Below are 57,671 nucleotides of genomic sequence, written 5' to 3' on the forward strand. Positions count from 1 at the left end.
TCAAATTTCTCGACCTTCTGTCCTTCCACGACCGTATAAATTTGAGCAGGTCCTTCTTTCACTTCTTCAGCGAAAGCAACAGGTATAGCTTCTTTATCCAAACTGTGGTCAGGAGCAGCATACATTTTCCCAAAAATACCGAATGCCGTGTTTCTTTCGATATTACCAATGACTTTACTATCTTTGTACAAGGTAGCATGTTTCTCACCGGGATCTCCATTGTGGCTCTTAGAAATAGAGGTTACATTCGAGTACACAATATCGCCGTCACCAACGATGATTGGCGTTTGGGTATCCATATCCGTGATAACATGTCCAAGTGCCCCGTACACGCCTTGATCTGGTGCGTAGAAGGTTAGAGTACCCACACCCGCAGCTGAATCACGAATGTACAGCCCTAAGCGGTAGGACTTATCTACAACGTCATAGACTGGCTGCAGCTTCACAACAATCTCTTCATTGTTACGAAGGATTTTGAGCTCCAGCGGTGTTTTGCTTTCACCGGATTTGGCTACAAGATCAGCAACCTTACTAACATCCTTGGAATCTTTGCCATTGATCTTAGTAATTAAATCACCTACTTGAATTTTCGCTTCTTCACCAGGTGAAACTTTTTGGTCTTGGGCAACAGTTACTAAATGATGACCTACGACCAAAATACCGGCAGACTTAATTTTCACACCGATCGTTTGACCACCTGGGATGACTTTCAAATCCGGCACTACATTGACCTTAACGGTCTTGATGGGGATTGCACCGAACAGCTTGAGCTTCATTTCTGTTTGCCCAGAGTGATCGGATTGCAAAGAGATGGGTTCTTTCAAATTAACTTGAAATGAGTGCTTGGCATTGCCGTTTACCTTTACAATATCCGTATCTTTTACCGTGACTTGGGCGTTGACCGGCATTGTTAATTGGAGCTGCTTCCCCTGACCGCTGAATAAGCGAAGTTCCTGAGGGAAGGAGGCAAAGCTTTGAAAAGGCGGAGACAAACTTACCATACAAACGAAGAAGACGAGCAGGAGTCCGAACAATCTTTTTCTTTTGCTGGATTGCAATATCTTCACGCTCCTTCACACTTCCTTGAGCCCTGACGATTGTCGTCGTCAAATGCGTACCTTTAAGTTAACCCCACTCTCCCCGTTTTATAACTGAAAATGCTGACTATCTATACTTTCATACCCTTGCTTTCTTATTTCTTGCCATGGCAAGCATTTCCCCTGCATGATGCAGGGTGGTTTCCGTCACTTCTACACCGCCAAGCATTCTCGCTAATTCCTCAATTCGTCCAGAATCAGGCATATCTTGAACACGTGTAAACGTTCGTTCTTGATCCACTTCTTTCCGAATATAGAAATGAACATCAGCGAAACTAGCCACTTGAGGTAAATGTGTAATCGAGAAAACTTGGCAGTTTGTCGACAAAGCGGACATTTTTTCTGCAATAGCTTGCGCCGCGCGGCCACTTACACCTGTATCTACTTCGTCGAAAACAAGTACAGGAATTTGATCAATACGTGCAAATATGGTTTTCATCGCGAGCATAATACGTGAGAGCTCCCCGCCAGAAGCAATTCTACTAAGGCCGCGTAAAGGCTCTCCAGGATTGGGTGCCATGAGAAACTCAATTTGATCGATTCCTTGCCGTGAGTACCGTACTTTGTTTGCTTCAACAAGAATACCTCGTTCGTCAAGTGTTTGTTCCACTTGTACACGGAACTGCGTGCGTTCCATCTGCAGATCACGAAGTTCATGTTCAATTTGACCCGCAAGCTGTTCAGCAATTCCTTTGCGCAAATTGGAAAGATCCAAAGCCGCCACGCCCAATTGCTTTTCTTCAGCCGCAAGCTTGTCCTCTAATTTGCGAATATGCTCATCTTTATTTTCAATGGTATCAACTTCACTTTTAATTTTATCCAAATAACCGAGTATTTCTTTAATATTCTCTCCATATTTTCGTCGAAGAGACGTGATCATATCTAATCTTTGTTCAATAAAATCTAAACGCGAAGGATTAAACTCGATACCATCTCGATAATCACGCAGCTGATAAGCAGCATCTTCCATCTGATAATAAGCGGATTGCGCCTGCTCGAGAAGAGGACTTAGCTTCGTTGGATCAAGTTGAACGATATCCTGCAGTCTGGAAACTGCCTTTCCGGCTGCATCTAAGCCACGGTTCGTCGCATAGAGGAAATCATAAGCCTCGGAAGAGCTTTGAAATAATTTTTCCGCGTTAGCCAGTTTTCGCTTCTCTTCGATTAAGGTCTCATCTTCCCCCATTTTAAGCTTTGCAGCCGAAATTTCATCGATTTGAAAACGATATAAATCTAGCATTTGAAGCGCCTGTTTACTTGTTTCTTGAAGTTCTCGCAGCTCTTTTTGCAGCTTCATATATTGATCATAGCTAGCTTGATAGTTTTTTTTCGCAGCCTCAACTTCAGAATCACCGAATAAATCAAGAGAATGAATATGTTCATCTACATTCAGCAGGGATTGATGTTCATGCTGACCATGAATATTAACCAGCCACTCTCCCGTTTTGCGAAGCATTGTCAAGTTGACAAGTTGACCATTAATTCGGCTGGAGCTTTTACCCGTTGCGGTGATTTCTCTACGAATAAGCAAATGCTCACTGGCATCTGCACTTATACCGAGTTCTGTAAGCGTATGCCAAACCGGATGCGTGGATGGCAATTCAAACATAGCTTCTATCTCTGCTTTGTCAGCACCATAACGTACCAACTCCGAAGATCCTCTACCGCCAACAATGAGTGTTAAAGCATCGATAATGATCGATTTGCCTGCACCTGTTTCTCCTGTTAGGACATGAAAACCAGCTTTGAAACGAATATGTACATGTTCAATAACAGCCAAATTCCGAATCGAAAGTTCTGTAAGCATGTGCTCCTCCTGAAATTAAGATAGTAATGACATGACATCATTCACAAAAGTAAGGCTGTTCTCTTTGCCGCGGCAAATCACAAGAATGGTATCATCTCCGCAAATCGTCCCCATAACATCGTTCCACTCTAGATTATCAATAAGTGCGCAAATCGTGTTGGCTGTACCTGGCAAACATTTCATCACGACAAGATTGTCGGTATGGTCAATGCTAACAAAATGATCACTCAAAGCTCTACGCAGTCTTTGCATCGGATTAAATCGCTGATCGGCTGGCATGGAATACTTATATCTGCCATCATCTAAGGGAACCTTAATCAGATGAAGCTCTTTGATATCGCGTGAGACTGTCGCCTGTGTGACATGAAAGCCAGCAGCCCGAAGAGTCTCCACCAATTCATCCTGCGTCTCAATCTCGTGGTTCGTAATAATCTCTCTGATTTTTACATGCCTTTGACCTTTCATCGTTACACCTCTATATGAAATGTGATTTTTTTTATTTTGTTTAGAGCCATATCCACATAAAGCACGCCATCAGCTTCTGGATATATCAGACTATAGGGTAGCAGCATATCGCGAACTGCGCTTCCTGTCATTTCTAGCGGTTTACGTTCCTTCGCTACTTTCACGAGGTAAATTCGTTCATCTTTCTGGGCAAAAAAGTCGATGAATAACCGGCTTTCCAGCTGTTCTCTTTCATTGATCATCATGGTGATGGGAATTTTGGTTTTACCGGCAAGCACATCGAAGCCAGCTCCTTCAAGCAGCTCCACGACTTCATCCTGTGGTATTTCTGAGTGTCTAGGAATCCTTCTTCGCTTCTTATTCGGGCCGTCTAGCCACCTTTGGAATCGCCAAAAGATAATGCCTACAACTATGATCAGGATTAACAAAATGACTTTAACATCGCCTTGTTCCATGTCCTTCACCTCGCCATAGTATTCGCGGATTTACCCGTAAAATCCTTTTTTATGAAGCAAGGTTAAACGACTCCATCGTCCTTTAGGGACGAGTGCGTTTGTCAAGGTATATACAAAGCAAAAGCATTATAAAACTGATACTTCCTAGCTACTGAAAAAACCCATCTCTGGGCCGCAAAAAGGCGTTCTCAAAGATGAGTTTATTTGCCATGCAATTTCTGTGCTTCTTTGACCGTCCCTGCAATCAAATCTTTCAGAGAAGAAGTGTCAGCAAGAGAGGTATCCTCAGCTGTATCACTTGACCAATAGGCAAGGAATTCAATATTCCCTTCCCCTCCTGTGATTGGTGAGTATGTCAGTCCTTTCAAGCGAAAGCCTAACTCTTCTGCAAAAGTTAACACAGTGGTCAGCACATCCACATGTACATCAGGGTCGCGAACAACACCGGATTTGCCAACTTTCTCTCTACCTGCCTCGAACTGAGGTTTAATGAGGGCAACCACTCGCCCCTGATCTAACAAGATCTCTTTCAGTGGCGGTAAAATAATACGCAGCGAAATGAAAGAAACATCAATGCTTGCAAATGTAGGTCGTGGTCCGTTCAAATCCTCCATTTTCGTATAGCGAAAATTCGTTCTCTCCATAACATGAACACGTTCATCATTACGAAGCGACCAGTCCAATTGATTATAGCCAACATCGACGGCGTACACAGAGGAAGCACCATTTTGCAGAGCACAGTCTGTAAATCCGCCTGTCGAGGCTCCGATATCAAGCATAACTGCGCCATTTAAATCGATATCAAATTGTTTCAATGCCTTCTCTAGCTTAAGACCGCCTCTACTTACATAAGGGTGAAGTGCACCTTTCACTTTCAATACAGCCTTCCGGCTGATCTTCATCCCTGCTTTATCTACAGGTTCTTCGTCAGCAAAAACAAGGCCTGCCATAATGGCGGCCTTTGCCTTTTCTCTGCTTTCGAAATATCCTTGCTCAAGAAGCAATAGATCTAATCGTTCTTTATCCGATGACATTGTGTTTGTGTTACTCCTATTCTTATCATCCATAGCCTAAGCTCGTTGTCGTTTACGTGGCACTAGCTTCTTCACTTCAGCAATTAAGTTTTGTGTGGTAAGTCCAACTTCTTCACGTTGTTCTTTCACGCTTCCATGCTCTACAAAGTAATCCGGGATACCCATTATTTGAACGTTTAATCCAACGACCCCTTTGGCTGCATAGAATTCAATTACGCTGCTGCCAAGTCCGCCTTGGATTGAACCTTCTTCCATCGTGATAATTGGAATAGAATCGCTCGCTAACTGAAGTAAGTAAGCTTCATCAAGCGGCTTAATGAATCGTGCATTGACAACGCGAAGATTGATGCCTTCCTTTGCCAATTGTTCGGCTGCCTCTTCCGCAATCTGCACCATCGGTCCAACAGCAAGTACCGCAGCATAATCCCCGTCACGCAATGTCTCCCATGTACCGATTGGAATCGCTTTTGGCGCTTCAACGATACTCGATCCTGTTCCGCTGTTTCTTGGATAACGGTATGCGATAGGTCCATCATTGTACTCAAGAGCAGTTTGCATCATATCTCTTAACTCGCGTTCGTCCTTCGGCATCATAAGCACCATGTTCGGCAGCGCCCGTAGAAATGAAATGTCGTATGCACCATGATGCGTCTCGCCATCTGGACCTACAAACCCAGCACGGTCAATTGCAAATGTAACATTCAGCTTCGGACGGCAAATGTCGTGGACAACTTGGTCGTAAGCTCTCTGAAGAAAAGTGGAATATACAGCAAATACGGGTTTCAGGCCTTCACTCGCAAGACCTGCACATAGTGTTGCCGCATGCTGCTCCGCAATCCCGACGTCAATCATCCGATTGGGGAACTGCTTCGCGAACTTCAGTAACCCAGAGCCTCCAGGCATAGCTGGTGTAACAGCAACAATTCTGGAATCCTTCTCAGCAAGCTCAATTAACGTATTCCCAAAAATTTCTGTATACATGGGAGGACCTACAGACTTAAGCACCTGACCTGATTCGATCTTGTAAGGTCCTGGACCATGCCAACTGTGCGAGTCCTGTTCGGCTGGCGTATACCCTTTACCTTTGGTCGTTACGACATGAACAAGCACAGGACCGTTGACTTTCTCGGCCTGTTTAAGCGTATCGAGCAATACCGGTAAATTATGTCCGTCTACAGGCCCAATGTACGTGAACCCTAATTCCTCAAACCAAACGCCATTTAACACAAAATATTTCAGACTGTCCTTCAGCTTTTCCGCGGTTTTGGCCAAGGTGCCGCCGATGGCAGGAATTTTCTTAAGTAAATGTTCAACTTCTTCTTTGGCCTTCAAATAATGACGATCCGAACGAATTTTGCTCAAATAATTATGAATAGCCCCGACATTGGGCGCAATCGACATTTCATTGTCATTCAGAATGACCATAATATTTTTCTTCTCATGACCAATGTGGTTCATTGCTTCTAACGCCATACCACCGGTAATCGCCCCATCACCAATAACGGCAACAACTTTATTATGTTCACCTTTTAGATCACGAGCCATCGCCATTCCCATTGCGGCTGACAGCGAAGTACTGCTATGCCCGGCTTCCCAGACGTCATGTTCACTTTCAGAACGTTTCACGAATCCACAAAGTCCCTTGTACTTGCGTAGGGTATCGAATTTATCTTTGCGACCGGTTAAAATTTTGTGTACGTAAGCTTGATGACCCACATCAAAAATAAATTTATCATACGGGCTGTGGAACAAGGTATGTAAAGCAATGGTGAGCTCAACCACACCTAAATTGGAGGACAAGTGTCCACCTGTAACAGACAGCTTCTCAATCAGAAATTGACGGATTTCACCAGCCAATGTCTCAAGCTCCGTCAAGGATAAACGCTTTAAGTCCTCAGGCCGATTGATTTGTTCGAGCAGCACGCTTGTTTCCTCACTTTCAATGTGAAAATACTGAGATCGATTTCACCATTATATCATAAATTGGGTATTTCGTGTAAAACGACAAAAACGTAAGGAGAATAATTCACGCAATAAAGGATTAATGATCCCTCTGCATTAAGTAATCCGCCAGTTGGAGAAGCCTCTCAGGGTGCGCAATCTGTGCACGAAGCAGTGCTTCTTTGGCTTGAATCGTTAAATCCTTGACCTTCTGCTCCGAAGCTTCGATCCCAATAAAAAAGGGATAAGTTACCTTCTGCTGTTTCTCATCGCTCTTCACAGGTTTACCTAACTTCTTCTCATCACCGATAATATCCAAAATATCATCCTGAATTTGAAAAGCAAGACCAATCGCATTCCCGAATTCGCTAAGTGCACGAAGTTGCGCACTCGTTGCGCCCGCAATATGACCGCCAGCACGTAACGAGAAAACAATGAGATCACTCGTCTTATGCGTATGTATGAAAGCTAATTCTTCAAGCTTGGTAATGCCTTGCTCCCCGAGCATATCAGCAGCTTGACCGCCAACCATCCCTCTCGCGCCTGCATAAATGGCAAGTTCTTCTGTGATGGAGAGCACACGTTCTGCTGGAATGCCGTGGCCTTTATGAGCCTGCGTAATGCTGAAGAATGCTTGAGTCAGCAATGCATCGCCAGCTAGAATGGCCATGGCCTCACCGTATACCTTATGATTCGTCAGCTTGCCTCGGCGATAATCATCATTATCCATAGCTGGCAAATCGTCATGAACCAGAGAGTATGTATGAACCATCTCAATGGCTAAAGCAACAGGCATCGCTGCTTCTAGGGAACCCCCTAGTACTTCAGCTGCTGCTAGCACCAGAATGGGGCGCAAGCGCTTGCCTCCAGCCATTAGGGAGTAGTTCATGGACTCACGCAGAGATCCAGGAACATCCCAGGCTGCAGGCAGCGCTTGGATTAAAGCCGCTTCAACCATGTCTGCATGGGAAGCTATATATTCATGAATGGTAGACGTCTTATTCAACCTAATTCCCCTTATCTTCTAAGACAGGTTGGAAAGGCTTCCTGCTCACAGTGCCCGATTCACCTTCAACCAGCATCTCAATTTTCTTCTCCACTTGTTCAAGCTTCACACCGCACAGATGGGAGAGCCGAACGCCTTCCTGATACAGCTCAATGGCTTTCTCCAAAGGCACATCGCCGCTTTCCAATTGGGCAACTATGCGCTCCAACTGTTCAATGGCCAGTTCAAAGCTAACTTCAGTTTCACTCGTTGACATCTTTGTTCTCCTCCATCCCCGATACCTGACAATTCAACCTTCCGTCCTTGAGACGAATCTTAACGAAATCTCCAACCTTTACTTGGGAGACTGAACGAATGAGCTCCTGCTCTTGTTCGTCGTACGCCAAGCTGTAGCCCCGCTGCATGACCTTCAGCGGGCTGAGGGCGTCCAAATGACGGACGCCAGATTGCCACTCCTGCTTCTTCGTACGCAGGAGGGTCTGCATGGCCGTGAGCATCTGTCGCTTGGAAGTATCCAAGCGCCGCCTTGCGGACACGGCCTGCTCTTTGGGATTGAAGCTGGATAAGCGGCGCTCCAGCTTCAATCGCCGTTCCGCCAGCAGCGTTAGACACTGGCGCATGCGGTAACCGAGCTGCTCCGCAAGCCGGTCTAGTCGCTCTGCAGGCTGCATCAGCAGCTGCCTGCGGGGGTTCGTCAGGAACGGGGAGCGCTTCGCGCGCTCCAGCCGTTCCTGCTTGCGGCGCAGCTGCTGGAGCAGCCCATAGTGCAGCCGCTGCGCTTGCTGCGACAGCTGCTGCTTCAGCTCGAGGTGGTTCGGCACCGCGAGCTCAGCTGCCGCCGTAGGCGTCGGCGCTCTTAGATCGGCGACGAAGTCCGCGATCGTGAAGTCCGTCTCGTGGCCGACGGCCGAGATGACGGGAATCGCGGAGGCTGCGATAGCCCGCGCAACGGCTTCCTCGTTAAATGCCCAGAGCTCCTCGAGGGAGCCGCCGCCGCGGCCCACGATGAGCACGTCGGCTTCTCCGAGCCGGTTCATTACTTCGATCGCCTTGACGATCGAAGGGCCTGCTTGCGCTCCCTGTACCAGTACCGGGTACAGAAGAATCTGGACCGACGGGTAGCGGCGCTGCAGCGTGATGATGACATCACGCACAGCGGCTCCTGTCGGAGACGTAATCACGCCGATCGCGCGTGGAAACCGAGGAATCGGTTTCTTGCGCTCCGCCGCGAACAGTCCTTCCCCTTCGAGCTTCTTCTTGAGCTGCTCGAAGGCCATATACAAACTGCCGATGCCATCTGGCTGCATCGCCGTCACATAGAACTGATACGCTCCGTCTCTTTCATATACGGAAATATTACCGCGAGCGATCACTTTCGTTCCCTCTTTCGGTATAAAACCGAGCTTCTGGTTATGAGAAGCAAACATGATGCTTTTTAGCCTGCCATCTGCATCTTTCATCGTAAAATACATATGACCGCTGGAATGGTGAGTGAAATTAGAGATTTCCCCACGAACCCAAACATCCTGCAGACGGGAATCGCCCTCTAGCATGAGTTTAATATACCGGTTCAAATCCTTGACAGATAAGATCTTTGTCTCGTTTTTCGCCATACTCCTTATTAAACGCTCACATTCGCTTTAGCTGCAAGGCCCGCTGCATCAACCGTGTTGCGAAGAAGCATGGTAATGGTCATTGGACCTACGCAACCTGGTACGGGTGTGATTGCACTCGCAATCTCTTTAACCGCTTCGAAATCAACATCCCCTGTCAGTTTACCGTCAGCAGGGCGATTCATCCCAACATCGATAACGACAGCACCTGGCTTCACGTGATGAGCTTTAATCAAATGCGCTTTACCAACAGCAACAACGAGAATATCCGCTTGTTTCGTGATTTCCTCCATATTCGGAGTACGAGAGTGAACAACAGATACCGTCGCATGCTCGCGCAGAAGCAGCATAGCCATTGGTTTGCCTACGATGTTGCTTCTTCCTACAACAACAGCGTGCTTACCAGCTATTTCGACTCCTGTGCGTTTTAAAATTTCGATAACACCATGCGGTGTACATGGCTTCATACCATCTTTGCCAATCATCAAGTTACCGACATTAACGGGGTGGAAACAATCTACGTCCTTAAGCGGATCAATTTCATCAACAACTGCCTCTTCATTGATATGCTTAGGCAGTGGTGATTGAACTAGAATGCCGTTAATTCGGCTATCGCTATTAAATTTATGAATAAGTGCAATTAACTCTTGTTGCGTTGTATTTTCCGGCAAACGATGTACTTCGGAATAAATCCCTACATCATCGCAAGCTTTCGCTTTGTTTCTTACATATACCTGTGAAGCCGCATCTTCTCCCACAATAACAACGACAAGACCAGGCTGGTTGCCTTGCGCAGTAAGCGCGGCCGCATCCGACCTGATCTCCTCACGGATGGAACTCACGAGTTCTTTCCCATTAATAACTTGTGCAGACATGTTATTTCCCCCTAAGAGTTTTGTGAAAAACGTTCTTCGTAAGCAGCAGCTTAGAGTTTTCTTAGAAAACTTGATTCGTAAGCATTAGCTTCGTGTTTGCTATGGCTATATATAAATGGTTGAATTATCGATGTTAATTAGGACGGTGTTACTTTGCCCTTTAAATCTTCAACTTCTTTAATCATTTTACCAAGTACACCATTAACGAACTTGCCTGACTCCTCCGTGCCATAATGCTTGGCCAAATCAATCGCCTCATTGACGACAACTTTAGGTGGAACATCATCTCTGTACAGCATTTCATAAACAGCCAAACGCAACACTTCACGATCAATCCGTGAGAGCCTGTCCATCGCCCATCCCTTTAAGTACTCTTCAAGCAGTTCATCAATTCTAACTTTGTTACTGTATGTACCCTCAACGAGTTCAATAATGTATAGAGGGTCAATTTTATCTCCGGAAAAATTCAACTCTGTTTCATTATCATGCTCTGCTTCATGAATCGCAATTTGGACAGCTTCCTGAGGTGTAGCCTCATTCATCTGGATTTGGTAAAGGCTTTGTACGGCAATTTCTCGTGCAACTCTGCGTTTCATTGTGGTCCTCCTAAAAGTTTTCGCCAGAAAACTGACTTCTTAAGCATTCATGGATGTAATTCGTTCCAAGGATAAACGACTCCGTCGTCCTTCAGGGACGAGCGCGTTTGTCAAGGTTGATGCGAAGCTACAGTATAAAATTTATACTTTCTTATCAACTAAAAAACTCTTTTTACTAGTATACGTCATATTGGAATGAATCCAAACAAAAAAATCCATGGTAGAACCAGGGATTTTAGCGAAACATTCTCCATTTTTGCGTGAGATAGCGCCAAATGTCTTCAAGAATGACGAAACTTTCTTTCCGATCCAGTTTGTTCCCTACATAAAAGCCGAGCAGAACAATGAATCCAAAGATCAACATATCCCAAAAACCAAAAAATAAATAAATGAAGCCGAAGAAAACGCCTGCTGCCACTCCGATCACTTTGCCCCTATGGGACTCCCACAGCTCATTCCACATGAGTGGGTTCACCTCTATTCGACTCGGCTTTTAAAAGTTGGGGCTGATTGCACGATGTTCGCTACGAATACGGTTACGGAAGCTACAGGAATGCCAGTAATATCTTCGATGTAACTTTTCACAGTACTTTGCATCTCTTCAGTAAGTTCAGGAATCGAACTTTCCCCATCCACAATGGTTCTGATCGTAATTTCTAGACCTGATTGATTCACCCTTACACGGGCACGTAAATCTTTGGCACCTTTGGTACGACCAGCGGCTTTCAAAGATAAATTCTCAACCGTTTCAATCGAGATGCGAATATCTCCGAAATCCGTTCGTTGGTCGATGGATGGTGCTTGAGAACGACCGCGACGCAGCGTTAAAATGAGGAAACGAACTGAGATCAACAGCATGATTAAGCTGATGATAATCGCTGGGTACGCAAAGCTTTTTTCGAAATAAAAATTACTTAACACTTGACCTGCTTGTTCTAACGGGATCCAGCTCGAAGCTGTGAACAAAACAACGATAGAAGCAATTAGAATAATTAGGCTATAGAGAAGTAGCAAGAGCCTGTCCACAATTTTACCCACGTAAGCTTGTCCCCTTCCTATAGTTAGAGGAAACCCCCTGCAACCTGTAGGGGGTTTCAATTGATCCATATGGATTCAGCAGTTCCGCCTATTTCACCCGATGGGCAGCTGCTGTTTCTTCTTCAACCGGTTTATCTGCCAGTTTAAAATGAACATCATGAATATGAACGTTGACTTCAACAACGTTTAAGCCTGTCATCGATTCAATTGCCTGCTTCACATTTTGTTGAATGTCGCTTGCAACCTCAGGAATTCGATTGCCATATTCAATAATGATGGAGACGTCAATGGCTGCTTCACGTTGTCCGACTTCTACCTTTACGCCTTTGGACAAATTCTTACGTCCAAGCAATTCAGCAATGCCGCCAGCTAATCCGCCACTCATCCCCGCTACTCCTTGCACTTCCACCGTTGCCAAACCGGCAATGATTTCGATAACCTCGGGGGCAATTTGGATGCTGCCCATGTCTGTTTTGACGTAATCCGGAGCGATTGTGCTCATTGTGGCACCTCCCTAGAGTTTGTGAAACAAACTTTCTTCGTAAGCATTTTCTTGAGTTTTGCGCCAGCAAAACTGGCGTCGTAAGCATAACTGTGTTTGTGAAACAAGCTTGTTTCACATGCTTTCCCTTGCTTGATCCATGGTTTGGATAAGCCATCTTAATTTATTACTATACCATTTCGCCAAAAATATGACAAATGTTTGTCTAAGATTCTGGATCATTGACATCGTGTTCTTCCAAGAACTTAATATCATGGTCACCCTTGATAAATTTCTTGTGCTCAAGCAGCTTCAAATGGAATGGAATCGTCGTGTTCACACCATCCACCGCAAACTCGGTGAGCGCTCTTTTCATGCGGGCAATCGCTTCTTCTCGCGTATTTCCCCAAACAATAAGCTTAGCGATCATGGAATCATAGTGAGGCGGGATTGTGTAGCCCGGATAGACCGCGCTATCAACACGAACGCCAAAACCACCTGGTGGCAAGTAGAACTTCACTTGACCCGCTGAAGGCATGAAGTTCCGATTCGGATCCTCAGCATTCACACGACACTCGATAGCCCATCCATTGATGCGGACGTCCTCTTGTGCAAAAGATAATGGATTGCCTTCCGCTACACGAATCATCTCTTGGATGATATCAATTCCTGTAATCATTTCGGTTACGGGATGCTCAACCTGGATTCTCGTGTTCATTTCCATGAAGTAAAAGTTACCATCAGGACCGAGTAGGAACTCAAGTGTTCCTGCACCGGAATAATTAACGGCTTTCGCTGCACGAACGGCCGCTTGCCCCATCGCTGTGCGTGTTTCAGCTGTTAGAATTGGACAAGGAGCTTCTTCAACAAGCTTCTGTCTACGACGCTGTACGGAACAATCACGCTCACCTAAGTGAACAACATTACCGTGTTTATCCGCTATAATTTGAATCTCAACATGCTTCATGCCTGTCAAGTATTTCTCCAAATATATACCTGCGTTGCCAAAAGCATTTTGTGCTTCTTGCTGCGCTGCCGTAATCTGCTGTACAAGTGTTTCCTCGTTCTCGGCAATACGTATACCTTTACCGCCGCCGCCTGCTGTCGCTTTAATGATGATCGGGTAACCGATATCTCTAGCAATGACGATCGCGTCGTCAATGTTCTCAACCAAGCCGTCTGAACCTGGAATGATCGGTACTCTCGCTTCTTTCATCGTTTGCTTGGCAACCGCTTTATCACCCATTCGGCTTATCGCATCTGGGGATGGACCGATAAATGTAATATTACAGCTCTCGCAAATTTCTGCGAAGTCCGCATTTTCAGCTAAGAAGCCGTATCCTGGATGGATCGCATCACATTCTGTTAGCGTAGCAACACTCATCAAGTTTGTGAAGTTTAAATAGCTGTCCTTGGAGGCAGTCGGCCCGATACAATAGGCTTCGTCGGCTAGACGCACATGTAGCGCATCACGATCAGCTTCCGAATAAACAGCCACTGTATAAATGCCAAGCTCACGACAAGCTCGGATAATACGAACAGCAATTTCTCCGCGGTTCGCTATTAGGATTTTATGAAATTTCATTATTTTTCCTCCTAAGAGTTTTCCGTTAGGAAAACTTGCATCATAAGCGTGTACTGAGTTTTGCTCAAGCAAAACTGCATCATAAGCAGAAGCTTACTAATCGCTTACTCTGGTCTAACTAAAAATAAAGGTTGTCCGTACTCAACAAGCTGACCGTTATCTACGAGCACTTCAACGATTTCACCTTTAATTTCAGCTTCGATTTCATTCATCAATTTCATAGCTTCCACAATACAGACAACGTTTTTGTCACCTACTTTGGAGCCAACACTTACGAAAGGAGCAGAGCCAGGAGAAGCAGATTGATAGAAGGTTCCTACCATCGGTGAAACTATCTTATGTAAAGATGAGTCCTCTTGCTTAGCATGTCCATTAGTCGCAGGGATAGAAGCTTCGAGAGCGGCAGCAGGTGCTGTGTTAGCAATGTTTGCTTGACCGATCGGAGCATACGTGTGTTGAACGGGGGCCGTTACATAGACAGACTCCGTTTTATTCGGCTTGCGAATAGAAAGGCGTGCACCTTCATTTTCGATTTCAAGCTCTTGTAAAGAGGATTGATCGACGAGTTTGATCAACTCTTTGATTTCACTCAATTTGAACATTCATGTCACTCCTTCAAGGTTGGTGAACCAGTAAAAAATGCGGTTTCATAGCCGCAACGTATGTATTATACCCATAAACGCAAGAAATGGAAAGAGTCCAGTTTGTCCGGACCCTTTCCATTGCCATCCTAGGCAGGCTAATCTCACCTCTTTTTACTAAGGACGAACATATTGAATCTTAATATTTTCCGGACCTGTACCAAGCTCTTTCATCACCATATCAACGATTGTTACACCTTGGCTTTTCTCCAATTTATCGCTTTGAACTGTCACTTTCCACTTGTTTCCATCTTGATTAATGATGGCTTGCGGGAAGTCTTTCATAAGCACATCTTGTAAATTTTCTACTTTTTCTTGAATATCTGTCAGTTTTGCTAAGTCATTTGTCGCTTTGGCTACAGTTTCAGGTGTCTTCTTAGAATCGATAATGATTTCCATTAAATCAGAGGATGTTTTGCTGAAGTAATCTCTTTGTTTCATTTGCTCATTCGTGAAATAATCGCTAGCTGATGTTGTTCTCGCTTGCTCTTCAACGATCTTCAGAACTTGATCATCCGTTTTGGCTGTATTTGGTTTAGTCGCTTTGGAAGTATCTTGCGTCGTTGTTGTTTTAGCATCGGTTTTAACATCGGTTTTCGCGTCTGTTTTTGTTGAATTTTGCGGTGTAACAGCTTTTGTGTCGACTTTTACATCTCCACCAGTTGTCGCTTTCACATCTGTTTTCGCAGCATTCGCAGGGTCAACCTGACTCATATCAATCTTCACTTCTTGTGTTTTATTGATCGTTTCCGTTGTGGCTAAATCAAGCTTATTGACATCTTCTGTGAACAGATAATAGGCGGAAAGCACCACCATTAAACTAAGCATAGATACGAGCCAAATTGTTTGTCTTTTCGCATTCATTGAAATTCCTCCTCAATTTTGATTTACTATAATACATTCATCCCCCTGTTTTGCGGGGTAAAATAGAGATCCTACTCGCTTGCACATCAAGTCCTCGCTCTACAGCTTCTGTAATCATTTTTTTCACTGTGAGATTCTCGGCGCCTTTAGCGACAACGATAACGCCTCTGATTTTCGGTTTAATGTATTTGAGCACAAGCGGCTTCTGGTCGCCGGAAACTTGATAGACAACCACTTCACCACTCCGCGTTACCTGGGATATATTTCGTGTCGCCCCACCATTGTCGCGTTCTGTCGTCATTTGCTGATTGTCATTGTAATTTTTGTCGACTGTCATTTCTTCCGTCGACTCAATTGTAACGAGCACTTCAACATCGCCTACGCCAACAATTTTCTGCAAAATCTCCTTCAACTGTGTTTGATAGGCCGCTTCATAATCGTGAAAGGTAGAATTTTCTTTGGATGCACTGTTGAGAAATGTTTCTTTGCTGGGTTGCGGAGAGGCTCTGCCCGCATTGATGGGATCAACATCTTTTACAGTCATAAATGCATTCATAATCATCAGCGCAGCTCCCAAGAGTCCAATCATAACGACCCACAAGAGAGTGTTCTTGCGTTTAGGTCCTCCCGGACCTCCGCCGAATTTGTGCTCCATCCATTGCAGCAATGTTCCCATCGATTCACCTCGCAATCCTTCCATTCCATTGTTTCAATTGGATATCAATCTGTGCAGGCTCCACGATCCAATCACGCACGATTTTTTGCTTGAGATGGTCAACCTCTTGCTCCATTCGTGACGATAACTTAGGCAGAGCAGCTGCTTCTTTGTCACTTGGGTTACTTCCCTGCAGCTTCGTGGTTAGTTCGATCCGTATCGGATCCATTGGCTTGACCGGCTCCATGACAGCTATGCTTTTGGAGGCTGACGTTGATTTTACCTGTTTCGTCGATTCTATATCATCAAGGGTTACCCTGACTTTCGTTATAGCAGGTTTCCCGTTATTGTCGATTTGCGCCAGCACCTGAACGTCTTGGATGATCAGCTCTGTTTGCTTCTGTAAATCCTCTTTCATCAGCTCAGCCAGCTGTGTCTGAATCATTTGCTGTGATTGTTTTTGTCCTGCTTCTTGAAGTTTTTGGGCATCCTTCGTAATCACATCGAGCGATTTCATATATGGACTTCCACCGCCGCTGCTCGCAAGCATTGTTTTCTCGTTTTGCCGCTGCTCCGCTTGACCGATCAATTGATCGATGTCCCAATCCTTCTGAAACAATTGAAGTACCGGAGACAACAGTGTAAGTAATATGAATAAACTCATAACCGTTTTGACATATCGCTGCATGGTATTACTGGGAAGTAGTAGATCAACAAATGTTGCCAACATAATGACCATAATGACGCTTTTTAACCATCCCGCTAACCAATCCATAGCTGCCTCCTTTCACCGCATCATCACGGAGACATTACTGATCGTAATCATGATCGTTAGAGCTAAAAAGAACATTAGGCTGACGGCTGCCAGTGCCGCAAACACATAAATTAAGCTCTTACCTATCGTTTGTAAGCAAGCGATAATCGGACTATCTCCTAAGGGCTGCATGATCGCTGCGGATAAGTTATAGATGAAAGCTAACGTTAAAATTTTGATAGCCGGAAACGCACACAACAAGATTAGAATGACAACCCCAACGAGTCCAATTGCATTTTTCACAAGCAGCGATGCCCCAATCACTGTCTCAGTTGCATCCGAGAATAAGCGGCCCACAACGGGGACAAAGTTTCCGGTAATGTACTTTGCCGTTCGAATCGCAACACCATCTCTAACCGCTCCCGCAGTCCCTTGAATCGATATAACGCCGAGGAAAACAGTGACGAATACTCCCAGCATACTTAAACTTATTGTGCGAAGCAGGTTCGCTAGCTGGGTGACTTTGTATTTCTCACTTAGGGAGCTTACGATGTGCAGGACAGCTGAAAAGAACAACAAAGGGAATATAAACACATATATCGCAGTACCAACTGAATGGATCATAAACACAATCAGAGGATGTAAAATCGCCACAGAAGTGACATTTCCCATGGATGCCAAAAGAGTTAAGAGCAAAGGAACAATGGCAATCATGAATTGAATCATGGAAGAAATAGCCGTTTTGGCGTAACCGATAGCTACGCTGAAGCTGTTGATAGCTATAATGATCAGAACCATATAGGTAATTGAATAACCTAGCTTGCTGACCGTGTTCCTTTCAAAGGAGCTTTGCAGCGTTTCGAGAATCATACTGAAGATCGTCAGAATAACGATAGAAGCAAGCAGCTTTCCATTAATGATGATTTCGTGGAACACATAGCTTAGCAACCCTTTGAAAATGCTCTTCATGCTAATGCCTTTGGTCCCAAGCAGCAATTCCATGAAGGTTGGCGTCTTACTTTCAGGGAAGTAACCGCCGTAATCCTTCATGAGCTTATCCCAATATTGCTCAACAGGTTCCGTGTTCAGATGGTTGGCCTGCTCCTTGATAATGATATCCGTAGGCGATTCAGCGGCCATATTTCCCGTCAATCCAAGCCATAAGCCCATTGTCATTATGAATAAAATGATCCAGCGGTTGTTCAGCTTCTGGTACGAATAAATTAGATTCATATAGGTCACTCCTCATGGATCATCCTAAGCAGGGAGCAGTTTAACAACGGTCTCTATGATGACGGTTATGATCGGAATAGCCATTACCATAATGAGCACTTTCCCGGAAAGCTCGATCTTGGAGGCAATGGATTCTTGACCGGCATCTCGCACGATTTGAGCACCGAATTCAGCGATGTAAGCAACACCAATGATTTTCAGAATCGTTTTGAGAAAAACCATATTGATGCTTGACTTTTGAGCTAAATCCTCGAGCACCTGGATGACAGAGGAAATTTTACCAATCAGGAACAAGAAAATCATGATGCCCGTAAATGCTGCCAGCAAGAAGGCGAACATTGGCTTCTGCTCTTTGATGATGAGCGTTAATATCGTAACGATGAGTCCTAAACCTACGATCTGGATGATTTCCATCAGGCCCACCTCATTGGAATAGGAAGATCGTTTTGATTTCTTTAAATAAATGATCGAGCATACTGACGACCATAAAGAGCACGACCACGAAGCCAATGACCGTGACCCAGTGTGCCATATCCTCTTTGCCCATCTGCTTGAGCACCGAATGGATCATCGCGATGATGATGCCGATGCCGGCGATCTGGAAAATGGCATTCACATCTACGTTCATTCCAGGCACCTCACTCTGTTGACAAGGAACTCACTTGTACGGCCAAGTATCCCTTGCTACCCTTAATACATCAATATCACGATCAATGCTCCGATTAAGACACCGAGGCTTTTCCACATTTTCTCGTAGCGCCTCTGCTCTTCCCTAGACTCGGTTTCTTCCGTTTGAAGTTGGCTAATAGCAAGCCGTAAATGTTTGATTTGATCACTTCGATCTGTGAGTCCGAGAACGGCTCCGAGCTGCAGCACCACTTCTTGTTCCGCTTGCTTCATCGAAGTTCTTGTCCAAACATCATTGACACTCCATTGCCAAATCTCACGGGTAGATTTTCCGTCACTCTTCAATAAACGCTCTGAAGTTATTCGAAATAAGGAAGAAAGCGGTTCTGCGACCTGCTTGCTGAGTGAGGCGAATGCTTCAGGCAGCGGTGTGAGTGCGTACATGATTTCCGTCTCCATTCTCCCTAACGCACTGATAAGGCCACGGATTTGCTTGGGACGCCTTATATAGTGAGCAGCCTTTAGGAAACCAAATAATGTAGCAGCACCGATAATAAGAACCCCTCCGACAAATTTCATCATCTAACATCATCCTTTACGCACAGGATAGAGTTCCAAGGGCTTGCCCTGACAATCCAAGACGCGGTGCGTTGCCAGAGCACCTTTTCTTCTATGCAGGATGACATACCTTGTGAATATACCCTCATCCAACAGCTGCTTCAGAACCGGCCTCCTGCGTACATCCTCATAATCAGCACCATGCGCAGTGGCTACGACACGAATCCCGGTGTGAACAGCCTCATGGATGGCGATTGCATCTTCTGGACGCCCAATCTCATCCACAATCAGGACATCCGGTGATAACGACCGAATCATCATCATCATGCCTTCCGCCTTAGGGCAACCATCCATTACGTCAGTTCGTGGCCCCAGATCGAATCTAGGCACCCCTTTGACACAAGCAGCCAGTTCTGATCGTTCATCCACGACTCCCACTTTCTTACCAGCCGTCGATACGTTATCCCCCCCCCATTCTCCCCGGCTAATCAATCTAGCTAGATCGCGTATGAGCGTTGTTTTCCCGTGCTGCGGAGGTGAAATGATGAGCGTATGATGGATGCTTCTCAGCAAAGGATCGAATAGCTGTGGTAACACCTCTTGGCCGACACCTTTGATCTCGCGGGCAATCCTTATGTTGAAAGAACTCACATCACGTATTTGCTTGACATGTCCTTGATCCAAAACGGTTCGCCCTGCTAGTCCTACTCGATGACCTCCAGCAATCGTGATATAGCCTCTACGCAGCTCTTCTTCGAAGGTATACAAGGAATGATTCGTGAGCATCTCTAGCAGCGTAAGACAATCCTGCCGTGTTGGCTTGTATGCCTTCGTTTCCTGAGTCACCATCTCCCCCCGTTCACCCACAAAGGTATAACGATCACCCCAACTAATCTCAAGGGGCCGTGACTCTCTCACCCTTATTTCTTCAACACTAGTTTGTACGTCCGGCGGCAGTCCTGCTAATAGAAACCGGAAAGTTTGAGGCAGTAAGTGCACAATCGAATCGAGCATAGGGAGACATCCCTCCAAGTTGTCCAGTCTTCTATACTCATTTCTATGCTTAATAGAAAGAAATATGACCGATTACTTTTTTAAAATACCAATAAAGAGACAACTTACTCCCGCAATCACCCAGAGCATTTTGCCATATGATAGTTTCTCTGCTATTCCTACTAATCCAATCGTCGTTGTTGCTAGAAGTACTAGAGGACCTACTAGAGCCAACCCTGAGTTCACCAGCAGCGCTTTCTCCACCGTCGCCAGCCTCAGCATCACAATGGCTGCGATAATCTCAATGCTCCCTGACATCATCCTCAGCGATGCCATCGTTAGGACAATTTTGTTCATTTCTTTCTACTCCTCCTCGTAAAAATGTTTGAGCTTTATGTGTCGTCGAATATTTAGCGGAGCGGATTAATAAAAGGCCGGAAGAGCGACTTTTGTAAAGCTGTTCCTACCAACTCAATTCAATAAAAGGAACAGCTTTACAATGGAGTCCTGGAGGTTTTTATAAATTCGCGGAGCGACCGTTTATTCGACAGAACGCAAAGGATAGGGTCAAAGCTTTTTACCCTACCTTATGCAAGCTCGTCTGATTTTAGGCATGCTGGGCACCACCATTTGTGAAGATGCATATGCTGAACACAGAATTGAACCTTCAAAGGACAGTGAGGAGAATAACAGATGGAAGTGACCTCTCATTTGAAATGGAACCCCGTTCTAGCCGACCCCACAGGACAAAGGCAGGCTAAACCAAGAACGCTGGGGAAAACGATGGTGATGGATAAAGGATTAGGCTTGAACGCTTTTCAAGATCTGCTCAGCACGTCTAGCAGCCATCTGGATATGATCAAAATTGGCTTCGGTACCTCGCCGCTTTATCCGCTAAACGTACTTAAAAGTAAGATTAACTCAGCAAAAGAAAACGGCATCTGCATTTACCCGGGTGGTACCTTTCTGGAGGTCGCCATCAGACAGAATGCAGTAAGCTCTTTTTTTGACATGCTTATTGCACTTGGTTTTAACGGCGTTGAAATTTCCGACGGGACGATTGAGATGGAGCGCAGACTCAGGAATGAGCTTATTGCCAGAGGATTGGAAGAGGGTTTCGAGGTCATTACCGAATATGGTAAGAAAGGCTGGGGATCCTCCATTGAATTGGAGGAATTAATTGAGACAGTCTTAATCGACACGGAACTCGGGGCAAAATTGGTTACCATAGAAGCTCGAGAATCGGGCATGGGCGTTGGGATTTTTGATAATAACGGAAAATGTAAGGACGACGAACTGCAAAGAGTACTTTCCGCAATTCCTGGGCAGCAGCTCTTATGGGAAGCACCGCTCAAAAGTCAGCAGGTGCATTTAATAAGCATGCTAGGCCCAGACATCCACTTGGGTAATATTTCACCGGATGAGTTGATGGCGTTGGAAGCGTTACGGAGAGGACTCCGTTCCGATACGTTGTCTTTGGGTACCAGAAAGGATTAAAAGATGCATATCGAGGTTGTCGCCAACATCGGCGAAGCTAGAAGTGACGAATTTCTTCATAAGACCGTCATTGTGGTTGATGTTTTACGTGCAACTAGCACGATCATCACCGCACTGATGAACGGTTGCAAAGCCATTGTTCCTGTGGAAACAGTTCTGAAAGCCAAAGAGTTATTTCGTGAGGGTGACTTGCTTGGAGGCGAGCGTTTTTGCAAAAAGATTCCTGGTTTCGATTTCGGTAATTCGCCACTGGAATACACGGAAGCAGCCGTCCAAGGCAAGCGAATTATTCTCACAACCACGAATGGAACAAGAGGCATACAGAAAGCGATGAAAGCCGATCACGTGTTAGCGGGAGCCCTATTAAATAGCAAAGCCTGTGCGAGGGCCGCGGTCGATTTCAAACGGGACACCGTTATTTTGTGTGCAGGAACCCAAGATGTTTTCTCATTGGAAGATGGGCTTTGCGCAGGTCTTATTCTTGAGGAACTATCGATTCTGCTCGGTGACAAAAATATGGCATTCAATGACTTCGGCATGGCGATGCGGGGATGTTATTTGCAATCAAAAGATACGTTGTTCGAGACAATATTAGCCTCCAGTAATGGAAAGAAAATGAATAAGTCTGGTTTCCAGGCTGATTTGGTTTTGTGCGCCAAAGCGAATACCACAGATCAAGTTCCCATATTGGAACGAGATCAGATGGTACTGATGCATCATTGACAGACACGCCTTCGTTCTAAATACAAGCCCTTCTCATAAACTAAGATTGAAGTTATGAGGACGAGGGGTTTTGATTATGAATGGCGATTTGCTCTTAGTTATTCTCATTATTATTGGACTCATTGGACGATCACCAATCATTACGACCGCGGCTTGCATTTTACTTGCGATTAAACTTATTGGTTTAGATCGTTATTTCCCTACGATGGAGCGCAGAGGATTAGAACTCGGGTTGCTGTTCTTGACGATTGGTGTCCTGGTCCCCTTTGCCAGCGAGCGCATTTCTATGAAGGATATCCTATCGGTATTCACCACTTGGCCGGGTATCATCGCACTACTTGGCGGAGCTATTGCTACTTATATGAATGGAAAAGGGTTGGAACTGCTAAAAATAGACCCACAATTAATTGTGGGTCTTGTGATTGGTTCTATATTTGGCATTATTTTTATGCGCGGCATTCCGGTTGGCCCTTTAATGGCAGCCGGAATAACGGCTTTTTTATTAAAGCTAGCTTATTTTATTTCGGATAAAATGCATTGAAAATCCGACTATCTGCGATCTTCTGGCCCACCAACAAACGCATGCTCCGTAGTGTCCAAGCCATACGCTGTGTGCAGAGCACGGATAACTTCGGTTAGGTTCGTGTTGTCAACGACACATGACATTTTAATCTCGGACGTACTAACTAACGAAATAGAGATGCCAAGATCTGAAATCACTTTGAACATTGTTGCAGCAACACCTGGTGTACTTACCATACCAGCGCCAACAATGGACACCTTCACAAGGTTCACTTCAGAAGTGACTTCACGGTATCCGATGTCACCGCGAATTTTTTCAATGACGGTCAATGCTTTTTCACGATCAGCTAGGGTCGTTGTGAAAGAGAAATCAGCCGAACCGCTGATCACACCGCTTTGTACAATGATGTCGACATCAATTTGCTCTTCGGCAAGCGCAATAAATACTTTCGCCAATTGTCCCGGTTTCTCAGGTACACCCAGAATACTAATTCTTGCCACATTCTTATCGTAAGCGATGCCTCGAACGACGATTCCTTGCTCCATCACTGCTTCCTCCTTCACATTGGTACCTTCATTGTAAGTAAAGCTGGAACGCACCACTAAGGTAACGTTATAATTTTTGGCATATTCTACAGCTCTTGGATGCAGAACAGCAGCCCCTAAATTAGCAAGCTCCAGCATCTCATCATAAGAAATTTCATTAAGCTTTCTCGCTACCTTCACGATGCGTGGATCTGTGGAGTAGATACCATCTACATCGGTATAAATCTCACATAGATCTGCTTTAATAGCAGCAGCAAGCGCAACTGCCGTTGTATCCGACCCACCGCGACCTAGTGTGGTAATCTCACCTGATTCGGTCATCCCTTGGAAGCCAGCTACAATGACGACATTGCCTTGTTCGAGAGCTTTCAGCACACGATGTGGCTGAATATCCGTAATTCTGGCCTTACTATGAACCGGTTCCGTATAAATACCACTTTGCCAACCGGTATAAGAAACCGCCTGCTCACCCAAATTATGTATTGCCATCGATAAGAGAGCTACCGATACCTGCTCTCCTGTCGTTAACAGCATATCCATTTCACGAGCCGGAGGGGCTCCATCGTAAATTTGCTTAGACAGGTCGATCAAATCATCCGTTGTATCTCCCATCGCGGAAACGACAACAACGCAGCTATGTCCTGCTTGTTTTCGCTCTACGATTCTCTTTGCAACACGCTTCATTCGCTCTGCATCACCGACAGAGCTCCCGCCAAATTTCATCACTATAAGAGACAAAGCTGACCCACTCCCAACGCATACTAGTGCATAACAATTCAATATTATAGCATATAAACACCTTGCTGTGGTAAGAAATCCACGTGAAATGAAAAAAAGCCTTTTGGACTCCAAAGAGTCTGAAAGGCTTTAATCATTAGTTGCTCGCGCGTGAAAGGTATTTTCCATCATCTGTATCAACGGAAAGAATATCGCCTTCGTTGATGAAAAGTGGCACCATCACATTAAGACCTGTTTCCACTTTCGCATTTTTCAAAGCACCTTGAGCTGTGTTTCCTTTAACGCTTGCATCGGTTTCGATAACTTTCAAGTCAACGCTCTTCGGAAGGTTAATCCCAAGAATTTCACCTTGATAGCTCATGATTTTGATGTTCATGTTTTCTTTCAGAAAGTTCAATTCCCATTTCAATTGTTCCTGGGAAAGGGAAATCTGATCATACGTCTCTGTATCCATGAATGTGTACTCGTCGCCAGCTGCGTACAAGTATTGCATTTCACGGTTTTCGATGTGCGCTCGTCCAACGTTCTCGCCAGCACGGAATGTACGTTCAACGGTATTACCGTTACGCAGGTTTTTTAGTTTGGAACGTACGAATGCCGCACCTTTACCTGGTTTAACGTGTTGGAAATCTAGAACTGTAAAAATATCGTGCTCAACTACAATCGTAAGACCTGTTTTGAAATCATTAACTGATATCACTTGTGAATCCCTCCGCTAGTCAATAATAAGAAAATCTTTGGTAGAATGTGTAAGTATTTTAATGCCGGTGTCAGTAATTACTGCGTCATCCTCAATTCGAACTCCGCCAAAGTTGGGGAGATAAATACCAGGTTCAACCGTAACCACCATACCAGGTGTTAAAATCATATCCTCGGTTTTCGACAAGCGTGGATTTTCATGTACCTCCATGCCTAAACCATGTCCGGTACCGTGACCGAAGTAATCGCCATAGCCATGCTTTACGATAACATCACGTGCAAAAGCATCGCCCTCTCGGCCAGTGATACCTGGTTTGAGATTGGCTAAACAGTTTAATTGGGCTTCCAGTACAATGTCATAAATTTCTTTATGTTTGTCTGTCGGCTTACCTAGCATAACCGTTCTTGTGATATCTGAGCAATACCCTTTATAATACGCTCCAAAATCCAATTTGACAAATTCGTTTATTTGGAGCACGCGATCACTTGCTTTGCCATGAGGAAGCGCAGATCGTTCTCCAGAGGCTACAATCGTTTCAAACGATGTAGAAGTCCCCCCATTTTTGCGGATAAACATCTCAATCTCAAGAGCGATGTCCTTCTCCTGCACACCTGGCTTGATGAAAGACAGAATGTGTGAGAAAGTTTGATCAGCTAGATCGGCGGCCTCTTGCATAATCTGTAATTCCGCCTCATCTTTAACCATTCGAATCAACTCAACAACGCGCGATGTAGGCACCAATTCGATACCAGCTAATCCTTCTTGGTAGCTTAGGAAATCGCCGTAGGATACATCCACTTGCTCGAAGCCAAGCTTCGTGATCCCTTGCTGCTTCAAAAGTTCTTTCACTGTTTCGATTGCTTTAGCTTTATGCTCAACAACTTCAAATAGCTTAGCTTGCTGAGGAGCTTGCGTCATATAACGAAAATCAGTTAACAGCAAAGCACGATCTAACGTTATAAGGACATAGCCAGAAGACCCAGTGAATCCAGATACATATGTACGGTTGTATGCGTTCGTGATAAGTATTGCCGGTAAATCTTGCTGTTGCATAACCTTGCGAAGACGTTCAATACGTTTCTCCTGCATTGAGATCACCAATCTTTCTTACGTCCCTTAGGGACGACAGAGTCGTTTATCCTAGCATATGGGGTAGTAATGCTCTTAAACCAAGTTCATAGCTTTGTGCACCGAATCCACAGATTTGACCGATAACGACAGGCGCAGTAACTGAATGATGACGAAACTCCTCACGCTTATGAATATTCGAAATGTGAACTTCTACAGTTGGCAACTGTACCGTGGAAAGTGCATCGCGAATGGCATAACTATAATGCGTGAATGCTCCTGGGTTGATCACAATACCATCTTTTGTGCCGAACGCTTCATGAATTTTATCAATAATATCGCCTTCATGATTCGATTGAAAGCTCTCAAGCTCAATCGACAGCGTCTCAGCTAATTCATTCAAACCTTGAATAATCGTTGAAAGCGAAACCGTTCCGTACACGCCAGGTTCACGTACGCCGAGCATATTTAAGTTCGGACCATTAATGACTAGAACCTTTTTCAAAAGGAAATCACTCCCAAGCATTTTTCGTTGAAAAATGGGCTCTACAAGCCTATTTAACCTTGATATTTTACCATAACTTTCATGTCTTGTGTATAGTTTGTCTTGTTCTTGCATCCGTGTATTCAATAGAAATCGAATAACCAATAAACATCCCCCATAAGAGGAATAAACAAAAATCACTAAGAACAGTATCTAAATCTAGATCCTGAATCCAATAGGTCATCCCCAATAAGGGACCCATGAGTAAATATATGACTGCCCACCATAGAGCACCATACCCTAGCCCCCACCAAGGCCCCTGAAGTTTCCACATCGTGACCATATAGATGTACGCAGCAATGATTGAAAAGAGGATGAAGAAGCCCCAACCAACGAGCGTCCCCTGCCATGTATGCAGAAAATCATGTTTGAAAAAAGGCTCCACAAGAAAACCGATTACAATCTTGGTGAACTTTAAATAATACTCAACAATTTTGATTGCTCCCCATATGAATCCTGCGAAAAAACCGATGTAAAGGGCAAATACCCAACGATTCGTCAGGATTTTTCCTTCCTTTTTATCACTTGTCATCCATTGTCTTCCTTTCTCTACACATGTTGCTTGTCTTTCCTTAGGTAAGAATAGTATGTTCTACCGCTATCGGTAGCATTCAATCTACGAATCCGTTACAATAAGAAAGTACAAATAACTGAATTTGAGAAAGATAAGAAGGTGGATCTTGTGGCAGAACAAAACAGTATATACGGAGGACAAGCCGTCATTGAAGGCGTCATGTTCGCAGGAAAAAATGTGCATGTAACCGCTGTGCGCAAAAAAGACGGTTCCCTTGATTACTTAGAAGTACCGAAGAAAGTGATCCCTTGGGTCCAAACACTCAAGAAAATTCCGTTTATACGCGGTATTGTGGGAATCATTGAATCAAGCGCTAAAGGCGCGCAGCATCTGAATTTCTCAGCTGAATCCTTCGCTGAACAAGAAGGCGAGGATGCTAGCAGTGCCAAGAAAGAAGAAAAACCAGGCTTCTTTTCTAATATTTCGATGATTCTTGGCGTAGCAGTTGTAGGTGTGATTTCATTTCTATTCGGGAAATTCGTATTCACGCTAGTTCCAGCTGTCATTGAACAGTTTTTGTTTCAAAATGTATTTAGCAATCAATTTCTTCATAATCTTATAGAAGGTGTTATTAAGATTATTTTACTTGTCGGATATATTTATTTCATATCTTTGACACCTATGATCCGCAGATTGTTTCAATATCATGGCGCTGAGCACAAGGTCATTAGTGCTTATGAGGCAGGCGTAGAGCTTACGGTAAGTAACGTACAGAAATTCAACACGCTTCATTATCGTTGTGGCAGCAGCTTCATCGTTTTCACCGTATTGATTGGGGTCGTCATTTACTCATTCCTTCACTATGACGGATATGTCGAACGCATCGTGCAGCGTTTAATATTGCTGCCAGTAGTCATCGGTGTTTCTTACGAGGTGTTACGATTCACTAATTCGCTTCGTGAAGTTCCTGTGCTTCGTTACTTAGGTTATCCTGGACTATGGCTTCAACTGCTTACGACCAAGGAGCCTGAAGACAGTCAAGTTGAGGTGTCGATTGCTTCTTTCAACCGTATGCGTGAAGCAGAACAACGAATTTTGGAGGGACGGGCATGAGAAGAAAATTTTCCCCGATCGAGGTCGCCATTGCGATTTTAATTGCGATTGGTTTGCTGGTAAGTTTGCGAACTTTATTCATTCCTATTCTCGTGTTAGGGATTATTTTTCTTCTATACAAATTCCCACCTTCTCGTTGGAGAAAGCCTTCGATTGGTCGGGGGCCAGCCAAAGGGAAAAGGAAAAACGCCAAGTTCCGTGTTATTAACGGAAGTAAAGATTCTGATTCGGATGATTTACCCAAATATCATTAATACCACTTAGCGTTATTGGCGCCGCAATACTAACTTCTCATAATTCTGTTCATATGTTTCAGCGGACCAATTGTTAAAGTAGTCATTGGAAGCTTTAAAGCCTGAATCGTATAACGACATACTGAGTTCCTTTGATAAGTTAAATTGCGTATTTCCCACACCTAACGTAGGTATTTTGACTGTACGGAACCGGTTCTTTTGCTCGATGTAACGCTCATCATGAGCGCTCAGCATCGTTCCAAATAACGCTTCCAGCATGGTTATCGGTCCTTTAATTTTACGAGTGGGCATATCGCTTTTACCGACTAATTGGAAACCAATAACAGGAATGATATCCTCACGATCCGTTTCCTGGTCGAACACCCAAAGTGGATAGTTGCTTAACAAGCCGCCATCTACAATATAATAAAATTGCTCTGCGAAAGGCGCTGCCTTTGCAGAGCTTTTTATTTTGCGCCGAATCATGACAGGATCGAAGAAATAAGGAATGCTAGTGCTCATCCGAACGGCTTTGGCGATAGAGAATTTACGTGGATCGATCCCATATTGTGCAATATCATCAGGTAAAATCAAAAGCTTACCTTGCGTAATATCGGATGCAATAACGCGCAGCTGATTGTGTCTCAAGTCACCAAATGTACGGATTCCTTTGGCTGCCAATTGTTGACCAACCCAATCCTCTAACGCTGCTCCGGAGTACAAGCCTTTTTTGATGAACAGCCGCGCGGCCGGACCAATAATTTTCGTATTAAAAATAGGTGAACGCTGCATAAACGACCTGAAAGGTGCTCTCAGGATCATTTCTTTCATGTCTTCTCCTGTATAACCTGCAGCCAAAAGAGCCGCTACGATAGCCCCTGAGCTTGTACCTGCGACTTCATTGAAGACATGCCCCTGCTTCATCGCCGCGCTTACACCACCAGCCAGTGCAATCCCCTTTACGCCTCCGCCTTCAAACACTCCGTTGATCTTCAAATCGACACCCCTCCTAGTAGATCGACTATAGGGCTTCCATTGTTATGTATGCGGAGGCAGGATGTTTATATACCCAAAAAAAAGACAGAGCACCGCAAATAGCGGTCTCTGCCTAGCTTTCAGCTTCTAAATCTTTACGAACATTCATTAGATCATCCATCCGATTCGGTTCTCTTCGAAAATATTCTAATAACGTTTCAATACAAGTAATGGAATCCCAGCTTAAATGATGCTCAATTCCTTCAACATCCTTATATATATTGTCCTCTTGGACACCAATAGTCGTTAAGAAATTTTCTAGAAGTTGATGACGCTCCACTAAACGCTTCCCCATTTTCTTCCCTTTGGGAGTTAACATGAGTCCGCGATATTTTTCATAGATCAAGTAATTATCTTTATCCAGTTTTTGAATCATTTTAGTTACAGAAGAGGGGTGCACCTCAAGCCCTTCAGCAATGTCGGAGACACGAGCGTAACCTTTCTCGTCAATAAGCTTATATATTCTCTCCAAATAGTCTTCCATGCTTGGCGTTGCCATTGCTTTATTTCCCCCTGCTTTTCCTTTATTTCCTGCCTACTGCTTAACTATCATAATGCATCAACCCAGATGCGGTCAAATATCCCATGGTTCATCAAGTTATGACGATGACACACTAATGTACAACAAAGAAACGATCAGATATTAGTGAAAGGAGCTTATCATGTCTACTGAATTGCTCTCCAGACCCGAGCCAAGCACTGCTGTGTTTTAAGTGTGAATGTAGACTACGTCATTAAAAACTTCGAACCTGGCACTTCCAAGTTCCAGGAACGAATCGAAGCCGCAGGCAAAGTAGCCCATGCAGGCTATCCGCTAGGCTTTATTATTGCGCCAATCATTTGGCATGAAGGATGGGAAGAAGGTTATAGTACTTTGCTTGAACGTCTTATAAAGAACTCCCTGTTGATGCGACGAAAGATTTAACCTTTGAAATGATACAGCATCGTTTTCACGAGAACAGCAAAAAATATCATCGAAAAAAGATACCCAAAAACGAAACTAGAAATGGACGAAGAAAAACGAAAGTACAAATGGGGCAAATACGGGAAAGGGAAATATGTCTACAAAGATGAACAAGCAAACGCATTTAGGGAATTTATCACAGAGCAAATCTTTGATAAATTCCCTGATGCGAAGATCGAATATTTCACGTAACTAGAACTTTAACCAATCGGGGGTTATAGAGTTTAACCAAAGCGTGATTTGCGTCATTTTGCCTGTATAGAGCAGAACCGCAATGACGATCATCAAGCCCCCTCCTATTTTCATAATCAGGCTTGAATAGCGTAGTATCCATTTCGTAGATCCGATAAAAAAAGATAGTACAAAAAATGGAATCGCAAAACCTAGCGAATAGGCAGTCGTTAATTGAAACCATGTACCAGGTTCCGTTGTAGCCAACGCAAGGATGGCTGACAGAATCGGTCCAACACAAGGGGACCACCCTGCTGCAAACCCCATTCCAACAAGAACGGAACCAATATACCCGGCAGGACGAAATTTGATATTGAATTTACGTTCCTTCATTAACCATTGAGGCTGGAAAATGCCAAGCAAGAACAATCCCATGATGAAAATTAATAAAGCTGCTATTTGTCGAAGCAAATCACGATAATCGATGAAAAAATTGCCTAAGAATCCCGCTGTTAAGCCTAACGCATAAAAAATGATCGAAAACCCAACGATAAAACTTAACGTATGAAGCATCGTTTGACGTCGAACTGCCGAAGATGATTCCCCTGATTTCAATTCGCTAACTGAAATTCCCGTTATGTAGGAGAGATAAGAAGGATATAAGGGCAAACAACAAGGTGATATGAAGGAAGCAATTCCCGCCCATAAAGCAATCCACAAATTAACAGAATCCATATTAAATCCTCAATCCTCTTTTCAAAATGATCCCGATCAATATCGCTATGAGAGTGAGTACAACCGTTCCACCCGGAGCAAGATCCCACACACCCGCAACGACAAGACCAATGACAACTGCAATTTCAGAAAAAAGTATCGCTAAAAAGACGGAGTGCTTAAAGCTCCGAGCGATCAATAAACTGCACGCTACTGGTATCGTTAATAACGAGGATACTAGCAGTGCTCCGACAATTTTGATAGCGACTGATATCACAAGAGCCGTTAGCATTGTAATCATCATATTATAATATTTAAGCGGAAGTCCACTTACACTCGCAGCATCTTCATCAAAGAACATAAGAAAGAACTCTTTGAAATGGGCCGCGATTACACCTACTACGAGTACACAAACACCAAAAACAACCCATAAATCGGTTGAATCCAATGTGTAAATACTACCGAACAAATAACTCATTACGTTCATATTAAAGCCTTTACCAATGGTAAAAAGTAGAGTCGCCAGTGCAACCCCGCCTGACATGATAATAGCTATGGAAAGCTCAGCGTAAGTCTTGTAGGCTTTGCGCAAACGTTCAATGGCAAACGATGCAAGCAAAGCGAACACGAGGCCAACCCCCAAAGGATACACGTTAATGAGAAATCCAAGAGCAACACCTGCAATTGAAACATGCGCAAGAGTATCCCCAATCATGGATAACCGTCGAAGGACAAGAAAAACGCCCATTAAAGGCGCTGTAAGCCCAATCAGAATGCCACCAATTAATGCACGTTGAAAAAAGTATTCCGTAAATATGTCCAAAATGCCCGCTCCTATATAGGGATCTTTGTTTGGAGAACAAAGTCTCTCCTCTTTATTGAACTCCGATCATCTCACGAATCTGGCCGATTGAGTGTGTCAAATTCGTCTCACGGCAATCCTCCGGATCATGGGTATGCTTTACATAAAACTTAATGCCGCCACTTACCTTCTGCGGCTCTGTCCCTAGATATGACTGCATCATGTCCATATCATGGGATACCATGATGAAGGTCATATGATGATGCTGGTGCATGTGTCGGATCATTCGAAAAAATCCGACCTGCGTTTCAGCATCGATGCCAACCGTCGGCTCATCGAGAATGAGCAGCTCAGGGTTGTTTACGATCGCGCGTGCAAGGAAAGCACGCTGCTGTTGCCCGCCCGATAGCTGACCAATGCGTCGGTCAGCCAAATCCTCGATGCGCATTGCAAGCATCGCATCTTCGGCCTTTTGAAGGTCAGCTTTGGTCAACCGACGATAAACCCGCTTCTTGCTGTACATGCCAGATAAAACAATTTCCCTGACTGTAGCTGGGAATAAGGGATTGAACGCATTTTTTTGAGGTACATAACCGATACGTTCCCAATCTTTGAATTGGCTCAGCGGGCGATCAAACAGCCTGATCTCCCCAACTGTTGGTTTCAACAGACCGACAAGCATTTTAAGCAGTGTAGTTTTTCCAGCACCATTGGAACCAATGACACCCACAAAATCACGTTCAAGAACATCGAAATGAAGTTTATCTATCACTTTCTTATTATCATAAGAGAATGAAAGGTCATCAATAGATACTATGCTCCGATGGCAAAAGTTTTTACTGTTATTCTCCATCTTCTTACTCCTGACTCACTAAAGAATGGAATTACTCTTACCTTATTGTAAGGCAATTACTAAGTTTTTCAAATTTTCGTCCATGATCGAGATATAATCTTTGCCTGACTTCATCTGTTCATCCGTTAATCCCTCAATCGGGTTAAGTACCATTGTGTCCACTTTAGCATCTTTAGCTAACGTTTTGGCTAATTTATCTGATACCAGTTCTTCAAAGAAAATATATTTCAAACCATGTTCTTTCAAAAACTCATTCATTTTCTTCAAATCCTGAGCCGTCGGCTCCGCATCCGGTGATAATCCCATTATGGACATTTGTGTTAAGCCATAATCCCTACATAAATAAGCAAAAGCGTGATGAGAAACCGCAATTTCTTTCTTCGAAGTACCACCAATTTCCTTTTTGTACCGCGCATCCAAATCGGTCAATTTCGCTGCATATTTCGTATAATTTTGCTCAAAAACATCCTTGTGAGCAGGATCCGCTTCAATCAGAGCTATTTTAATATTATTAGCCATTTTCATAGCGTTTAACGGACTTAACCAAGCATGAGGGTCATATTCCTCTTTATTTTCCGTCGTTTTTATTAAATCTGCCCCTTTACTGGCCTCAACAACCTTTAAAGTCGAGTCTGCTGACAAACTACCGAGGAAGTCCTCTACCCAACCTTCAAACCCTGCTCCTTGATACACAAAAATTTGGGCTTGTGTCATATTTTTGATGTCTCTGCTCTTTGGCGACCAGTCATGCGGTTCTACGCCAGCTGGAACCAAATTGATCGCATTCACATACTCCCCGCCAATATTGCGAGTAAATTCATAAAGGGGATAAAAACTGGTCACTACATTGACTTTGCCTTGAACCATCTTAGCTTTCGAACTAGCAATACTTCCACAACCAGCCATGTAAATAGTTAAAATAGCCAACAAGACTATGTAAAGAACTCTATTATTTCTTATCATCATAATCAACCCACCCATTTTCTAAATCGTAATAATTTTTATTAACGAATTGATTATACGAGTCCCCTTAATTGAAGTCAATACATCGAAGCGCAAAAAACAAAAAAGCCAGCTGTCAAATTCACAGCATGGCCCTATCTGTTGCAAGTAACTGGTTTGCTTTTGTTATTTCGTTTGACCTCCACCACCATCTGTCTTGTTCGAACTACCTGAATCTCCCTCCTTCGACCCACCTGAATCCTTTTTACTTGTATCCCCACTTCTCTTAGAATCAGATGGTTTATTACTTTCCTCTTTTAACTTCTTATAACGTTCTTCTGATTGTTTAATAAGCTTGGTATCCTGATCAATCTTGTATTGAAGAATCTCATTGTAAATCTGGTATTGCTTTTTCAACTCTTGATCAATAACACTTTCTTTCCCCTTCGTACTCTGTGTTTTAGATTTCGATTGATCCTTTTTGGCATCCTCCTTCTTCTTACTTGAGTCGCCACCGAAAATCGAACAAGCCGATATAAGAATAACCATTCCTGAAACACCCATTAATTTCACAAGAAACCGAACACTCATATGCCTCACTCCGTGGTTAGTTTCCTTTATCATGCCCCAGTCACATTAAAAACACCCATACTAACACAAACACCCCATACCGGAAAAATAAGGGATGAGGTGTTTGTTCGTTTTGGCTCCTATTATTTCACAATTGCTCCATTAGGCATCGAATCAGGGACTGTAGCAAGAGTAAGCTGGTCGCCATGTGAAGCAGCGAGAATCATACCTTGTGACAGCTCGCCGCGCAGCTTGACGGGCTTTAAATTCGTGACGCAAATCACTTTGCGTCCAGTAAGCTCTTCGGGCGAGTAAAACTTCGCGATGCCTGATACAACCTGGCGCTGCTCGTATCCGAGGTCGAGCTGCAGCTTGAGAAGCTTATCGGCGCCTTTCACAGGCTCCGCCGATAACACCTGAGCTACGCGGAGCTCCACCTTGGCGAAATCGTCAATCGCGATTTCTTCCTTAGCCTCTGGCGCGGGCACTGTGTTGGCAGCAACTGCAGGTGCAGCCGCTGTCGCTTCGTCGGCGCTAGATGCAGCGCCGCCTCCCATGGCCTCGACGATGTAGCCGACTTCTGCCTCCACGTCCAGTCGAGGGAACATAGGCTCTCCCTTCTGCACCTTTGTGCCATCAGGGAGATGCCCGAAGGTTTGCACGCTCTCCCACGCCGTCAAACGCGGCAGGTCCTCGGCAGCTAAGCCCAGCTGCTGCCAAATCAGTTGCGGCGTCTTAGTCAAAAACGGACGCAACAACACGGATGAAATGCGCTGGGATTCTGCCAGCACATACATTACGGAGCCAAGTGTCTCGCGCTTGGCTTCATCCTTCACCATCGACCAAGGCTGCGTCTCGTCGATATATTTATTCGTGCGGCTGATAAGCTGCCACACAGCTGAAAGCGCAATGGAAAATTCCATCTTTTCCATTGCTTCCTCGTACTTCGCTACCGTAGAACGAACAGTCTCCAAGAGACTTTCGTCAAATTCGGTAGCCCCCGCAACATATGCGGGAATCTTTCCGGCAAAGTACTTATCGATCATCACGATCGTACGGTTCAATAGATTCCCGAGATCATTGGCGAGGTCATGATTGACTCGCTCAACAAAACTTTCCGGCGTAAATGTTCCATCCGCCCCGAAAGGCACTTCACGCATGAGATAGTAACGCAGCGCATCTAATCCATAACGGTCGATTAACGTAACCGGATCAACAACATTCCCTTTGGACTTCGACATTTTGCCGTCCTTCATGAGCAGCCAGCCGTGCGCAAACACCTTTTTCGGCAAAGGTAATTCAAGAGCCATCAACATAATCGGCCAATAAATCGTGTGGAATCGAACAATCTCCTTACTCATTAAATGAACATCCGCAGGCCAATATTTCTTGAAGTTACTTTCATCTTCAGAACCATAGCCAAGTGCAGTAATGTAGTTGGAAAGCGCATCGATCCAGACATAAATGACATGTTTCGGATCCCCTGGAACTTTGATTCCCCAGTCAAACGTCGTTCTGGATACAGCCAAATCCTCAAGACCTGGTTTAATGAAGTTATTCAGCATTTCATTTTTACGAGATTCTGGGTGGATGAAATCTGGATTATCTTCGTAATACTGCACCAAGCGATCGGCGTACTTACTCATCCGGAAGAAATAAGTTTGCTCCTTCATTTTCTCTACAGGTCGCCCACAATCTGGACATTTCCCATCTACGAGCTTGCTTTCCGGGAAAAAAGATTCATCCGGAATACAGTACCAGCCCTCATACTCGCCTAAATAGATATCCCCTTGATCCAGTAATCGTTGAAAAATCTTACCAACAGCATCTTTATGACGATCTTCGGTTGTTCGAATAAAATCATCATATGAAATATCCAGCTTCGCCCAAAGCTCTTTGATTCCTGAAACAATATGATCTACAAATTGCTGAGGCGTCGTCCCTTTCTCCTGAGCCTTGCGCTCAATCTTCTGACCATGTTCATCCGTTCCTGTTAAATACCTGACATCAAAGCCGCGCAGTCGCTTGTAACGAGCCATAGCGTCACCGGCTACGGTAGAATAAGCGTGACCAATATGCAGCTTACCACTCGGGTAATAAATTGGTGTTGTAATGTAAAATGTTTTCGATTGCGTTGACATCATTCGTTCCTCCTAGCAAATAGTAGAAAACACAAAAAACCCTCATCCATCTTGGGACGAGAGTTGAACTCACGCGGTACCACCCAGGTTCCCCCGCCTTTCACAAGCTCGGGGCTCAGTAAGTCGATTACGACTTGCCCATTAACGCTGGGACACGAGGCTAGCTTACTCCCATTTTGACATTTGCTTCACAAATGCAAACTAGGTAGCTCGAAGGCCTATTCTCCGGGACCATATTCCAAACCTACTCCTATACCGGCTTTCACCTAACCCGGCTCTCTGTTTATAGGCATCCGTTTGTACTTATCCGTTCATCGAAACCATATATATACAACTTAAGGCAAATATATCGAAAAAATGAGCTGCCTGTCAAGCAGACTGATCGTTATGAGATAAATTTTCCGCTCGTGCCGGCACATGATCAACACCACCCGGATGAAAAGGATGGCATTTACAAATCCGTTTCACCGTTAACCATGATCCCTTCAACGCACCGTGAACTTCAATTGCTTCTAATGCATATTGCGAACAAGTGGGATAGAATCGGCAAGTAGGCGGCTTCAACGGAGAAATAAACTTCCGATAGAAATGAATAGGTACTTGTAAAGTCTTTTTCAACCGAGTCTCTCTCCCTACTCCATTGTTTTTCAAAATATGATGCACATCCATCATGCCTGAAAAAAAGGACAGAGTCAATTCAAGCCTTCGTGCTAAGCTGAGAGTTGAAAACACTTAAGAAAAGTAGGATATAAATAGATCGATGTAAACGTCTTGATCCAACTAATAAACGTAAACCCCGATCTATTCTTATTATTCAAATATCTTTGGTGATTCTTAGGCAAACTACTCCGTATCATCAATTTGGAATTGAGTCTATTTATTTTGGATTCTAAGTATGAGCGCAGATTCCACTCGTTAGTGGAGTTTTGGTTTAAATCGGTTTGAGGCGTTTCTTCATTAAATTCCTGATCATTATCTGATGGAGTAACAGAGGCTGATTCTCTTACTTTCTGAAACAAATTAAGCCTATTTTCTTTAACCAAATTTGCATAATGAATTTTCTGAAGCATCAATTGAGCGCTTCTATAATTAATTTCAAGGATATGTGATAAAGAACTCGCCGTATACTCTTTGCCTTCTTGCAATAGCAATTGAATGGCACGGAACCAATGGAGTAGTGAGAGCTTGGATTTATGCATAATCGTCCCAGCAGTTATAGAAACCTGCGTTCTGCATTCCTTGCACTCTAATAATCTCCGTGTACGGATTCTAAAAGCTTCATTATAATCACAGCGAGGACAACAAAACCCATTAGACCAGCGCAACTTCATTAAGAAATTCTCACATTCCTCTTCTGTTAGAAACGTAAGAGTTTGCACATCGGTAAATTGTAGTTCCATATCCTCACCCTTTCTCCAATTTAGAACATTTGTTCTTATTCTCATTATACCAAACAAACGTTCCCTTGTGAAGTTCTTTTATTAAAGAACTCACATTTTAAAGAGTTGAATTCTGTTATATCTTTCTGGCTATTTGAGCTAGCAATACAAACTTGGTAGAAATGAAATTCTGAGACATATACAAAATACCATTTAAAAAACTCTGTAATTCTGGAAGCTGATAGCCCCGATAACTCTAATAATTCTACTAGCTCTGATAACTTTGCTAACTCTAGTACTCTGGCAGCAGTCGAAACTGAGGTAACACGTTAGCTCTGATAACACTGGTATTCTGTTAATTCAGGTTGTTTTAGTAGTAACGGTAGTAATGCTGAACCGACTGTTGAGTTGGATGATTCGGCTGAAGTTGGTGTAGTTGGTGTAGTTGGATACATATTGGAGGAATTACTTTAAATTTGATATTGTACTCAGATATCAGATCTGATAATCAGTTATAGTTGGTTATTGTTGGTTGTTGGCTATTGGTTATGGTTATTGGTTATTAGTTATTGATTGGTATTGGTTATTAGTTATTGATTGGTATTGGTTATTAGTTATTGATTGGTATTGGTTGGTTATTGGTTGGTTATTGGTTGGTTATTGGTTGGTTATTGGTTGGTTATTGGTTGGTTATTGGTTGGTTATTGGTTGGTTATCGGTAGTTGGTTGTTGGTATTGGTTGGTGGTTGGTGGTTGGTGGCTGTTGGTTTGGCTTTTAGTTTGGCTTTTAGTTTGGCTTTTAGTTGTTGGTAGTTAACTTTTGGTTGGTGCTTGGTTAGTGACTGTTGGCTGTTGGTTTGGCTTTTGGTTGTTACTTGTTGCCTGTTGGTTGTTGGTTGTTGGTTGTTGGTTGTTAGCTTTTGGTTATTAGCTATTGGTTTTTCGTTTAAGGATATGCCATTTTCACTCATTGTAGATACCACAGAATTTACGTTTTGTTGACGAGTAGCCTGGGCTGACTTTTCCTCACAGTAGCTGAAAGTACCAAAACTACATATATAATTTATTGCCATTTGGCTATCCTGCCTTTCAAGGTGATTTTACTAAAATTGGTCGCGTCTATGCCGAGATCGACGATGTTGCATTGCTGCTATATATAAAATTTCATAAATGAAAATAACCTCTGTCTTGAGACTGAGGTTATTTCCCGAAAACTTATAGAAGAATATCATCAACTTATTGATAGAATGAGAACACCTTTTGCTGAAAGTGTAACGGTATTGGTTACTGGTTGACCTACTATTAAGTCCGTTCCCTTTAAGGACCCTAAAACTACGTTCACGGGTTGATCATTGTGATTTAGGATAAACAGATATGTTTCATTCTCATTGGTTCTTTGTGAAATCTCAACACCAGGAACAGGAGGAATTGGTGCTGTTATACCTTTTTCTTTGCACAAATTCGCTAAAAAGCCCTGTAAAAAGGATGGCTCAGGACTAGTGGCTACATACCAAGCTTGACCTGCCCCGAATTTATTTACGGTTAGTGCTGGCATTCCTTGATAGAAATCGCTGCCATAGACCGCTTTTATCTCGGCTCCTTCTGAATGGATTAAGTCACATAGAAGTCCACATTGGTACTCACCGCTGAGTGCTCCCCATGTTTCTGTTAGCACGATTTGGTTGCTTTGATCAGGGAAAAGCGCATCGATTTCTTCTGCCCATATTCCGAGTACCTCACGCAATTCACCAGGGTAGCCGCCAAGTGAGACGATATCGTTCTCATTTACTATTCCGCTAAAGAATGTCGTCAGGAAGGTTCCTCCTGAACGGACGAAGTCCTCCACCCTCTTCGCGTAGCCTTTTTTCACCATGTAAAGCACAGGCGCAATAACGATATCATAGTCTGATAGATCTGTGTCTGTACCTATTAGATCGGCTTGAATATTTTGCTTAAATAGTGCGTCATAATATTTGTGGACCTCATCTACATATTTGAGGGCAACGGTTGGGCCACTGGACAGTTCTATGGCCCAGCGATTCTCCCAATCGAAAACGATAGCGACCCGAGCTTTGATTCTAGTATCCAGTAGGCTGTCGGAGAGTTTTTGCAGTTCAGACCCTAGCTCCGCGCATTCGCGGAACACTCGTGTATGTTCATGTCCAACGTGCTCGATGACAGCTCCGTGATATTTTTCGCATGCACCTACTGATCGTCGAAGCTGGAAAAACAACACAGTATCCCCACCATGAGCCACTGCCTGATAGCTCCAAAGCTTCATAACACCAGGACGTTTAAGTGAATTATATGGCTGCCAGTTCTGTTGGCTAGGAGTTTGTTCCATAAGCATGAATGGCTGTCCTTGCTTCAAGCCGCGCATAAGGTCATGTGTCATGGCCGTCAGACTAATAGGTGTATTTAGAGAAGGGTAATTATCCCAAGAGACAACATCTAAATGCTTAGCCCATTTGAAATAGTCTAATTCTTTATAAAGTCCCATTAAATTCGTTGTTACGGGGAGGTCAGGTGTATGTTTTTTGATGGCGTTATATTCTAGTTTATAACAGTCAAGCAAACTATTCGACATAAAACGGCGGTAATCGAGCGAGATTCCTTGGAAGTTAGTATTATCTACTCCCCATTCTTCGGAAAGAGCATTTGGTGGAACGATTTCTTCCCAATCATAGAAGGTATGACCCCAGAAACCCGTATTCCACACTTTATTCAATGTCTCGAGTGTTGTATAACGCTCTTGGAGCCAATTTCGGAAGCCGTCCGCACAATGATCGCAGTAACAATAGCCACCGTATTCATTAAAAACATGCCAGATTAGTACGGCTTACACCCTTATATAATAAAATGGAACAGGATCGTGAAAAATGCATAAAAGATATGAATTAATGCCTTCGACTTCGCAACCGTTTCCATTATTTATTGAAAGCATTGGTCACCATGAGGATCAAGAAAAGTTATTAAGACCTGAGGGTTTTCCTAGTTTCCATTGGCTGCAAACTTATTCAGGTGAAGGGGAATTCACTATGGACGGAAAAAAATTCCGTTTAACAAAAGGTTCTGGGGTATTGCTGCTTCCGGATGTCCCTCATTCTTATTGGGCTGTAACTGAACAATGGTGCACGCAATATGTCACATTCGGAGGGACTTGTGCTGATGCCATTCTTCGTTCATTTGATTTAATGGAGTCTGCTATATTTCGTTGGGATGAGGATGGTCCGCTGCAAGTGGAAATAGGACGAATTTTAGCCAATATGGATGCAGCACTCGAATATTCGGGGTACGAAGCCTCTGCGGATTTATATCACTTTCTAATACAGCTAAAAAAGCATGGACAAATCAATAACCGCGCCTCTATTCGCAATCAGATGGTCCAGCTGCAGCCCTTAATAATTTGGCTTGAAAGTCATTACGATAACCCTGATATCGGACTTGAAGAAATGGCTGGTATCCTAGAGATTATGCCTAGACACATGAATACACTGTTTCAGCATGCCTTTGGGCTATCCCCTTATTCCTATTTAATTATGATACGTCTTCGCAAATCCAAGGAGATGCTATTGAAACAGCAGCAGCAGACCGTCAAGGATGTGGCTGAGCAGGTAGGTTTCCGAGATACAAGTCACTTTGTCGCGAGTTTTCGCAAGCATGTTGGACTCACACCCGAACGTTTCAGGCAAATGAATTAGTGTGCTATAATAAAAATATAGTTACTATTTTTTTATTAAAGGAGTCTAATCTATGATTATTGAAATATTTCAAGATATTGTTTGTCCTTGGTGCCGTATCGGCAAAAAGAATTTGACTGATGCGTTAGCCAATTTTACATCGGAACCTGTTGAAGTCCACTATCGTGCTTACCAGCTCGACCCTTCAACACCTACTGAGGGATCACCCTTCCGTGATGTTATGCTTCAAAAGGTACGAGCGGACGAGGCGAAGCTGAGCGGCATGCTGCAGCAGGTTACGCAGGCTGGTCAAGGATCAGGATTACATTTCGATTTCTCCAAAGTTGAGAAGATGCCAAATACATTAAAGGCCCATCAGCTCATCGCTATCGCACCGGAAGATCATAAAAAAGATCTTGTTGACGATTTGTTTAAAGCTTACTTTGAAGATGGAAAAGATATTGGGAATGTGGATGTTTTGCTTGATTTTGCTGAGAAAATCGGCATGAATCGGGAACAAACCTCCACTCGTTTAAGTGCAAAGGAAGGGTTAGAGCAGGTCGAGGATGATCTTGATTTTGCCAGACAAGCTGGTGTTTCGGGGGTTCCCTTTTTCGTAATCAATCGTAAATATGCACTTACTGGCGCTCAACCTTCAGCCACCTTCCTGCAAGCCCTACAGCAAATCAGTGAGGAGCAAACGGAAGAAGAGGCTTAAAAGCAAACAAAAACCGACTCTCTCATTATTGAGAAGTAGTCGGTTTTTTATTTTATAACACGAATGGATTAAGCTGTGTATAGTTTTTTCCCAAATATTTGCTTGTAAAATAATGCACTAATAATCACTACAGCTGCAAAAATAAGAAGAAGATTGCTATACGGCACAGCTTTTATCGTATTCAAAATCGGATTCTTGTAAAACTCCATCATGCCGCCATCTAACAGTTTGGCAACAAGTGCCGTTCCTACCGCACCTGAGATAAACGAAATGAGGTTGAACAATCCCATCCCTACACCCGTCTCATGCACTTCCAGCGTCAAGGAAACACGGTTAGCTAAAGCCGTCTGAATAAAGGAAAAACCAACATAGGTGGGAAGCAATGCTGCTGAAATGAGCCAAGGGGAATGACCTACCGTGAGGGCAATAGCCGCGAGACTTACAAACAAAAGCCCCATTCCAATGTATACAACGAAGTTATTTCCCTTCTTGTCTGCTAAATTACCGCCTATTGTTCCGAACACAACAGCGCAAATGGCACCAGGGAACAGAATGAGACCGATCATACTCGTACTCAAGTCATTTACTGTCGCCAGCATCAAAGGAATAACAAACATAATACCCATCACTGTACAGAAAATGAGAAAACCAACGATCAAGCCGCCACGCAGCAGCTTGTTACGGAACAAGGCAGGCTCGATAAAAGGCTCTTTAGCTCGGCGAATATGAGCAACGAACCAAATGAATAAGACCACACTCGCGGCCAAATAGTACCAATGGGGAAATGATAAATATACCGTGATACCCGCCACGGAAAAAGCAACGAGGACCGCACCAAGAATGTCGACACTGCCTTCTTTGCGCTTCTCCTCAGGTAATATCTGTCTGAAGAAAGGAATTGAAATCAGTGTAAATAGTGGAATGATAAATAAATATGTCCAATGCAAGGTTGATGAGACAAATCCGCCAACAACGGGGCCAACTGCAATAGCAAATGATACGGTAGATGTTAAAATTCCGAATATTTTGCCCCGATCCGAAGGAGAAAAGTATCGAGCAACCACGACCATGATTAATGCCGGAATAGCCGATGCACCTGCACCTTGAACCGCGCGGGCAAAAATGACGGCTGGATACCAAGCTTGAAGAAGAAAGCCCAGAGCGGAACCTATGCTATAGATGACGATTCCTGCAACAATTAGTTTTTTCAAACTGAAAATATCGGATAAGCGGCCATAAATAACCGATCCTATCCCAAAGAAAATAATAAACGTTGTGAGTACCCAACTCACACCTGTCGGGGTAATCGCGTATTGCTTGGCGATTGCTGGCGTGGAAACGTTAAAAACCGTTTCATTCAACACCGCGAAAAAAATAAGAAAAATAATCCATGGCACAGCCTTCTTGGCATCTATAACCTTCTCTTGTGTCATGTCTGTTGCTGTAGCAACATGCTGCATGGTTTCCACCTCCATTTTCTATGTCTCCAGCCATCTTATCATAAGAGTTTCTTATATTGACTGGAAAAAACAATTACAATCAACTAACTGTAATATTTTTCATAACAATTAACTGTAATAATAAATGTTATAGTTAGGACTGTCAAGGGCTATCTTTCATCTTTTTCGATAATATAAGATAATGGACGAATGGAAATGGCTTATATAGAACAGGAGTTCAACGAATGACTAATTTACTTCAAACACTTAAGCATGTACCCTCTCGCATTTTGATTATTGTATTACCTTTTCTACTGATGGGCATGGTTGAATACTTAGAAAGAGGCTCCTATGAAGAACTTCATAAATGGGTCATGTCTCACCCACTTTCGATGCTTCTTGCCTACTTTGTTGTTGGTACGATGTATTTGTTCCTTATTGCATTAACGGGTCGAAGCCAGTTATCCTTTTGGATGCTTTGTGTAATATTGCTTCCTCTAGGTGCAATTAGCGGCAGTAAATTAAAAGCCATTGGAGCGCCTTATTATCCATGGGACCTTGTATTTAATAATCAAATTGTTGAGTACAAGGCATTTTTGCAAGGGTATCTTAATTTTAGAATACTGGGTACAGTTGTGATCTTCCTCGTTATAATTGCATTATTTTTTCATTTGGTTTTCCTGCATCGACGTATCCAATTCACTTGGATTGAACGTAGTATTTATGCCGTTATTGCCATCATCATGGCGACTAGTCTTTATACGGACAAGCCTATTCGTTTCATGAATTTATATGGCATTTATACGGTGCCTTGGGATCAAACGATTACCTACGACGAGAATGGATACTTGTATTCCTCTGTACAAATGTTAGGTTTTCTGAAGGTCGCAAAACCAGAGGGATACAGTAAAAAAGCAATCACATCCATTCTGGAGCAGATTCCTGAGAAAAAACCAGCAAGTGATAAAAAACCAAACATCATTGTGATGCTTGGAGAATCTTTCTGGGATCCAACGATTATGAAAAATATCTCGTTTAGTCGAGATCCTATCCCGAATTTACATCAACTTCAGAAATCGTATACCAGTGGTTGGATGTTATCTCCACAATTCGGAGGCAGCACCGCAAATGTTGAATTTGAAGTCTTATCGGGTAATTCCATGCGATTCTTTGGGAAATCACCGGATAAAATATTGCCTTACATTGAGTATATGAATCATGGTGTTGACTCTTTAGCCAGTATAACAACGAGGCAGGGTTATACCGCCACCTCAATTAATCCGTTCTTCAGCTATTTCTTCGATAGCAGAAAGGTGTATAAACATTTTGGGTTTTCACGTTTCATAGCTAGTGAGTTTTTCCCAAATGATTTTGAAGGCCCGAATTATGCGGACCGAGCTGTTGTAAAGAAGATTATTGAGGAAACGGAGAAAAGCCAGGGGCCTGATTTCATTTTCGCGAACACGATGGAGAATCATCACCCCTTCAAACCAGGGAAGTTCATCAAAAACACGATTGAAGTAAAAGGAGATATTACACCTGAATCCAAAGGTATTTTAGAGACATATGCACAGGGTATCTCGGGTACTGACAAAGCGCTTCAGTCTCTAGTGGACTATTACTCAAAAAAATCTGAGCCAACGATCATTCTCTTTTTCGGGGATCATTTACCTTTTTTCGAGGAAAACTATAAGGTTTACCGCGATGCTAAATATGTCCTTCCTGATGATCCAGATTTGTATACAAAGACACATTACACACCTTTCTTGATTTGGAACAATTTCCTGCCTGCAGATCAAGAAAAAATGGATCTTAAAATGAGCCCTTCCTTTCTAGGACCTAAGGTTCTTCAAATGGCTGGTGTTCAAGGTAGTTACTACACAGACTATCTCTTCACGTTGTCACAAAAAATTCCTGTCATTCCGCCAAATGAGATGTGGGACAAGTATCAAATCAAAGAAAGCGATCTCTCTGGCTACATGAAGCTTCAATACGACAACTTATTCGGAGGCCGTTATGGGTACGAAGCCAAGGGCATTAAAAACTCGATTGTACAACCTGGATATACATTGGGGTACGGCGATCCCGTTATAACAAGAGTGAATCGAAGTGAAAACAAACTTCAGGTTGTTGGTAAACCCTTTTATTCTTCTTGTAATGTTTATATTGATGGAGTAGCGTTTAAATCCAATTTTGATGGTGATGATACGCTTTATGTCGATCTGTCGGATAACCCACCTTTAGAGGCCGGAAAATCTCATCAAGTCGAAGTGCGTATTCATGATGATAAAAAGATGAAGATCGGCCAATCTAACCTTTATCCGCTCCCCTAGTCATGACTCTAGCCCCCCTCGAATAGGATGAAGCATATCCTGTAGCCGAGGGGGTTTTTCATGCACCCACGTATACCGCCTGCTCATGTTCATTTCTTTGAAATAATAACTTCAGAAGAATTAAACCATCATCATTTATTACGACTATATACGTTTAATGTAAACGGTACAGCTTACGACAACCACGTACACCAATACTCAGGCATATCCGGCATCCGATATGGCCATTATCATGCCTATTATGGTACGACAGGGCCTGCCATTGCACTCCAGGATGGAACTCACTTTCATTTACTTGATGGCACTGTTGAACTGAACGCTTACAACACCTCGCGTGGAGGTGCACTTGTCAAATCTAAGCAAATTGAAGGTCTTATTCAGGAGCTGCACCGGCACAGTTACGCTGGTTATTCATCTATTGGTATGAGCTATGAGCCTTGGTGAGTCATCATGAAATGGAAAAGTAAAAGAGTCAAATATGAAGGCTGATGCACCTTCCCTTGACTCTTTTTTGAGTGTTACTGCAATGGTTCAATATGGATAGTCCAATTGAATTTGAATGACTCTCCCGCTGCTAAGCCTTGGGCACCTGAAATTTCTGGTGAAAAGGGCTCGTTGAACACGTTCATGATACTTGTATAAGGTTCAAGCGACACAGCTTCCGCCCACGGCGCTGTGAATAACACATGAATGGGAAACTTGTCTCCCATATCGTACACGAGCTTAGTCCCCCGAGCTTCATAGTGAAGCTCGCAAGTTTGCGGGCCCGGCTCGATGCTGAGCATCTGCGAGCCGCCTGGGTAATTCGGCAGCTCCGTAACGAGCGTGCCTTGTTGCAGCGCCGCAGTGAGCGGCGAAGACGCGGGCTCCGCCGCCGCGTAGCCATCCGCGCTGAGCGGCCACTCCGCCGCCGCGGGGATCACGACCCGCACGCGGCTGGCTTCGCCTTTCGCGAACGCGAAGTACGGGTGAAAGCCAAGAGATAGCGGCATCGTTTGGCCGCTGCGGTTGGCGATTTCACCGCTGAGCGACAGCGTACCGTCCTTCAGACGGTACGTGAAGCGAAAGCATGCGGCGTGTGGATGATACGCCAGCATGTCCGGATGCTCCGCGAAGTCGAACTCCGCGGAGACATAGGCCCCGCCAGCGGTATCCGCGCCGCTGGCTACGACCTTCCACAGCCGCTCGCGCAGCTCGCCGTGGGCGTGGTCCGGCTCCCGATTCACGGGGAGCCTGTACTCGTGGCCTTCGAAAGAGAAGGCCGCAAGCTTGACGCGCCCCGGCGGGAACAGAATGGGCACGCCGTAGCGCGAAGACTTGACGCGAAGCTCAGCCAAGCTGGCTGGCTTCGCGATGTAGGCATGGTTCCGCACATCGAAGCGGAACAGATGCAATCCGACGGCCGGGATGATTTCGGCCTCGGCCTGGGCATCATGGTCGACTAGGCGCAGGGTCGACTCCCCGTCCCACTCGCTGTTGATTATCTCGTACTGACTCATAATGAATCCTCCTTATTATTCCGGATTAGCAATTTTTGCTTCTTAAGCATTAGCATAACGTTCTTGTGTTCTTAAGCATTGCTTAATTCATTTGCATTTTCCCAGCACGTTTTTGATAGTATGTAGATATCAAAACAATTCCAAGTATAAGGATTAAGGTGGTGACCAAGCTGCCTTCAGCCCCAAAATCCGCTCCTGAAATAAGCGAAGCTCCCTGTATCTCGGTCTTAATGAGCGACGGCATCGGTGTACCAGATACTTCAAATCCGAGGATACAGCCCTGAAAAAAATTCCAAGATAAGTGCATTCCTATCGGCATCCACAACCCGCCCGAGTACTCTCGACTTAAGGCAAATAATAGGCCTGCAAGTAGTAAATTCATGATTGGAAGCGGCGAACTCCACATACCTGGATTAAATGTATGCAAAAAGGCAAAAACAACCGTCGAAACCGTTATACCAGAAATGGCGCCGAACCTTTCCTTCACCAGTCCTTGTAAATAGCCACGTGCGAATAACTCTTCATTAACAGCAACCCCTACGAAGAGTAAAAAGCTCCACGACAGCTCGAGCCCGAGCGTTCCAGTCCATTGATACGACACGATCTTAATCCCTCCCAGCAGCCATATCCCTGCACTGCTGATCGTAATAAGTAAAGCGCCTGCAGCGAAGCCTTCACCGAATCTTCTGCCAAGCAAGTGAGCTTGAAGTCCAAGTGTCCAGCCTTTACGTCTTTCGAAAATGGCATACGAAAGAACAACCCCGCTAATAAAACCGATAATTTGCGCCCACAAGGCTGCCTTTATAAAGAATGGATCCCCAGCAACTCCCGCCATACTAATATCATGATCAGGATGCCTTAGAATCGCTACAACCGCAGCAGCAACTGATAACAGCACGGTAATCACAACAATAAAAACGAGGGTTAATAGTACTTTCCCCACAATCGTCAGAATGGATAAAGACTTTCGCTTCTTTACCTCGATAAGGTTCCACTCCCTTCTTAACCACTTATTCGAGAATAAATCGCCTATTTCCTGCCAACTTACGAAGGAAAGGATGCTCTTGTGCAAATGTTGGCTCCATGCCACAATAGAAGAAACATCTGATTCATTTGACGGAGGAAACATGCTTTTTGTTCTATTTGCACTCTGGATCATCGCGTTGGGGCTTGTCATGGTTGATCCACGATCCAGTACGATGCGCTGGATGAGCGCTATTGCTTTTACCGGTGGCTTCGGCGCCCTTGCTGCCGTTTTGTCTGAAACCTTTATCCCCTATATCCAGCAAACAGTACCCAACCCATCCATTAGTGCTCTACTTTATCGTGTCATGGGCATTAGCTCACTGATATCTTACTATGGCTTGCCATATTCATTTGCCATGCTTTCTTTGAGATATAACGCATCCTGGCAGAAGCCAGCTATTCAAACGTGGTTACCAATAGGTCTACTCATTCCTCCAATTGCCTGCATACTGTTCACACCCGGTTATACCGAGGAAATGCCCATTACCTTTCCCATCGTAGCCTCCTGGGCTGTTCCTTATATTTTCATTGGTGCTGTACTCATTGTAATCAAAACAGAACGGCTTCCGGCTATGAAGCGAACGCATTTGTTTACCTGCTTAGCCCTACTTCCGCCTATCCTTTGTGTAGGTATACTTAATTACGTTATGCCAAGCTTCGGTTTTTACCGTATGTGGGTCTATCACGTATGGATTCTTGCTTTCGTTGTGCCTTTTTTCGTGTTCACTTTTTTCAAATACGGCTTTCTCGGAATGCGTCTGCTCATCGAACGTCGCAAGCTGGACTCGACGCTCCGCGCCATCACATCGGGAACCGCGATTTTAAACCATTCGATTAAAAATGATGTCGGGAAAATGCGTTTGTTCCTCGAGAAAATGAAGCAACATGCCGAGGAAACGAATCAATCAGAACTTAAGCAGGACATCGATGTCGTTATGGGGGCTTCCATGCATATCCGTGACATGATTAGCCGAGTACACGAACAAACACAGGAGCTCCCTCTTCGTGTAACTTCAGCCAATTTGTCGGAGCTTATCAATGAAGTTCTTCTTCCTCTTGGACCTTACCTAAGTAAAATTCAGGTGAACCAAAGCATACCTGAGAACTTAATTCTACAATTAGATCCCATGCAAATTGCTGAAACGTTAACCAATGTACTCATGAATGCGGTAGAAGCTATGCCCAAAGGCGGCGAGCTTACAATTAAAGCGTTTCATGCTAAAAAGAACATGATTTTGGAAATAAGAGATAGCGGAATAGGCATGGAGAAATCCGTCCTAAAGCAAGTATTAGAACCGTTTTATACGACCAAAAGCGGCAGTCATAGCAACTTTGGACTCGGACTCGCCTACTGCTACAGTGTTATGAAGAAACATGGAGGGGCCTTGGAATTAAGCAGTTCGCCAGGGAAAGGCACGAGTGTGTTTCTAACCTTCCCCGGCAACCGACTAAAGAAATAAGGGGGATTTTTACTTGGAACCAATTCGGATTTTGATTGTTGAGGATGACCTTGATTGGCTTCGCGGCCTTAAAGCCTATTTGAATCGTCAGCCAGATTTGAAAGTCGTGGCCACGGTATCAATAGCAGAAGAAGCCAAGGAACTATTTGCTAATGCGGAACCAGGAGCCGATGTTGTTCTTATGGATATCATGCTGCAAGATGAGCCCGCGGGCATTGGACTTGCGGAACAAGCACTCTTATCTTGGGGAGTTAAAGTCATCATGCTTACTTCGATGGAGGAAAAAGATTTCATCTTCCGTTCCTTTCAAGCCGGCGCTATTGACTACCAGATCAAATCTCGATTCGAAGAGCTTCCCACCATTATTCGAGCCGTACATGCACGCCAATCTGCGATTAACGCGGCAGTAGCTGAACAGATGAGAGAGGAATTCCGCAGGCTCAAACGGTTAGAGCAGCAATTCAAAGTCAAAGAAGTCAGCGATCTAATCACGCCTACAGAGCTTCAGGTACTAGAGATGATTGATCAAGGACATACGCAAACGGAAATTGCAAACCGGTTTTTTATATCCTTACGAACCGTCAAAATCCATGTGGGGCATATCTTGAAGAAACTAGGTAGTCCGAGCAGCAAAGATGCTGCACAGAAAATCAGAGACTTGGGTTTGTTTGAACGAGGGAATAAAACGGGCGGAGACGGCAAAGGGGACTAATGGATGTCCCGCTTCTTGAAACGTCCTCCCTTGACATCGTGGATATTGCCAACTGCGAGAAACGCTGCAGGATCGAGCTCATCCACGATGGATTTCAACTTCGCTTCCTCCAGCCGCGTAATTACACAGAAAATGACCTTTTTGTTATCTCCCGTGAAGCCGCCTTCCCCTTCCAGATAAGTGACACCGCGCCCTAAGCGGTCCAAAATAGCTTCACCGATTTGTCTGAAGCTATCACTAATGATCCATACGGACTTCGACTCATCAAACCCTTCAATGGTCACGTCAATCATTTTATAAGCAATAAAATAAGCTATCAGGGAATACATCGCACGATCCCAACTGTATACAAACCCTGCGCTGCCTAGAATGAATAGGTTGAAAAACATCACAATCTCGCCTACAGAGAACGGTATCTTTTTGGAAACGAGAATTGCAACAATTTCTGTACCATCGAGTGAACCCCCGAAACGAATCACCATTCCTACCCCAATACCGAGAATAATGCCGCCGAATACTGCTGCAAGCAAAGGATCATTGGTTAGCTCTTTCACGGGGTGTAGCAGATACGTTCCTGTGGACATGACCAGAATTGCGAAAAGCGTCGATAATGCAAACGTTTTTCCAATTAATTTATATCCGATAAACAGGAATGGAAGATTTAATAAGGTCAAAAATATCCCGACTTGAAAATTGGTTAGATAAGATAAAATGATGGATATCCCCGTGATGCCCCCGTCAATAATTCTGTTAGGGACTAAGAAAATTTCCAATCCAATTGACATTAGCACCGCACCTAAAAATAAAAACACGCTGCGTCGAAGTAAAGCTCTTTTTGTCATTCTTCGATGCTGCATTTGCATTGTCGCTTTTTTCACATATTGAACTTGTTCCTCCGCCATGAAATCCCCTCCATTTCTCTATCTTCTATACTTACATTTCTCGACAAAACCATCTTTTTCCTGCCTATTAAGCCTTTCTTTTGATACTTTATTATAAAAAATGTTAGATATAATACCATCGAATATTACCGTCGGCCGTGGTATAATGATGGCTGTTGCCATTTACAATTTCTTAATTTGAAAGTCATAGGAGACACATATGAACCAGCACATTAGCCGCTTATTGCTTCTGACCAGGCAACGATTGCCACTATTATTAATTGCCTTAATTCCTGTATTGATCATGGAAATTTTGAGCCGCGGGAACTATATAGAAATGATTACTTGGAGTTACAAGCATCTGCTTGAACTGCTATTCAATGAATGGATCGTCATCAGCTTGTTATTGTTATTCATCGCCATGATTGGCCGAACTAGAATTGCCTATTGGGTCATTTCAGGTATACTTCTTACCTTGGCCCTCATAAGTGGCGTAAAGCTGAAAATATTAGGTGTCCCTTTGACACCCTGGGATATCGTCTTGGCAGGCGAAGCCTCGGATATGGTGAAATATATCTCGAATATTCTAAGCTTCAAAATTTTGATAATCATTCTTTTGTTCCTGGTGGCCAGTTATTTCTTGTTATACCGCACGACCTTATTCTCGAAAAAGGTTGCACTAAAAGAACGTGGGATCCTTGCCGTAATTGCGGTTGTTATGTTGTCTGCGGTTTACACGGATCTCCCCCTTCCGATTCAGAAATGGTGCGGTATCCATGCATCCGTATGGAACCAAGTTGAGAATACCAAAACGAACGGCTACGCATTAGCATCGTTTCTGAATACGAAGTCGATGTTTACCGATAAACGTGAAGGTTACGATGATAAAGCTGTTGAAGCTATTGTTAGTAATACACCTAAGCCGATTAAAGCTGGGGACCCAAACAATCCTGTAAAACCAAACGTTATTGTCGTGTTAAGTGAGGCTTTCTGGGATCCAACCGTTATCAAAGGTGTGGAGTTCAGCCGTGATCCGATTCCATTCTTCCATAAGCTGCAGCAGACGGGGACAAGCGGTACGATGCTTTCACCGCAATATGGCGGGGGTACAGCCAATGTCGAGTTTGAGGTTTTGACAGGTAACTCCATGCGTTTCCTACCGCAAGGCTCTATCGCCTACAATCAATTCCTTACGAATGAAGTAGATTCTTTGGCAAGTATTTACGCCAGACAAGGCTACACATCAACGGCGATAAGTCCTTTCTACAACTGGTATTTCAACAGTAATAAAATATATAAGTACTTTGGGTTCTCCAAGTATATTCCAATCGAATACTTTAAGCCTAACTATTCTGGTCCTTATATCGCAGACAGCGAAGTTGCTGCCAATATTATTCATGCGACTGACCAAAGCGATGGACCCGATTTCGTATTTGCTAACACGATGGAAAACCATTTTCACTTTTTCCCAGGTAAGTTCCCAAAAAATACAATCGATGTTACTGGCAATATGTCTCCTTCTTCTCAAGGTATGCTTGAAACGCTTGCCCAAGGCATTAATGCCTCAGATAAAATGTTGAAGGAATTAGTTGAGTACTACGAGAAAAAGGGTGAACCAACGATTATCGCTTTCTGGGGAGACCACTTACCAGCCCTAGGTGATGATTATGCCACTTACATTGACACTAAGTATATTAGCGGCAAAGACGATCCCGATTTCCTGAAAAAGATGTACAGCGTTCCGCTCGTCGTTTGGAACAATTTTGACCTAGGGCGCAAAGATACATTAAATATTAGTCCTTCATTCTTAGGCCCTTATCTTATTGAATTATCCAAACAGCAAGGCAGCTATTATACCGATTATTTAAGTCAACTTTCGAAAAAGATCCCTGTCATCCCACCGAAAGATCATTATGAGGCAATGCATATTAACGAACAGGACCTTAAGGATTACGAGACTTTGCAGTATGATATCATTTTCGGTGATCGACATGCTTACAAGGATTATAAAATTCCCATTATAGATTCCAAGTATATGCTCGGATTTGGACCGATCACCCTTGATAAAGTCGAATCAGATACGCAGGATCTATCTGGACGTTCAAGTGTAACCCTAACGGTGAGAGGAAGCAATATCCCTGCCCTTGGCTACGTTACTTTAAATGGCAAAGCCCTTCCAAGTACATGGCAAGATGAACATACACTGACTGCCAAGGTCGAAGGCCATTTACTCAAAGCTGGAATCTGGGACATTCAAGTGAATGTGAAAGATTCAAAGGAAACCATCGTCGGTAAATCAAACACATTGCCTATCGAAATAGGCGGGCGTTAAGCTAGGTTGGATGCCAAGACCCCTTTTCTCTAATTTGAGAAAAGGGGTCTTTACTAACATCTCTAAGGAAAAAGAAAAGCTCAATCCACGAATGGATGAGCTTTTCTCTTATGACCTAGATTACAGGGAGATAACTTTTCCTGTTGCTTCGGATTCAAAAGCAGCAAGGATGACTTGCAAGGAGCGTAGCCCCTCTTCGCCGGAAATACGCGGCTTTTGGCCTTCCAGAATGCTCGTAATGAACTCGTCAATGACACCACTATGCGTTTGTTTCTCGTTCGTTGCAATTTGTCCGAGTTTATAACGTTCAACCGTACCATCACGAAGCTCAACGATGACTTGGTCGTTCGGATCGGTATCGATTTTGATAACACCATTCTCACACCATAACACGGTTGAGTTGTCTTGACCTTTATAATAAGTCCAGCTAGCGACTAGTGAGCCAGTCGCGCCGCTTTTCATGCGAAGCAAGCAAGTCGAGTTATCGTCAACATCTGTACCTTCTTTATGAAGGGTACCGACGAAAGCAGCCACTTGTACAACCTCATCAGCAAGCAACCAACGAATTAAATCTGACTTGTGTACGCCAAGATCGCCCATCGCGCCCATTGTTGCTTCTTCTTTGCGGAAGAACCAGCTTTCTCGTCCGTCCACGCTCCATCCTTCCGGACCTGGATGTCCGAAAGATGTACGGAATGTCAGAACTTTACCCAATTTGCCGGAATTCAAAATTTCTTTGGCTTTGACATGTGGAGGCATCAGGCGTTGGTTGTGACCAACCATTAAAAACACGCCATTTTTCTTTGCTGCTTCAATCATTGCCTCAGCTTCTTCTGCTGTTGAAGCCATTGGCTTCTCCACCAGGACATGAGCGCCTGCATTTGCAGCGGCAATGGATACTTCAGCATGAAGAAAGTTCGGTGTACATACACTAACTGCATCCACTTTCTCCTGCTTCAACATTTCGGTATAGCTGCTGTATGCCTTGCCACCGTGCAGCTTTGCATAGTGCTCCGCTCTCTCCAGAACAGGATCGACGAAAGCAACGAGTTCAACATTCGAATTCCAAGAATATTCCGGGATATGTCTATGTTTAGCTATAGAACCGCAACCTACTACGGCTACTTTAATTTTACTCATGTTTATTAATGCTCCTTTTAATTGTTAGTTATGAACATTTGTGTAATGCTCTTTTACCCAGTTCAAGCTGTTCTCAACACTTGTAAGTGGTGGCTTCTGGCAGTGATCCTGCTCAACAACAAGCCATTCAACTCCTGCTTGCTCGGCCGCTTTGATCACTTTTTCCAAAGGAACATCGCCTAAGCCCAGCTCTAATGTTACTAATTTACCTTCTGCATCTTTCGTGAAATCTTTGAAATGAAGCAGCGGTAGTCGGCCCGCATATTTCGCTATGTAGGCAAGTGGGTCTTGACCAGCGAATTGAACCCAACAAACGTCCATCTCTACGTTAATTGCATCTTCACCTGTTTTGGCAAACATGGCATCAAAGACGAACTCGTTATCCACTTTATGATGAAATTCGAAATCATGATTGTGGTAAAGGAATTGCAATCCTTGTTTATTCGTTTCTACGGCAATCGCTTGGCATTCAGCAATCAGCGCTTTCCATTGTTCTGCTGAATCGCGTTCTTCAGCACCAACATACGGGCAGATTGCATACTTAGCACCGATTGTTTTCAGGTAGTCAAGTTCCCCTTGCAGATCTTTACGAAATCTCTCTAAACTCACGTGACTGCCGAATGCTTTCAAACCTAGCTCATCCAGCAGCTGTTTGAGTTCAGCAGCAGGCTTACCATAATAACCCGCAAATTCTACACCTTCATATCCTAACTTCGCTACATGACGAAGTGTGCCTTCCATATCTTTTTCCATATCATCTCTTAATGTATACAATTGCAGACCAATTCCTAAACGTCCCATTTGTTCTCCTCTTTTCTTATCATCCATATTTTTATAAATAATTCACGATAGAATTAGTATAATGGATCATAGCCTTATATGACCATTCACGATATAATCAAAACATCTCTTATTTGGCTATGAAAGGTGAATACAATGGAAACTGAGGTCTTAACCTGCGGCTATTCTTTTCATATGGAACCGTTTAATGTGAGCAACAAATTCCAACTCAACTTTTATCTTTTTCGCTTACAGACAGAAGGCACATGCGAGGTTTTAGTAGATGGGCGTATGCAGCGAATCGAAGCTGGCCATCTTCTTCTTTTTCAACCGGGAGACCCTTATGAGCTTCGTATCGAACATGAGTTGGATCAACCAAACAGTAAAATCGCGAGCGGCGACTATTATGTATTCTGTAAAGGCGCATGGATCGATGCCTGGTGGAAACGCAGCCTCAAACAGACTTGTACGCGCATCGACTTAGATGCTCGCTTAATTTCGCTATGGCGGCAGCTTATTCTTGAGAAACGCAGAATGGAAGAAGAAAACCAAGAGCTTAGCGGCTTTTTGCTGCAAGCCCTTTGCCTATATGTAGAGCGTGCAGCAACGGAAACCGTCTCTTTACAAGGACGTCCATTTACCGGAACACGTATGAAAAGGTTCATTGAAGCACAAGCTACGGCAACTTTTAAAGTAGATGATGTTGCCAACCATGTTGGACTCAGCGTTTCCCGCGCGGTTCATTTGTTCAAAGAATGCTTCGGCAAAACCATGATCCAATACGCCCTTGAAGTGCGCCTATCCAGCGCTGTGGAACGCATGCATGATAGTTCAATGTCCCTGGAACAAATCGCCTTAAGCTGCGGTTTCGGCAGTTATCCCTACTTTCACCGAGCATTTAAACATAGATTTGGCACATCCCCCAAGCTTTTTCGCCAAAACGCTCAGCAAAATTAACGAAGCATCGAATTCACAAATATTTCAAGAAATGCTATCTAAGAGTGAAACATTTCCTCTCTCTCATCCGTATAAGCTTATGAGAAGTAAAAATACATAGAAATATATGGTTTTGTTTCAAAATTGTAAAACTATTTTAAGGTTAATTTAATAATATTCATATATGCTAGACCTATATCCAATTCCTAGGATGGTGAAAAATGATGAAAATGTTTATTACAATTCACAACAAACCCGTGCCAGTCTACTCAGATGAGAAAAATAAAAAGAAATTCAATTTATTGAAATCCGCACTCGAAGCTAAAGTGACCAAAGGAAGAGCAACCATTAAGAAATGCTTGGATTCTATCATTAGTATTGAGATCGTAGGTTGTGAAGCGATTCTCCATTCCTTTAATGAGCGCGACTCCCTTGCATTATCCCTTTACTAAAAAAACGAGAAGTCCTCAGGACTTCTCGTTTTTTTAGTCATTATATTTTTGTTGGATGACGACAAGATGATGCTGAGCATGACCGGCTATCACATAGGCAAGCGCGCGTGCAGAGATTTCATTGTTATTAGCAATCCCTTTACGCGACCAGGCTTCTTCTGAAATTGTTTTCAGCAGAGAAAACGTGGCTTGACGT

At 43.8% G+C, this 57,671-nt stretch carries 62 protein-coding genes and 2 pseudogenes (2 of these 64 running past the window's edge); 16 read left to right on the forward strand and 48 right to left on the reverse strand.

Features of this window, described 5'->3' with window-relative positions; translation table 11 throughout:
- The 25 genes from spoIVB to GC098_RS12660 all read right to left on the reverse strand — a co-directional run.
- A protein-coding gene (spoIVB, locus tag GC098_RS12540) for a SpoIVB peptidase (RefSeq protein ID WP_171643477.1) crosses the window boundary here: on the reverse strand, positions 1-1,058 show its 5' portion. The gene continues 283 nt to the left of window position 1, outside the view; 1,058 of the gene's 1,341 nt are visible here — the first part of the coding sequence; its start codon is at positions 1,056-1,058; its stop codon lies beyond the left edge, outside the window.
- A 118-nt stretch (positions 1,059-1,176) separates the two neighbouring features.
- Positions 1,177-2,904 (reverse strand): DNA repair protein RecN, encoded by a 1,728-nt coding sequence (gene recN, locus GC098_RS12545; RefSeq protein ID WP_171643478.1) that lies wholly within the window; start codon positions 2,902-2,904, stop codon positions 1,177-1,179.
- 15 nt (positions 2,905-2,919) lie between these two features.
- Positions 2,920-3,369, reverse strand: a complete 450-nt coding sequence (ahrC, locus tag GC098_RS12550; RefSeq protein WP_171643479.1) for a transcriptional regulator AhrC/ArgR — start codon at positions 3,367-3,369, stop codon at positions 2,920-2,922.
- A 2-nt stretch (positions 3,370-3,371) separates the two neighbouring features.
- Entirely contained in the window at positions 3,372-3,824 is a 453-nt protein-coding gene (locus GC098_RS12555) for a hypothetical protein (RefSeq protein ID WP_171643480.1), read from the reverse strand.
- A gap of 200 nt (positions 3,825-4,024) precedes the next feature.
- Positions 4,025-4,858, reverse strand: a complete 834-nt coding sequence (locus GC098_RS12560) for a TlyA family RNA methyltransferase (RefSeq protein WP_171643481.1) — start codon at positions 4,856-4,858, stop codon at positions 4,025-4,027.
- A 36-nt stretch (positions 4,859-4,894) separates the two neighbouring features.
- Entirely contained in the window at positions 4,895-6,781 is a 1,887-nt protein-coding gene (gene dxs, locus GC098_RS12565; RefSeq protein ID WP_171643482.1) for a 1-deoxy-D-xylulose-5-phosphate synthase, read from the reverse strand.
- A gap of 118 nt (positions 6,782-6,899) precedes the next feature.
- Entirely contained in the window at positions 6,900-7,757 is an 858-nt protein-coding gene (locus tag GC098_RS12570) for a polyprenyl synthetase family protein (protein WP_171643561.1), read from the reverse strand.
- A gap of 49 nt (positions 7,758-7,806) precedes the next feature.
- The gene (gene xseB / locus GC098_RS12575; protein WP_057306412.1) at positions 7,807-8,061 is read right to left on the reverse strand and encodes an exodeoxyribonuclease VII small subunit; all 255 of its coding nucleotides are present in this window, start codon (positions 8,059-8,061) and stop codon (positions 7,807-7,809) included.
- Positions 8,048-9,418 (reverse strand): exodeoxyribonuclease VII large subunit, encoded by a 1,371-nt coding sequence (xseA, locus tag GC098_RS12580; RefSeq protein ID WP_171643483.1) that lies wholly within the window; start codon positions 9,416-9,418, stop codon positions 8,048-8,050. The genes xseB and xseA overlap by 14 nt, the downstream gene beginning before the upstream one ends.
- 8 nt (positions 9,419-9,426) lie before the next feature.
- Positions 9,427-10,293: a bifunctional methylenetetrahydrofolate dehydrogenase/methenyltetrahydrofolate cyclohydrolase FolD gene (folD, locus tag GC098_RS12585; RefSeq protein ID WP_171643484.1), complete on the reverse strand. Its 867-nt coding sequence runs from the start codon at positions 10,291-10,293 to the stop codon at positions 9,427-9,429.
- Between the two features lie 137 nt (positions 10,294-10,430).
- Positions 10,431-10,889 (reverse strand): transcription antitermination factor NusB, encoded by a 459-nt coding sequence (gene nusB / locus GC098_RS12590; protein WP_047673943.1) that lies wholly within the window; start codon positions 10,887-10,889, stop codon positions 10,431-10,433.
- Between the two features lie 235 nt (positions 10,890-11,124).
- The gene (locus tag GC098_RS12595) at positions 11,125-11,352 is read right to left on the reverse strand and encodes a DUF2273 domain-containing protein (protein ID WP_171643485.1); all 228 of its coding nucleotides are present in this window, start codon (positions 11,350-11,352) and stop codon (positions 11,125-11,127) included.
- A gap of 14 nt (positions 11,353-11,366) precedes the next feature.
- On the reverse strand, positions 11,367-11,927 hold the full coding sequence (gene amaP, locus GC098_RS12600; protein ID WP_171643487.1) for an alkaline shock response membrane anchor protein AmaP: 561 nt from the start codon (positions 11,925-11,927) through the stop codon (positions 11,367-11,369).
- An 88-nt stretch (positions 11,928-12,015) separates the two neighbouring features.
- On the reverse strand, positions 12,016-12,429 hold the full coding sequence (locus tag GC098_RS12605) for an Asp23/Gls24 family envelope stress response protein (RefSeq protein WP_171643488.1): 414 nt from the start codon (positions 12,427-12,429) through the stop codon (positions 12,016-12,018).
- Positions 12,430-12,634: 205 nt separating this feature from the next.
- Entirely contained in the window at positions 12,635-13,993 is a 1,359-nt protein-coding gene (gene accC, locus GC098_RS12610) for an acetyl-CoA carboxylase biotin carboxylase subunit (protein ID WP_171643490.1), read from the reverse strand.
- Positions 13,994-14,097: 104 nt separating this feature from the next.
- Positions 14,098-14,595, reverse strand: coding sequence for an acetyl-CoA carboxylase biotin carboxyl carrier protein (gene accB / locus GC098_RS12615; RefSeq protein ID WP_171643491.1), 498 nt, complete (start codon positions 14,593-14,595; stop codon positions 14,098-14,100).
- 156 nt (positions 14,596-14,751) lie between these two features.
- On the reverse strand, positions 14,752-15,498 hold the full coding sequence (locus tag GC098_RS12620) for a SpoIIIAH-like family protein (RefSeq protein WP_171643493.1): 747 nt from the start codon (positions 15,496-15,498) through the stop codon (positions 14,752-14,754).
- A 37-nt stretch (positions 15,499-15,535) separates the two neighbouring features.
- Positions 15,536-16,174 (reverse strand): stage III sporulation protein AG, encoded by a 639-nt coding sequence (gene spoIIIAG, locus GC098_RS12625; protein WP_171643495.1) that lies wholly within the window; start codon positions 16,172-16,174, stop codon positions 15,536-15,538.
- 4 nt (positions 16,175-16,178) lie between these two features.
- Complete coding sequence (spoIIIAF, locus tag GC098_RS12630; RefSeq protein ID WP_171643497.1) at positions 16,179-16,928, reverse strand: stage III sporulation protein AF; 750 nt, start codon at positions 16,926-16,928, stop codon at positions 16,179-16,181.
- A 12-nt stretch (positions 16,929-16,940) separates the two neighbouring features.
- Positions 16,941-18,140 (reverse strand): stage III sporulation protein AE, encoded by a 1,200-nt coding sequence (spoIIIAE, locus tag GC098_RS12635; RefSeq protein ID WP_171643499.1) that lies wholly within the window; start codon positions 18,138-18,140, stop codon positions 16,941-16,943.
- A gap of 24 nt (positions 18,141-18,164) precedes the next feature.
- On the reverse strand, positions 18,165-18,554 hold the full coding sequence (gene spoIIIAD, locus GC098_RS12640; protein ID WP_057306424.1) for a stage III sporulation protein AD: 390 nt from the start codon (positions 18,552-18,554) through the stop codon (positions 18,165-18,167).
- Positions 18,555-18,564: 10 nt separating this feature from the next.
- Positions 18,565-18,768, reverse strand: a complete 204-nt coding sequence (gene spoIIIAC / locus GC098_RS12645) for a stage III sporulation protein AC (protein WP_029197158.1) — start codon at positions 18,766-18,768, stop codon at positions 18,565-18,567.
- 62 nt (positions 18,769-18,830) lie between these two features.
- Positions 18,831-19,349: a stage III sporulation protein SpoIIIAB gene (gene spoIIIAB / locus GC098_RS12650; RefSeq protein WP_171643501.1), complete on the reverse strand. Its 519-nt coding sequence runs from the start codon at positions 19,347-19,349 to the stop codon at positions 18,831-18,833.
- A 6-nt stretch (positions 19,350-19,355) separates the two neighbouring features.
- Positions 19,356-20,339 carry a stage III sporulation protein AA gene (gene spoIIIAA, locus GC098_RS12655; RefSeq protein ID WP_171643503.1) on the reverse strand — a complete coding sequence of 328 codons (984 nt, stop codon included), beginning with the start codon at positions 20,337-20,339 and terminating at the stop codon, positions 19,356-19,358.
- A 72-nt stretch (positions 20,340-20,411) separates the two neighbouring features.
- Positions 20,412-20,675, reverse strand: coding sequence for a YqhV family protein (locus GC098_RS12660; RefSeq protein WP_057306427.1), 264 nt, complete (start codon positions 20,673-20,675; stop codon positions 20,412-20,414).
- Positions 20,676-21,011: 336 nt separating this feature from the next.
- On the opposite strand from GC098_RS12660, the gene comA reads away from it, so the two are divergent.
- From comA to GC098_RS12675, 3 genes are all read left to right on the forward strand, one after another.
- A complete protein-coding gene (gene comA / locus GC098_RS12665; RefSeq protein ID WP_171643504.1) occupies positions 21,012-21,815 on the forward strand; it encodes a phosphosulfolactate synthase in 804 nt (267 codons plus the stop codon).
- 3 nt (positions 21,816-21,818) lie between these two features.
- Entirely contained in the window at positions 21,819-22,538 is a 720-nt protein-coding gene (locus GC098_RS12670; RefSeq protein ID WP_171643505.1) for a 2-phosphosulfolactate phosphatase, read from the forward strand.
- 76 nt (positions 22,539-22,614) lie between these two features.
- A complete protein-coding gene (locus tag GC098_RS12675) occupies positions 22,615-23,079 on the forward strand; it encodes a DUF441 domain-containing protein (protein ID WP_171643506.1) in 465 nt (154 codons plus the stop codon).
- Positions 23,080-23,087: 8 nt separating this feature from the next.
- On the opposite strand, the gene GC098_RS12680 is transcribed toward GC098_RS12675, so the two are convergent.
- From GC098_RS12680 to GC098_RS12700, 5 genes are all read right to left on the reverse strand, one after another.
- Positions 23,088-24,344: an aspartate kinase gene (locus GC098_RS12680; RefSeq protein WP_171643507.1), complete on the reverse strand. Its 1,257-nt coding sequence runs from the start codon at positions 24,342-24,344 to the stop codon at positions 23,088-23,090.
- A gap of 136 nt (positions 24,345-24,480) precedes the next feature.
- Positions 24,481-25,044, reverse strand: coding sequence for an elongation factor P (efp, locus tag GC098_RS12685; protein ID WP_171643508.1), 564 nt, complete (start codon positions 25,042-25,044; stop codon positions 24,481-24,483).
- A 15-nt stretch (positions 25,045-25,059) separates the two neighbouring features.
- Positions 25,060-26,133 (reverse strand): M24 family metallopeptidase, encoded by a 1,074-nt coding sequence (locus GC098_RS12690; protein WP_171643509.1) that lies wholly within the window; start codon positions 26,131-26,133, stop codon positions 25,060-25,062.
- Positions 26,134-26,179: 46 nt separating this feature from the next.
- A complete protein-coding gene (gene aroQ / locus GC098_RS12695; RefSeq protein ID WP_171643510.1) occupies positions 26,180-26,617 on the reverse strand; it encodes a type II 3-dehydroquinate dehydratase in 438 nt (145 codons plus the stop codon).
- 79 nt (positions 26,618-26,696) lie between these two features.
- A complete protein-coding gene (locus GC098_RS12700; protein ID WP_171643511.1) occupies positions 26,697-27,188 on the reverse strand; it encodes a YqhR family membrane protein in 492 nt (163 codons plus the stop codon).
- Positions 27,189-27,389: 201 nt separating this feature from the next.
- Here GC098_RS12700 and GC098_RS12705 point away from each other — a divergent pair, with 201 nt between their 5' ends.
- Both GC098_RS12705 and GC098_RS12710 read left to right on the forward strand, forming a co-directional pair.
- The gene (locus GC098_RS12705) at positions 27,390-28,283 is read left to right on the forward strand and encodes a DUF1385 domain-containing protein (RefSeq protein ID WP_171643562.1); all 894 of its coding nucleotides are present in this window, start codon (positions 27,390-27,392) and stop codon (positions 28,281-28,283) included.
- The gene (locus GC098_RS12710; RefSeq protein ID WP_171643512.1) at positions 28,280-28,537 is read left to right on the forward strand and encodes a hypothetical protein; all 258 of its coding nucleotides are present in this window, start codon (positions 28,280-28,282) and stop codon (positions 28,535-28,537) included. The genes GC098_RS12705 and GC098_RS12710 overlap by 4 nt, the downstream gene beginning before the upstream one ends.
- 12 nt (positions 28,538-28,549) lie before the next feature.
- Here the strand turns inward: GC098_RS12710 and GC098_RS12715 are convergent, their stop codons facing one another.
- Together GC098_RS12715 and mntR are read right to left on the reverse strand one after the other, a co-directional pair.
- The gene (locus GC098_RS12715) at positions 28,550-29,512 is read right to left on the reverse strand and encodes a patatin-like phospholipase family protein (protein WP_171643513.1); all 963 of its coding nucleotides are present in this window, start codon (positions 29,510-29,512) and stop codon (positions 28,550-28,552) included.
- A 112-nt stretch (positions 29,513-29,624) separates the two neighbouring features.
- A complete protein-coding gene (gene mntR / locus GC098_RS12720; RefSeq protein WP_047673922.1) occupies positions 29,625-30,050 on the reverse strand; it encodes a transcriptional regulator MntR in 426 nt (141 codons plus the stop codon).
- A 213-nt stretch (positions 30,051-30,263) separates the two neighbouring features.
- Here mntR and GC098_RS12725 point away from each other — a divergent pair.
- A pseudogene (locus tag GC098_RS12725) lies at positions 30,264-30,707 on the forward strand (spore photoproduct lyase family protein); the annotation flags it as partial.
- Here the strand turns inward: GC098_RS12725 and GC098_RS12730 are convergent.
- The 8 genes from GC098_RS12730 to GC098_RS41555 form a co-directional block, all read right to left on the reverse strand.
- Entirely contained in the window at positions 30,708-31,421 is a 714-nt protein-coding gene (locus GC098_RS12730) for a cytochrome c biogenesis CcdA family protein (protein ID WP_171643514.1), read from the reverse strand.
- A gap of 1 nt (position 31,422) precedes the next feature.
- Positions 31,423-32,223: a metal ABC transporter permease gene (locus tag GC098_RS12735; RefSeq protein WP_171643515.1), complete on the reverse strand. Its 801-nt coding sequence runs from the start codon at positions 32,221-32,223 to the stop codon at positions 31,423-31,425.
- Positions 32,224-32,275: 52 nt separating this feature from the next.
- Positions 32,276-33,055 (reverse strand): metal ABC transporter ATP-binding protein, encoded by a 780-nt coding sequence (locus GC098_RS12740; RefSeq protein WP_171643516.1) that lies wholly within the window; start codon positions 33,053-33,055, stop codon positions 32,276-32,278.
- Between the two features lie 42 nt (positions 33,056-33,097).
- Entirely contained in the window at positions 33,098-34,021 is a 924-nt protein-coding gene (locus GC098_RS12745) for a metal ABC transporter substrate-binding protein (RefSeq protein ID WP_171643517.1), read from the reverse strand.
- 162 nt (positions 34,022-34,183) lie between these two features.
- Entirely contained in the window at positions 34,184-34,588 is a 405-nt protein-coding gene (locus tag GC098_RS12750) for a hypothetical protein (protein WP_171643518.1), read from the reverse strand.
- Between the two features lie 122 nt (positions 34,589-34,710).
- Positions 34,711-36,708: a methionine--tRNA ligase gene (gene metG, locus GC098_RS12755; protein WP_171643519.1), complete on the reverse strand. Its 1,998-nt coding sequence runs from the start codon at positions 36,706-36,708 to the stop codon at positions 34,711-34,713.
- A 369-nt stretch (positions 36,709-37,077) separates the two neighbouring features.
- Complete coding sequence (gene yidD / locus GC098_RS12760; RefSeq protein WP_171692470.1) at positions 37,078-37,326, reverse strand: membrane protein insertion efficiency factor YidD; 249 nt, start codon at positions 37,324-37,326, stop codon at positions 37,078-37,080.
- A gap of 92 nt (positions 37,327-37,418) precedes the next feature.
- Entirely contained in the window at positions 37,419-38,153 is a 735-nt protein-coding gene (locus GC098_RS41555) for a transposase (RefSeq protein WP_376773863.1), read from the reverse strand.
- Between the two features lie 469 nt (positions 38,154-38,622).
- Between GC098_RS41555 and GC098_RS12770 the strand changes: the two genes are divergently transcribed.
- A complete protein-coding gene (locus GC098_RS12770; RefSeq protein ID WP_216625250.1) occupies positions 38,623-38,904 on the forward strand; it encodes a hypothetical protein in 282 nt (93 codons plus the stop codon).
- Between the two features lie 414 nt (positions 38,905-39,318).
- Here the strand turns inward: GC098_RS12770 and GC098_RS12775 are convergent.
- Positions 39,319-40,926, reverse strand: a pseudogene (locus tag GC098_RS12775) (beta-galactosidase); the annotation flags it as partial.
- A gap of 61 nt (positions 40,927-40,987) precedes the next feature.
- On the opposite strand from GC098_RS12775, the gene GC098_RS12780 reads away from it, so the two are divergent.
- Together GC098_RS12780 and GC098_RS12785 are read left to right on the forward strand one after the other, a co-directional pair.
- Positions 40,988-41,788 carry a helix-turn-helix transcriptional regulator gene (locus GC098_RS12780; RefSeq protein ID WP_246358578.1) on the forward strand — a complete coding sequence of 267 codons (801 nt, stop codon included), beginning with the start codon at positions 40,988-40,990 and terminating at the stop codon, positions 41,786-41,788.
- Between the two features lie 52 nt (positions 41,789-41,840).
- Positions 41,841-42,485: a DsbA family oxidoreductase gene (locus tag GC098_RS12785; RefSeq protein ID WP_171643523.1), complete on the forward strand. Its 645-nt coding sequence runs from the start codon at positions 41,841-41,843 to the stop codon at positions 42,483-42,485.
- A gap of 68 nt (positions 42,486-42,553) precedes the next feature.
- Here the strand turns inward: GC098_RS12785 and GC098_RS12790 are convergent, their stop codons facing one another.
- A complete protein-coding gene (locus GC098_RS12790) occupies positions 42,554-43,945 on the reverse strand; it encodes an MFS transporter (protein ID WP_246358571.1) in 1,392 nt (463 codons plus the stop codon).
- Between the two features lie 224 nt (positions 43,946-44,169).
- On the opposite strand from GC098_RS12790, the gene GC098_RS12795 reads away from it, so the two are divergent.
- Positions 44,170-46,257 (forward strand): LTA synthase family protein, encoded by a 2,088-nt coding sequence (locus GC098_RS12795; RefSeq protein WP_171643524.1) that lies wholly within the window; start codon positions 44,170-44,172, stop codon positions 46,255-46,257.
- Positions 46,258-46,317: 60 nt separating this feature from the next.
- Positions 46,318-46,701, forward strand: coding sequence for a YmaF family protein (locus GC098_RS12800; RefSeq protein WP_171643525.1), 384 nt, complete (start codon positions 46,318-46,320; stop codon positions 46,699-46,701).
- Positions 46,702-46,775: 74 nt separating this feature from the next.
- On the opposite strand, the gene GC098_RS12805 is transcribed toward GC098_RS12800, so the two are convergent.
- Positions 46,776-47,756 (reverse strand): aldose 1-epimerase, encoded by a 981-nt coding sequence (locus tag GC098_RS12805; RefSeq protein ID WP_171643526.1) that lies wholly within the window; start codon positions 47,754-47,756, stop codon positions 46,776-46,778.
- An 82-nt stretch (positions 47,757-47,838) separates the two neighbouring features.
- Complete coding sequence (locus tag GC098_RS12810; protein ID WP_171643527.1) at positions 47,839-48,828, reverse strand: CPBP family intramembrane glutamic endopeptidase; 990 nt, start codon at positions 48,826-48,828, stop codon at positions 47,839-47,841.
- A 55-nt stretch (positions 48,829-48,883) separates the two neighbouring features.
- Here GC098_RS12810 and GC098_RS12815 point away from each other — a divergent pair, with 55 nt between their 5' ends.
- Positions 48,884-50,242 carry a sensor histidine kinase gene (locus GC098_RS12815; RefSeq protein WP_171643528.1) on the forward strand — a complete coding sequence of 453 codons (1,359 nt, stop codon included), beginning with the start codon at positions 48,884-48,886 and terminating at the stop codon, positions 50,240-50,242.
- A 13-nt stretch (positions 50,243-50,255) separates the two neighbouring features.
- Positions 50,256-50,954 carry a response regulator transcription factor gene (locus GC098_RS12820; protein WP_171643529.1) on the forward strand — a complete coding sequence of 233 codons (699 nt, stop codon included), beginning with the start codon at positions 50,256-50,258 and terminating at the stop codon, positions 50,952-50,954.
- Here the strand turns inward: GC098_RS12820 and GC098_RS12825 are convergent.
- Positions 50,951-51,811, reverse strand: a complete 861-nt coding sequence (locus tag GC098_RS12825) for a YitT family protein (protein WP_376769417.1) — start codon at positions 51,809-51,811, stop codon at positions 50,951-50,953. The genes GC098_RS12820 and GC098_RS12825 overlap by 4 nt on opposite strands.
- A 244-nt stretch (positions 51,812-52,055) precedes the next feature.
- Here GC098_RS12825 and GC098_RS12830 point away from each other — a divergent pair, with 244 nt between their 5' ends.
- A complete protein-coding gene (locus GC098_RS12830; protein ID WP_171643531.1) occupies positions 52,056-54,167 on the forward strand; it encodes an LTA synthase family protein in 2,112 nt (703 codons plus the stop codon).
- Positions 54,168-54,287: 120 nt separating this feature from the next.
- Here the strand turns inward: GC098_RS12830 and GC098_RS12835 are convergent, their stop codons facing one another.
- Both GC098_RS12835 and GC098_RS12840 read right to left on the reverse strand, forming a co-directional pair.
- On the reverse strand, positions 54,288-55,307 hold the full coding sequence (locus tag GC098_RS12835) for a Gfo/Idh/MocA family protein (RefSeq protein WP_171643532.1): 1,020 nt from the start codon (positions 55,305-55,307) through the stop codon (positions 54,288-54,290).
- A gap of 24 nt (positions 55,308-55,331) precedes the next feature.
- Positions 55,332-56,108 (reverse strand): sugar phosphate isomerase/epimerase family protein, encoded by a 777-nt coding sequence (locus tag GC098_RS12840; RefSeq protein ID WP_171643533.1) that lies wholly within the window; start codon positions 56,106-56,108, stop codon positions 55,332-55,334.
- 135 nt (positions 56,109-56,243) lie between these two features.
- Here GC098_RS12840 and GC098_RS12845 point away from each other — a divergent pair, with 135 nt between their 5' ends.
- Entirely contained in the window at positions 56,244-57,044 is an 801-nt protein-coding gene (locus tag GC098_RS12845) for a helix-turn-helix domain-containing protein (protein ID WP_171643534.1), read from the forward strand.
- Positions 57,045-57,247: 203 nt separating this feature from the next.
- The gene (locus GC098_RS12850) at positions 57,248-57,475 is read left to right on the forward strand and encodes a hypothetical protein (protein WP_029198041.1); all 228 of its coding nucleotides are present in this window, start codon (positions 57,248-57,250) and stop codon (positions 57,473-57,475) included.
- A gap of 33 nt (positions 57,476-57,508) precedes the next feature.
- Here GC098_RS12850 and GC098_RS12855 read toward each other — a convergent pair whose 3' ends face one another.
- On the reverse strand, positions 57,509-57,671 hold the end of the coding sequence (locus tag GC098_RS12855) for a DinB family protein (protein WP_171643535.1). It continues 353 nt past the right edge of the window; only the last 163 of its 516 coding nucleotides appear in the window; its start codon lies off the right edge, out of view; its stop codon occupies positions 57,509-57,511.

Source organism: Paenibacillus phytorum (genome assembly GCF_013141715.1).
Classification (GTDB): Bacteria; Bacillota; Bacilli; order Paenibacillales; family NBRC-103111; genus Paenibacillus_E; species Paenibacillus_E phytorum.

What these genes read in the sequence shown, in the direction of transcription:
- recN (WP_171643478.1), bottom strand. Translation starts at nt 2,904, where the DNA reads ATGCTTACAGAACTTTCGATTCGGAATTTGGCTGTTATTGAACATGTA.
- GC098_RS12690 (WP_171643509.1), bottom strand. Translation starts at nt 26,133, where the DNA reads ATGCAGGAGAAACGTATTGAACGTCTTCGCAAGGTTATGCAACAGCAA.
- GC098_RS12700 (WP_171643511.1), bottom strand. Translation starts at nt 27,188, where the DNA reads ATGACAAGTGATAAAAAGGAAGGAAAAATCCTGACGAATCGTTGGGTA.
- accB (WP_171643491.1), bottom strand. Translation starts at nt 14,595, where the DNA reads ATGTTCAAATTGAGTGAAATCAAAGAGTTGATCAAACTCGTCGATCAA.
- GC098_RS12845 (WP_171643534.1), top strand. Translation starts at nt 56,244, where the DNA reads ATGGAAACTGAGGTCTTAACCTGCGGCTATTCTTTTCATATGGAACCG.
- GC098_RS12780 (WP_246358578.1), top strand. Translation starts at nt 40,988, where the DNA reads ATGCCTTCGACTTCGCAACCGTTTCCATTATTTATTGAAAGCATTGGT.
- GC098_RS12795 (WP_171643524.1), top strand. Translation starts at nt 44,170, where the DNA reads ATGACTAATTTACTTCAAACACTTAAGCATGTACCCTCTCGCATTTTG.
- GC098_RS12595 (WP_171643485.1), bottom strand. Translation starts at nt 11,352, where the DNA reads ATGTGGAATGAGCTGTGGGAGTCCCATAGGGGCAAAGTGATCGGAGTG.
- GC098_RS41555 (WP_376773863.1), bottom strand. Translation starts at nt 38,153, where the DNA reads ATGAGAATAAGAACAAATGTTCTAAATTGGAGAAAGGGTGAGGATATG.
- xseA (WP_171643483.1), bottom strand. Translation starts at nt 9,418, where the DNA reads ATGGCGAAAAACGAGACAAAGATCTTATCTGTCAAGGATTTGAACCGG.
- GC098_RS12835 (WP_171643532.1), bottom strand. Translation starts at nt 55,307, where the DNA reads ATGAGTAAAATTAAAGTAGCCGTAGTAGGTTGCGGTTCTATAGCTAAA.
- GC098_RS12825 (WP_376769417.1), bottom strand. Translation starts at nt 51,811, where the DNA reads ATGCAGCATCGAAGAATGACAAAAAGAGCTTTACTTCGACGCAGCGTG.
- metG (WP_171643519.1), bottom strand. Translation starts at nt 36,708, where the DNA reads ATGTCAACGCAATCGAAAACATTTTACATTACAACACCAATTTATTAC.
- nusB (WP_047673943.1), bottom strand. Translation starts at nt 10,889, where the DNA reads ATGAAACGCAGAGTTGCACGAGAAATTGCCGTACAAAGCCTTTACCAA.
- GC098_RS12605 (WP_171643488.1), bottom strand. Translation starts at nt 12,429, where the DNA reads ATGAGCACAATCGCTCCGGATTACGTCAAAACAGACATGGGCAGCATC.
- spoIIIAG (WP_171643495.1), bottom strand. Translation starts at nt 16,174, where the DNA reads ATGGGAACATTGCTGCAATGGATGGAGCACAAATTCGGCGGAGGTCCG.
- GC098_RS12800 (WP_171643525.1), top strand. Translation starts at nt 46,318, where the DNA reads ATGCACCCACGTATACCGCCTGCTCATGTTCATTTCTTTGAAATAATA.
- folD (WP_171643484.1), bottom strand. Translation starts at nt 10,293, where the DNA reads ATGTCTGCACAAGTTATTAATGGGAAAGAACTCGTGAGTTCCATCCGT.
- GC098_RS12660 (WP_057306427.1), bottom strand. Translation starts at nt 20,675, where the DNA reads ATGAACAAAATTGTCCTAACGATGGCATCGCTGAGGATGATGTCAGGG.
- xseB (WP_057306412.1), bottom strand. Translation starts at nt 8,061, where the DNA reads ATGTCAACGAGTGAAACTGAAGTTAGCTTTGAACTGGCCATTGAACAG.
- GC098_RS12730 (WP_171643514.1), bottom strand. Translation starts at nt 31,421, where the DNA reads ATGGATTCTGTTAATTTGTGGATTGCTTTATGGGCGGGAATTGCTTCC.
- GC098_RS12705 (WP_171643562.1), top strand. Translation starts at nt 27,390, where the DNA reads ATGTTCGCAGGAAAAAATGTGCATGTAACCGCTGTGCGCAAAAAAGAC.
- GC098_RS12785 (WP_171643523.1), top strand. Translation starts at nt 41,841, where the DNA reads ATGATTATTGAAATATTTCAAGATATTGTTTGTCCTTGGTGCCGTATC.
- GC098_RS12570 (WP_171643561.1), bottom strand. Translation starts at nt 7,757, where the DNA reads ATGGTTGAAGCGGCTTTAATCCAAGCGCTGCCTGCAGCCTGGGATGTT.
- spoIIIAF (WP_171643497.1), bottom strand. Translation starts at nt 16,928, where the DNA reads ATGGATTGGTTAGCGGGATGGTTAAAAAGCGTCATTATGGTCATTATG.
- GC098_RS12670 (WP_171643505.1), top strand. Translation starts at nt 21,819, where the DNA reads ATGCATATCGAGGTTGTCGCCAACATCGGCGAAGCTAGAAGTGACGAA.
- GC098_RS12675 (WP_171643506.1), top strand. Translation starts at nt 22,615, where the DNA reads ATGAATGGCGATTTGCTCTTAGTTATTCTCATTATTATTGGACTCATT.
- GC098_RS12740 (WP_171643516.1), bottom strand. Translation starts at nt 33,055, where the DNA reads ATGGAGAATAACAGTAAAAACTTTTGCCATCGGAGCATAGTATCTATT.
- GC098_RS12805 (WP_171643526.1), bottom strand. Translation starts at nt 47,756, where the DNA reads ATGAGTCAGTACGAGATAATCAACAGCGAGTGGGACGGGGAGTCGACC.
- GC098_RS12750 (WP_171643518.1), bottom strand. Translation starts at nt 34,588, where the DNA reads ATGAGTGTTCGGTTTCTTGTGAAATTAATGGGTGTTTCAGGAATGGTT.
- comA (WP_171643504.1), top strand. Translation starts at nt 21,012, where the DNA reads ATGGAAGTGACCTCTCATTTGAAATGGAACCCCGTTCTAGCCGACCCC.
- GC098_RS12790 (WP_246358571.1), bottom strand. Translation starts at nt 43,945, where the DNA reads ATGCAGCATGTTGCTACAGCAACAGACATGACACAAGAGAAGGTTATA.
- GC098_RS12830 (WP_171643531.1), top strand. Translation starts at nt 52,056, where the DNA reads ATGAACCAGCACATTAGCCGCTTATTGCTTCTGACCAGGCAACGATTG.
- GC098_RS12560 (WP_171643481.1), bottom strand. Translation starts at nt 4,858, where the DNA reads ATGTCATCGGATAAAGAACGATTAGATCTATTGCTTCTTGAGCAAGGA.
- GC098_RS12710 (WP_171643512.1), top strand. Translation starts at nt 28,280, where the DNA reads ATGAGAAGAAAATTTTCCCCGATCGAGGTCGCCATTGCGATTTTAATT.
- spoIIIAA (WP_171643503.1), bottom strand. Translation starts at nt 20,339, where the DNA reads ATGCTCGATTCGATTGTGCACTTACTGCCTCAAACTTTCCGGTTTCTA.
- GC098_RS12555 (WP_171643480.1), bottom strand. Translation starts at nt 3,824, where the DNA reads ATGGAACAAGGCGATGTTAAAGTCATTTTGTTAATCCTGATCATAGTT.
- spoIIIAC (WP_029197158.1), bottom strand. Translation starts at nt 18,768, where the DNA reads ATGAACGTAGATGTGAATGCCATTTTCCAGATCGCCGGCATCGGCATC.
- spoIIIAE (WP_171643499.1), bottom strand. Translation starts at nt 18,140, where the DNA reads ATGAATCTAATTTATTCGTACCAGAAGCTGAACAACCGCTGGATCATT.
- GC098_RS12840 (WP_171643533.1), bottom strand. Translation starts at nt 56,108, where the DNA reads ATGGGACGTTTAGGAATTGGTCTGCAATTGTATACATTAAGAGATGAT.
- GC098_RS12815 (WP_171643528.1), top strand. Translation starts at nt 48,884, where the DNA reads ATGCTTTTTGTTCTATTTGCACTCTGGATCATCGCGTTGGGGCTTGTC.
- GC098_RS12620 (WP_171643493.1), bottom strand. Translation starts at nt 15,498, where the DNA reads ATGAATGCGAAAAGACAAACAATTTGGCTCGTATCTATGCTTAGTTTA.
- GC098_RS12745 (WP_171643517.1), bottom strand. Translation starts at nt 34,021, where the DNA reads ATGATGATAAGAAATAATAGAGTTCTTTACATAGTCTTGTTGGCTATT.
- accC (WP_171643490.1), bottom strand. Translation starts at nt 13,993, where the DNA reads ATGAAATTTCATAAAATCCTAATAGCGAACCGCGGAGAAATTGCTGTT.
- spoIIIAD (WP_057306424.1), bottom strand. Translation starts at nt 18,554, where the DNA reads ATGGAAATCATCCAGATCGTAGGTTTAGGACTCATCGTTACGATATTA.
- spoIIIAB (WP_171643501.1), bottom strand. Translation starts at nt 19,349, where the DNA reads ATGATGAAATTTGTCGGAGGGGTTCTTATTATCGGTGCTGCTACATTA.
- mntR (WP_047673922.1), bottom strand. Translation starts at nt 30,050, where the DNA reads ATGGCAACGCCAAGCATGGAAGACTATTTGGAGAGAATATATAAGCTT.
- GC098_RS12850 (WP_029198041.1), top strand. Translation starts at nt 57,248, where the DNA reads ATGAAAATGTTTATTACAATTCACAACAAACCCGTGCCAGTCTACTCA.
- ahrC (WP_171643479.1), bottom strand. Translation starts at nt 3,369, where the DNA reads ATGAAAGGTCAAAGGCATGTAAAAATCAGAGAGATTATTACGAACCAC.